The following is a 57,671-nucleotide window of genomic DNA, read 5'->3' as shown; positions in this document are numbered from 1 at the left end:
GCAGGCAGATCGGTAATGCGCCGTTCTTTCAGCACACGCTGGAGCAGCCACAAACCCATAATGTTTTTCAGTACCCGATAACGCCCTTCCGCGCCGCCTTCGTTGGTGATATTGGCAGCCAGCGCCTCGTCAGTGGTGTAGGGCATTTTGCTTTCAAAACCCATCAACGACCAGGTGCCTGAAGACAGGTAAGCGCTATGTTTATTTGCCAGCGGAGAGGCAATAACGGCGCTGGCGGTATCGTGGCTGGCGACGGCTACCACCGGAATACGGTTGCCCTGCGGGCAAATCCAGTCGCCGATAACATTGCCAGGGTGCGAGGGGCGGCCGAACCAGCTCTTTTTCGCGCCAGTCCACGCCAGCAGGGTCTCGTCCCAGTCATCGGTATTGATATTGACCAACTGGGTGGTCGTGGCGTTGGTGTATTCCCAGTTCATTTCACCGGTCAGGCGGTAGCTGAAATAATCGGGCATCAGCAGCGCATGAGCGACCTGCGCCGTTAACTCAGGCTGTTGCTTCGTCAGCGCGCGTAGCTGATAGATGGTGTTAAACGGCAGAAACTGAATCCCGCTGCGGCGATAGATCTCGCTTTTGCCGATCTGGACCCGCGCTTGCGACATGATGCCCGTGGTACGGTTATCGCGGTAGGAGACCGGCAGGCCGACACGCTGACCTTGTTTATCCAGCAGGACATAATCGACGCCCCAGGTGTCGATACCGATGCTGTCGATAAGAATGCCTTCATTGCAGACTTTCTTCAGACCAAGACGGATATCCTTTTCCAGACTGTCGATGTCCCAGGTGTCAAACCCGTCTGTTTTTTGTAGGCAGTTCACAAAACGGTGAATTTCACGTAGCGTCAGGGTACGGTGTTTGCTGTCGTAACGCGCCAGCATCACGCGCCCGCTGGATGCGCCGAGATCAACCGCGACACAATGGCGAAAAGTCATAATCAGGTCCTTCTTAGAGTCATTGCGTACAGTCTAAAAAAGCCCTCAAAGACCTACCTTCTCGTTACTGACAGGAAAATGAGCCGCTGGCAACAAGGCAAAGATGAACGTGATAGCGTTCACAGTTTCTACTAATAGGCCGATGTGATGTCGTCCGCATTTCCCGCTTTTTCCCGCCTTTTCTTGAAAAAAAGACCATGTTTGCGCGCTTTAGCGTCAAAAATTTAAGGTGAGGCCGATAGCCCTTAATTACTATTCGGACATGTTGAATTCAGGAGGAAGCAACCATGACCGTACTGCATAGCGTGGATTTTTTTCCATCAGGTAAAGCGCCCGTGGCGATTGAACCCCGTCTGCCGCAAGCCGCTTTCCCTGAACATCATCATGATTTTCATGAAATCGTGATTGTGGAACACGGTACGGGCATTCATGTATTCAACGGGCAGCCGTATACCATCAGCGGCGGTACCGTGTGTTTTGTTCGCGATCACGACCGGCATTTATATGAGCATACCGACAACCTATGCCTGACGAATGTACTGTGGCGTTCACCGGATGCCTTCCAGTTCCTGGCGGGGTTGGATCAATTGCTGCCGCAGGAGCAGGATGGTTACTATCCTTCTCACTGGCGGGTGAATCAGAGCGCGTTGCAGCAGGTGCGCCAGTTGGTCGGCTTGATGGAGCGCGCCGGAGACGGCATGGATGCGCCTGCGGTGGCGAATCGCGAAATTTTGTTTATGCAACTACTGGTGTTGTTACGCCGCAGTAGCCTGATGGAAGGCGCGACTAATAACGACGCCAAACTCAACCAACTAATGGCATGGCTGGAAGACCATTTTGCGGAGGAGGTTTGCTGGGAGGCGGTAGCTGAACAGTTTTCGCTGTCGCTACGCACGCTGCATCGTCAGCTTAAACAGCATACCGGGCTGACGCCGCAACGTTACCTTAATCGCCTGCGTTTGATCAAAGCCCGGCATTTATTGCGCCATAGCGATCATAGCGTGACAGAAATCGCGTACCGCTGCGGTTTTGGCGACAGTAACCACTTTTCGACTCTGTTTCGCCGAGAATTTAACTGGTCGCCGCGGGATATCCGTCAGGGACGCGATGCGATAATCCAGTAACGCGAACGCTATCAACGTTTTCGTCGCCAATATGCTGATAATTATACCCTTTAATACCGGATGGCGGCTGCGCCTTACCTGGCCTACGGCGGCGAGCGGTAGACAGAATAAGCGTAGCGCCATCCGGCAAGCATTCAACATGAGGTGCTGCGGTGGCAAATCAGTTAATCCTTTTGAAAAAAGATTTTTTTACTGATGAGCAGCAGGCCGTTACGGTTGCCGATCGCTATCCACAGGATGTTTTTGCGGAACATACGCATGAGTTTTGTGAACTGGTGATGGTCTGGCGGGGCAATGGCCTACACGTTCTTAATGAGCGTCCATACAGAATTACCCGCGGCGATCTGTTTTACATTCGTGCTGAAGACAAACACTCCTATACCTCCGTTAACGATCTGGTGCTGCAAAATATTATTTACTGCCCGGAGCGTTTGAAACTCAATGTAAACTGGCAGGCGATGATTCCCGGCTTTCAGGGAGCGGAGTGGCATCCTCACTGGCGGCTGGGCAGTATGGGAATGAATCAGGCGCGGCAGGTCATTAACCAGCTTGAACATGAGAATAATGGACGCGATCCGCTGGCGAATGAGATGGCGGAATTGCTGTTTGGTCAACTGGTGATGACGTTAAAACGGCATCGCTACGCGACCGACGATCTTCCGGCAACCTCCAGAGAAACCCTGTTGGATAAATTAATTACCGCTTTGGCTAATAGCCTTGAGCGTCCCTTTGCGCTGGATGCGTTTTGCCAGCAGGAACAATGCAGCGAACGGGTGCTGCGGCAGCAGTTTCGCGCCCAAACCGGGATGACGATTAATCAATATTTACGCCAGGTCCGTATTTGCCACGCGCAGTATCTGCTTCAGCATAGCCCGCTGATGATTAGCGAGATTTCGATGCAGTGCGGTTTTGAAGATAGTAATTATTTTTCAGTGGTGTTCACGCGGGAAACCGGGATGACGCCGAGCCAATGGCGTCATCTCAGTAATCAAAGCGATTAACTGGCCATGCCTAAACCGACAATATTCGCCGCGATAATAATTACCACGCAGCCGAGGCTTAATACGGCAACGGGACGGCGGCCAGCATTTTTCCACTCTTTTAGCACCAGACCGACAAGCCCCCCGCACAGCACATAGAAGCTCATGTGCAGCATCCAGCTCATGTAGTCATATTGCGCGGGAATGCGCGCGTGACCCCAGGCATAGAAAAAGAACTGTAAATACCACATCAGACCGCCAAGCGCGGACAGCAGAATATTGCTGATAATCAACGGTCTTGCCAGCGAGAAGTCGGCTTTTATCGACAGATTTTGCACTTTTGCCAGGCGGATAAAACAGAAACCGAGGTTCACCAGCGCGCCGCCGCCCATAATCACCACGTAACTCGGCAGCGCGACATAGAGCGGGTCAACGCCAAGCGCGGCAGCAGCTTCATGCATCGGTTTCGCGGCGTTCATGGCAAAAGACATCCCCGCCGAGAAAATACCGCACATCACGGCCAGCAGAAGCCCTTTCTTCAGATTGAACTCCTCCGCTTTAATGCCCATTTTGCGTTCTTTTAACTGTCCGGCGCGCGTCACAATCCCGACGCCGATCAGCGCGACAAAAACGCCAAGTAGCGTCATGCGTCCCCCTTCGGTATGAATTAACACATCGAAGTTACCGTTGATGATGGGCGTCATCAGCGTGCCGACGATAAGCGTAATGCCGATAGCGATGCCGATACCCATCGACATCCCGAGATAACGCATGGTCAGACCGTAATTAATATTGCCGATGCCCCACATGGCGCCGAACAGAAAAACCGGTAAAAGGGTGGAGAGGTCAAACTGTCCATAATAGGCCCAGAAATCAGGCAGTAACAGAGCGCTAACTGTCCACGGCAGAATAAGCCAGGAGACAATGCCGCCCACTGACCACATGGTTTCCCATGACCACTGTTTCACTTGCTTGAACGGGGCATAGAAGCAGGCTGCACTGGCCGCCCCTATCAAATGCCAGAAAATACCCATCGTAATCGCGTTACTCATGACATGTTCCTCATTATTTTTTATGGCCGGGATACCCCTTCCGTTTGCATGAGTTTAAAAATTACGCAGTCTGGTAACCTTATAACGATTGCCGCCGTTGGGTGTATTCTGGCAATCAGCACGTTAATGAAGTGATTAACTTCACGTTTTAAAAAAGTCGGAGCGCATCGTGACCGTCTGGATGTTATTTAAATCAGTGGGTAATATTGGTTTTCTAAAATACCTTCATCATAACGACACGAAACGACTTAGCTGGCAGCAATGCAAAGAAAACGCTGCGTGAGCTCACATAATGGGAATAGTCTGACTTACCGTTTGATAAAAGGGTAGTTATACAGTAATTATTTAGTTGTTTTATTTGTATTTACAATTTAAATATATTGAAATTAACGTTAGGAATCAATGAAATATAAATATAAGGAAATCCCTATATTGGCTTTGTTGATGGTGTTTTGATTTTTATGTTATATGGCGAATATAAATTTCATTTATTTTATTTTGCTTTTTGAACATTATCCCAATTTTAAATTAAAGATCTTTGCCTATATTGTCGCCATTCACATTGCGTATTATGGTTGTGATGGTCTGACATGAAACAACGTTTTAATTTTAAATTAAATGGATCCTGTTATGAGAAAATCTCTTTTCTTACTATTACCTCTTGTTGTAACAAATGCGCATGCAGTATATGTCGATGTTCGTCATGAATATCTTGACGACAGTAAAGCTAACTATGACCGTGCGTATATTTCTCATCGTTTTGCGAATGGTTTTGGTTTTGCGATAGAAGCTATCTCAAAATCAGGCGGGGATGACACCAATAAAGCGTTTAATGACCTGGAAACACAGGGTAACGAATATACGATAAGCTACCAATTTAAAACGGGTGATGTCGCCTGGCAACCGGGTTTTGTGCTGGAAACAGGCGATGGTTACTCTACCTATAAGCCTTACTTCCGCGCGACGTGGACATTAAATGAAAGCTGGTGGGTTGGCGCGCGCTATCGTTTTGAATATGTACGCCGTTCTTCTGATATCCGGGATGATGATACCATCAATCGTATGGATGTCTGGGCAGGTTATAAATGGAACAACTTTGACTGGACAATCGAAGGAATTTATAAGAAAGCCGATAAATATGATCTTTACGATGGCGGCAAAGATAATTATGAATATAACTTCAGAACTGCCTATATTATTGACCAATGGTCGCCATTCGTTGAGGTAGGTAATGTTTCCGTCAATAGCAACAGCGATGAAAGACAAACCCGTTTCCGCGTGGGTATAGGCTACACATTCTAATCATTATCCCTGTTTATTATTTATTCCCTTTTCCGGCTACTTTATAGGTAGCCGGTTTTTTTTACCTGGCGATTATCTGCGGATAATTATTATCGCGCGTTGGCCGGATAAGACGCGAATCGCCATCCGGCAACGAGATGTACAGGAAACTATGCGCTTACATGATGCCCAGTAGACGGGGTAAAAACAGTGTGATTTCCGGAATGTAGGTAATTAATAACAGAACGCCGATAATCGCGCCGTAAAAAGGCAGCAACGGTTTAATAACGTCCTCAACTTTGACCTTACCGACGCTCGCCCCGACATATAAACCACTGCCAACTGGCGGCGTAATGGTGCCAATCGCCAGGTTATAGATCATGATAATGCCGAAATGCACCGGATCGACGCCCAGTTTAGTCATGATCGGCAGAAGAATCGGGGTAAAAATCAGAATGGCCGGACCGATATCCATAAATGCGCCGATAATCAACAAAAAGACGGTAATGACTAACAGGATAACCAGTTTATTGGCGGAAATACCGAGGATCATATCGCTCAGCGCCGCAGGAATATTGGTGATCGACATCGAGAAGGACATCGCCGAAGAGGTTGCCAGCAGGAACATGATGACCCCGGTCATTACCACTGTCTGGAGCAAAATCGAAGGCAAATCCTTAATTTTCAGCGTGCGGTAAAACACCATCGTCAGCAATAACGTATACACCACGGCAATCGCGGAGGCTTCAATGGCGGTGAAAATCCCCTGCACAATGCCGCCGACGATAATCACGATCAGCAGCAGGCTGGGAATGGCCTCAACGGCAACTTTTAGCGCCATGCCTTTTTGGACGGTGAAGAAAACCCGATAATTTCGACGCTTAGCGACCACCAGCGTGACCAGCATACAGCCAACGCCCCACAGCACTCCCGCGACCAGACCGCCGGCGAACAGAGCGGCAATCGATGTTCCCCCGCTTGCCAGCGCATAAAGGATAAAAGCCGTGGTGGGTGGAATTAACATTCCCGTCGGCGCGGAGGCGATATTCACCGCGGCCGCAAAGCCGCGATCGTAACCTTCGCGCGCGCTCATCGGCACCATCACGCCGCCGATAGAGGTTGAGGCGGCAATTGCCGATCCGGAAATTGCACCGAACATCATATTGCCGACGATGTTGGTGTAAGAGAGCGAGCCGGGCAGTTTGCCAGTAAACAGTTTGGCAAAATTGACCAGTCGGGCGGCAATTCCCCCGCTATTCATGATCACCCCGGATAAAACGAAGAACGGCACGGCCAGCAAGGCAAAACTGTCCAGGCTGGAGAACATTTTTTGCGCGGTGGCGAACATCGAAATATCGAAAGGCAGTACCAGCATCATGGTGCTGAAAGAGGCGATAACGATGCAGATCCCAATAGGCGCGCCCATGGCCAGTAAAACAACAAAGACGGCAATTAGCGTACAGGACGCAAAAATAGGGTCAATCATGTGATTTCTCCAGAGTGTGCTCAGTGGTATCCGTGGCGGAATGGATAGCTTTCAGGGCGTCAACGATATTCAGCAGCCCATAGAGGATGATCAGTACGCCCGCGCAGGGGAGCGCGTAATAAATTTTCCCCATCGGAATGCCCAGCGCAGGGGAGATTTGCAGCATAGAAATCGCAGAAATCTTTAAGCCGCCGATAATCAATACCCAAATGGAAAACGCGATAAAAATGACCTGCAGGATAATATCCCACCAGCCGCGAATCGTCGGCGACACCTTATCCAGTAAGAGAGTCAGGCTGATATGCTGTTTCTGACCGGCGACAAAAGCCATGCCCAGCATTGATACCCACACCAGGAGAAATCGCAGCATCTCTTCGGTAAGGGTGCTGGGAACGCCCAGAATGTAGCGGCTCACCACCTGCCAGCAGGCGATGCCAACCATTATCGCCAGCACCAGGCAACAGATAGCGCCCAGCAATAAATCAAGTCCTTTTCTGAATGTGTTCATCTTAATTTCCTGATTAGATTAATTTTTTGCTGTCTGGATACGTTGATACAGCCCGTAAAGCCGCGGTTTGTTTTTCAGACCGTCGTAAATAGGCTGTACCGCCTTCTGGAAGGGCTTTTTGTCGATCTCGTAGAATTCAACGTTGAAATCTTTTACCGCCGCCAGCCTGGTTTTCTCTATTTCCTTGTCCCATGCGGCTTTCTCAAATTCGATCGACGCCTTGATGGCGGCTTCGACGATGCGTTGCTGTTCCGGCGTCAGCTTTTCCAGCGTGAGGGTACTCATTAGCAGGATATCGGGAATGCGGGTGTGCATATCGTAGGTGTAATAACGGGCGACTTCGCCGTGGCGGGCGATGGTGAGAGCGAACTCATTGTTTTCCGCACCGTCGAGAATGCCTTGTTGTAACGAGGTATAGACCTCCGCCTGGCTCATGGCGATGGGCGAAGCGCCCAGCAGTTTGAGGGTTTGGATCGCCGTCTCACTCTGCATGACGCGGATCTTCTTCCCGCGTAAATCCTCAATGCGTTTAACCGGCGCTTTGCTCATATAAAAATTACGCGCGCCGGAATCATACCAGCCTACGCCGACAAACCCCTGCGCGGCGGTGGACTGATAAACAGGCTCCATCACCTGTGGGTTATCCATTACGCGGTAGTATTCCTCGACGTTGGCAAACAGGTAGGGAAGTGAGAACACGCCGTACTCAGGCGAAAAACTCTCCATTAGCCCGGACGACACTTTAGTGATGTCGACGACGCCGACCTGCGTCAACTCCACCAGTTCGCGCTCGCCGCCAAGCTGTCCGTCCGGGAAGTACTGTACTTTGATATCGCCGCCCGTTTTCTCTTCAACTTGCTGCCCCAGGAAGTGCAACGCATCTTTTACCGGCTGGCTATTTTCAGCGTAGGCCAGGCGCAAAATGGTTTCGCCGTGGGAGAAGAAAGAGAGTGTGGAGAGTAAGGCCAACGTAGCCAGACGTATAAAACCAGGTTGCTTCATAATTCCCTCGCAATTGTAATAATTTACCGGGAATGTAATTGCATGGTGAAATTATAACCTTCTTGATTTTGCCACCGCTGACAAAATCTGGCACCAAAAGAAAGATTTTGAAACCCTGTTTCACATTTCATGATTTCCAGGAATTCATCAACAGGCGGTTTCGGTTGGAGGCGTAAAAAACGGTTTTTTTCAGCGGATGCCGTAACGTTTATAACCCTGGAAAAAGTACGGCATTGATAATCATTTTCAATATCATTTAATTAACTATAATGAACCAACTGCTTACGCGGCGTTAACACTGTGCCGCTCGACAATAATGGAGATGATTATGAGTTATACACTGCCATCCCTGCCGTACGCTTATGATGCACTGGAACCGCACTTCGATAAGCAGACGATGGAGATTCACCACACCAAACACCATCAAACCTATGTCAACAACGCTAACGCGGCGCTGGAAAACCTGCCTGAGTTTGCTGACCTGCCGGTTGAAGAACTGATTACTAAACTGGACCAGGTGCCAGCGGACAAAAAAACCGTGCTGCGTAACAACGCCGGCGGCCACGCTAACCACAGCCTGTTCTGGAAAGGGCTGAAAAAAGGCACCACTCTGCAGGGCGATCTGAAAGCGGCTATCGAGCGTGACTTCGGTTCCGTTGACAACTTCAAAGCTGAATTCGAAAAAGCAGCAGCAACCCGTTTCGGCTCCGGCTGGGCGTGGCTGGTGCTGAAAGGTGATAAACTGGCTGTGGTTTCTACCGCAAACCAGGATTCTCCGCTGATGGGTGAAGCCATTTCCGGCGCTTCCGGCTTCCCGATCCTGGGTCTGGACGTGTGGGAACACGCTTACTATCTGAAATTCCAGAACCGCCGCCCGGACTACATCAAAGAGTTCTGGAACGTGGTGAACTGGGACGAAGCAGCAGCGCGTTTCGCCGCTAAAAAATAATTTGCATTGCACGTCTGTAGAAGCGAGTCTGATGACTCGCTTTTTTTGTATCCGCGTAAGGAGCAGCAGATGCATTATCCGGTTGACGTGTTTATTGGCAAAATTCGTGACTATGACGGCAGCCGCCCGAGCGCTATCGCCAAGGTGCAAATCGACGGCGAACTCATGCTGACCGAGCTGGGTCTGGCAGGCGATCAGCAGGCCGAAAAGAAAATCCACGGCGGCCCCGACCGCGCGCTATGCCACTACCCCCGCGAACACTATGCTGATTGGATTCGCCAGTTCCCCGAGCAGGCGACGCTATTTTGCGCCCCGGCGTTTGGCGAGAATCTGTCGACGGACGGAATGACCGAACACAACGTGTTTATTGGCGACATCTACCGCTGGGGCGAGGCGTTGATCCAGGTCACTCAGCCGCGCTCTCCATGCTTTAAACTTAATTTCCACTTTGCCATCAGCGACATGGCCCTCCTTATGCAGAGCAGCGGAAAAACCGGCTGGCTGTATCGGGTCATTGCGCCAGGTAAGGTCTCCAGCGATGCGCCGCTGGAACTGGCGTCGCGTCTGAGCGATGTCTCGGTTCATGAAGCGGGTGTTATCGCCTGGTCTATGCCGTTTGATGACGAACAATATCACCGGCTGCTGAGCGCCGCCGGGCTGTCGGCGAGCTGGAGCCGCACCATGCAGAAGCGTCGTTTGAGCGGCAAAATTGAAGATAGCGCCAGACGACTGTGGGGGGATAAAACTCCGCCAAAATGAAAGGAAGGATTATGACTGAAGCTGAAAATGCGGTGGCGATCGTAAAAGAATTTTTGGTGGCCTCGATGATTCCCGATGCTGAACGCGCCGCAACGTATATGCACCCGGAGGTGAAAATTACCTTCACCGGAGGCCGGGCGATGGCTGGCGCGGCGGATATCGCGCAGTTTAACGGCGCTCGCTACAAGTGGGTGAAGAAGGCGCTGGGCGAGTTTGATGCGGTGCAGCATGATGATTACGTTGTGATTTATTCCAACGGTACGTTGTATGGCGAATGGCCCGACGGTCGCCCGTTTGCCGATAACCGCTTTATCGACCGCTTCGAAGTGCGCGATGGCAAAATTACCCGGATGGACGTGTGGAATGACAGCGCCGAGTGGATTCTGGCACCAGACATTTCCCGGTAAATCTCGACGGCGAGATAAAAAATCGGCCTGCATTCGCAGGCCGATGGTTTTTAGGTTCGCTTGTACAGCGGTAGCCACAGCGTGAGTCGCAATCCCCCCAGCGGGCTATCGTCAGCCTTCACCCAGCCGCGGTGCTGCTGTATGGCGCTTTCGACAATCGCCAGCCCCAGCCCGGAGCCGCCAGACTCACGGTCGCGCGCCTCATCAGTGCGATAGAACGGCCGGAAGATTTGTTCGCGGTCTTCAGGGCTGACGCCCGGCCCGTCGTCATCGACCGTGATCGTAATACCGTCTTTATCCACCGAGAAGCCGACTTCAATCTTCGTATGTGAATAGCGCAGCGCATTACGAACAATATTTTCCAGCGCGCTTTCCAGCGCGTTTGGGTTGCCATAGAGCGGCCACGGTCCCGGCGGATAATTTACCGTTAACGACTTGCCCATCTGTTCGGCTTCAAAGGCGGCGTTATCCAGCACTTCGCCCCATAGCTGATTGGCTTTCATCGTTTCGCTGACCAGCGCATTTTTCTGTTGGTTACGCGACATCACCAGCAGGTCATTAATCATGCTGTCCAGACGCTGCGCTTCGGTTTCAATACGCTCCAGCTCTTTGCTTTCGCCGCCACGACGACGCAGCAGCGCGGTACCCAGTTGCAGGCGCGTAAGGGGCGTTCGCAGCTCGTGGGAGATGTCTGACAGCAAACGCTGCTGCGAGGTCATCATCCGTTCCAGCGCCGTCACCATCTGGTTAAAACTGGCGCCAGCGGCGAGAAATTCCTGCGGGCCCGCCTCCAGCTCCGGATGCTGACGCAGGTTGCCTTGCGCCACTTCATCAGCCGCGTTTTTCAACTTACGCGCCGGTTTCGCCAGACTCCATGCCAGCCATAGCAAGAGCGGCGAACTGACCAGCATCGTGACAATGAGCAACAGAAGCGGGCGGTCAAACAGCAGATTAATAAAATCGGATTGCGAACTGCTGGCCGGTCGAATCAGGTAAAGCTGGTAATTATCCTCTCCGTCGCGAACGGAGAACGGCCCCACCATCTCTACGCGGCCATATTTTTTCTTCTGCGGATGATCGGCGTTATCCGCCTGACCAATAAAGTTACGAATGATCTGCATTTCGCTGCGTTCAGCGCCGATCACACGTCCTTCAGAGGTCACCAGTAATAACCGCTGTCCAGGCGGCGCCCACTTATCGATCGCGCGGAACAGGCGACGCCACCACATCAGGTCGTTGGGCGGATCGTTCGCAAGTTCAGCTTCTACATGTTGCTCTATCATCAATCCCTGGCGCTGTTCGCTGTCCATCAGCTCGGTCATCTGGCGTGAATCGAGCTTGGGCAACATCAGTACCAGCATTAGCACCAGCGCCAGCGTCAACCAGAAGATGGCGAAGATGCGCGCGGTTAAACTTCCTATCATGAAGCGGAAACCATCAGATAGCCGCGACCACGCAATGTTTTAAACCACGGGTGACCGTCTTTGCGTTCCGGCAGTTTGCGGCGCAGGTTAGAAATATGCATATCAATGGCGCGATCGAACGGCGTCAGGCGCTTGCCCAGCACTTCCTGACTTAAATGTTCACGGGAAACCACCTGGCCGAGGTGCTGCGCCAGCAAATAGAGCAGGGTGAATTCCGTACCGGTCAGCTCCAGCGTTTGGCCATCGAAACTGGCTTCCTGGCGGCCCGGATTAAGGCTTAGCGCATCGACTTCCAGCGTCGGCGAGCCGTTGTCACTGCTCTGCTGCTGTTCGCTCCAGTGGGAACGGCGCAAAATAGCCCTGATGCGCGCTACCAGCTCGCGGTCATTAAACGGTTTGGGCAAATAGTCGTCCGCGCCCAGCTCAAGGCCGAGAACGCGATCCAGCTCGCTGCCGCGCGCGGTCAGCATAATGACAGGCGTCTGGTGTGTCTGACGAAGCGCTTTCAACGTATCGATACCGTTTTTCTTCGGCATCATGACGTCAAGCAAAAGTAAATCGATGCTGTCATCCAAAAGCTCAAGCGCCTGCTCGCCGTCGTGGGCCACCAGGACATTAAAACCTTCCATTTCGAGGAGCTCTTTTAACAGGGAAGTCAGCTCTCGGTCATCATCAACTAACAGGATTTTATTCATTGTTTACGTACCTCCGAGGCAGAAATTACGTCATCAGGCGTCGCTAATCCATGACTTTACGTTGTTTTACACCCCCTGACGCATGTTTGCAGCCCGAATCGTAAACTGTCTCTCGTTGAATCGCGACAGAAAAGATTTTGGGAGCAAGCGATGCGCAAAGTTACCGCTGCTGTTATGGCCTCAACGCTGGCATTCAGTTTTTTAAGCCACGCAGCTGAAGTTGTTACAAGCGATAACTGGCACCCCGGTGACGGGGCCACGCAGCGTAGCGCGCAAAATCATATGTTTGACGGCATAAGTTTAACCGAACATCAGCGTCAGCAGATGCGAGATCTTATGCAGCAGGCAAGGCACGAACAGCCTCCTGTTAATGTTAGCGAAATGGAGACAATGCATCGGCTTGTCACCGCAGAAAAATTTGATGAAAGCGCTGTGCGCGCTCAGGCAGAAAAAATGGCGCAAGAGCAGGTTGCCCGCCAGGTCGAAATGGCCCGCGTGCGTAACCAGATGTATCGCCTGTTAACGCCGGAGCAGCAAGCGGTTTTGAATGAAAAGCATCAGCAACGAATGGAGCAACTGCGCGACGTGGCGCAATGGCAAAAAAGTTCATCGTTGAAATTATTGAGTAGTAGCAACTCACGTTCCCAGTAACAACCCTGTTTTCCTTGCCATAGACACCATCCCTGTCTTCCCCCACATGATGTGGGGGTTTTTTTTATCTCCAGTTTGTCATTCTGTTATTAGCTTACTGTTTTAAACCATCCGTTATACTACCGGCAGAAGATAGCGGGAGTATTTATGAATCAAACCTATGGACGGCTGGTTAGCCGGGCGGCTATCGCGGCAACAGCGATGGCATCAGCGTTACTTTTGATCAAAATTTTTGCGTGGTGGTATACGGGATCGGTGAGTATTCTGGCGGCGTTGGTGGACTCGCTGGTGGATATTGCCGCGTCATTGACGAATTTGTTGGTCGTGCGTTATTCGCTGCAACCCGCAGATGATGAACACATGTTTGGGCACGGTAAAGCGGAGTCGCTGGCGGCGCTGGCGCAAAGTATGTTTATTTCCGGTTCGGCGTTGTTTCTGTTTTTGACCAGTATCCAGAATCTGATTAAGCCGACGCCAATGAACGACCCCGGCGTGGGGATTGGCGTTACCGTCATCGCTCTGATATGCACTATTATACTGGTCACGTTTCAGCGCTGGGTGGTACGCAAGACCCAAAGTCAGGCGGTACGGGCGGATATGCTTCATTATCAGTCTGATGTTATGATGAACGGAGCGATTCTTATCGCGCTGGGGTTATCCTGGTACGGTTGGCATCGTGCGGATGCCCTGTTTGCGTTAGGTATCGGCATCTATATTTTGTATAGCGCGTTACGTATGGGGTATGAGGCGGTGCAGTCATTATTGGATCGCGCGCTGCCCGATGCGGAACGACAGGAAATTATTGATATCGTGACGTCATGGCCGGGAGTCAGCGGCGCGCACGATCTCCGCACGCGGCAGTCAGGGCCGACTCGCTTTATTCAGATTCATTTGGAAATGGAAGATAATCTGCCGCTCGTTCAGGCGCATTTTGTGGCTGACCAGGTAGAGCAGGCGATTTTACGGCGTTTTCCGGGTTCAGATGTCATTATTCATCAGGATCCCTGTTCAGTCGTTCCCAGGGAAGGCAGGAAGTTCGAGCTTGTATAATTGATTGTTAAAAAGTGAGCCAGGCCAGCATTTTGTGTATAAATTACCGCCATTTGGCCTGACCTGAATCAATTCAGCAGGAAGGGATTGTTATACTATCTGTATATTCGTTGGATCGTTTCGAAGTGCGAAATCGGCTTCCGGCAATAGATTTCATTTTGCATTCCAAAGTTCAGAGGTAGTCATGATTAAGAAAATCGGTGTGTTGACAAGCGGCGGTGATGCGCCGGGCATGAACGCGGCAATCCGCGGTGTTGTGCGCGCAGCGTTGACGGAAGGGCTGGAAGTCATGGGCATTTATGACGGCTATCTGGGCCTGTATGAAGATCGTATGGTTCAGCTTGACCGTTACAGCGTATCTGACATGATCAACCGTGGCGGTACTTTCCTCGGTTCCGCCCGTTTCCCGGAATTCCGTGACGAAAATATTCGCGCTGTCGCGATCGAAAACCTGAAAAAACGCGGTATCGATGCGCTGGTAGTTATTGGCGGCGACGGTTCTTATATGGGTGCAAAACGTCTGACTGAAATGGGCTTCCCGTGCATCGGTCTGCCAGGCACTATCGATAACGACATCAAAGGCACCGACTACACTATCGGCTATTTCACTGCTCTCGGCACTGTAGTGGAAGCGATTGACCGTCTGCGTGACACCTCCTCTTCTCACCAGCGTATCTCTATCGTTGAGGTGATGGGCCGTTATTGCGGCGACCTGACGTTGGCGGCGGCTATTGCTGGCGGCTGTGAGTTTATCGTGGTGCCGGAAGTTGAATTTAATCGCGAAGATCTGGTGGCGGAAATCAAAGCCGGGATCGCGAAAGGGAAAAAACACGCTATCGTCGCTATCACCGAACATATGTGCGATGTTGACGAACTGGCGCATTTTATTGAAAAAGAAACGGGCCGTGAAACGCGTGCGACGGTGCTCGGCCACATTCAGCGCGGTGGTTCCCCGGTACCTTACGATCGCATTCTGGCTTCCCGTATGGGCGCGTATGCTATTGACCTGCTGCTGGAAGGCCATGGCGGTCGTTGTGTCGGTATCCAGAACGAGCAGCTTGTTCATCATGACATCATCGATGCGATTGAAAACATGAAGCGTCCGTTCAAAAGCGACTGGATGGAGTGCGCGAAAAAACTGTACTGATTGTTTTTGCGCGCCTGATGGCGCTACGCTTATCAGGCCTACAGGTTGCAGAAACGTGTAGGCCGGATTAGGCGCTAGCCGCCATCCGGCAATCCCTCAGATTTATTCCTCGAAGTTATAGCAAATCTTTTTTTATTCTTTAATGTTTGGATCTCTTTCTGGCACGCTTTGTTCATCACAACACAACATAAGCGAGTCGGGCGATGAAAAAGTGGGGCGTGGGGTTCACATTATTGCTGGCGTCAACCAGCATTCTGGCAAAGGATATTCAGTTACTTAACGTATCGTACGATCCAACGCGTGAGCTGTACGAGCAGTACAACAAAGCGTTTAGCGCGCACTGGAAGCAGGAAACCGGCGACAACGTCGTGATCCGCCAATCGCACGGCGGTTCGGGTAAACAGGCGACTTCCGTTATTAACGGCATTGAAGCCGATGTCGTGACGCTGGCGCTGGCTTACGATGTGGACGCTATTGCTGAACGTGGTCGTATCGATAAAAACTGGATTAAGCGTCTGCCGGATAACTCAGCACCTTACACCTCCACCATCGTTTTCCTGGTCCGTAAAGGCAATCCAAAACAAATTCATGACTGGAACGATCTGATTAAACCCGGTGTGTCGGTGATTACGCCAAACCCGAAAAGCTCCGGCGGCGCACGCTGGAACTATCTGGCGGCATGGGGCTACGCCCTGCACCACAACAATAACGATCAGGCCAAAGCGCAGGACTTTGTCAAAGCCTTGTTTAAAAACGTTGAAGTGCTGGACTCCGGTGCGCGTGGCTCAACCAATACTTTCGTTGAACGCGGTATCGGTGATGTGCTGATCGCCTGGGAAAATGAAGCGCTGCTGGCGACGAACGAACTGGGTAAAGATAAATTCGAGATAGTGACCCCGAGTGAATCTATTCTCGCAGAGCCGACCGTTTCCGTAGTCGACAAAGTGGTGGAAAAGAAAGACACCAAAGCGGTAGCGGAAGCGTATCTCAAGTATCTCTACTCGCCGGAAGGGCAGGAGATAGCAGCGAAAAACTTCTACCGTCCGCGCGATGCTGACGTGGCGAAAAAATACGACGATGCGTTTCCGAAGCTGAAGCTGTTCACCATTGACGAGGTGTTTGGCGGCTGGGCGAAGGCGCAAAAAGATCACTTCGCTAATGGCGGTACGTTCGACCAAATCAGCAAACGCTAAACCGTTTATAAACCCGGTAACGTATTATGTTACCGGGTTTTTTCTTTGCCACCATTTTGCGTTACTCTTCCCCGTCTATGGGTCACAGGGAACGCATAACATGAAAAAAACAGGCTACTTTTTACTGGCGGTGATAGTGATGGTCGCCGCGGCGGGCGTCGGTTACTGGAAATTTTCCGGCAATCCTGATGCGTTACGGGAAATCGTGCTTGAACAATGCCTGCCCGATCAGTTACAGCATCAAAACCCAGCGCCTTGCGCGGAAGTCAAACCTCGCGCCGGCTATGTCGTCTTTAAAGATCGTCACGGTCCGTTGCAATATTTATTGATGCCCACCTACCGTATCAACGGTACAGAAAGCCCGCTATTGCTGGAACCCGCTACGCCCAACTTTTTCTGGTTGGCCTGGCAGGCTCGCGGCTATATGAGTAAAAAATATGGGCATGATATTCCGGATAGCGCAGTCTCGCTGGCGATTAATTCGTGGCTTGGTCGTTCACAGGACCATTTGCATATCCATATTTCTTGCATCCGTCCTGACGTTCGGGAACAACTGGATAACGATCTCACGCGCATCAGCACTCGCTGGCTTCCGCTACCGGGCGACCTGGTGGGGCATGAATACCTGGCGCGCCGGGTAACCGAGAGCGAACTGGCGCAGCGTAGTCCGTTTATGATGCTGGCGGAAGAGGTGCCGGAAGCGCGCGATCATATGGGACGCTATGCGCTGGCGGTGGTACGCCAAAGCGATGGCTCTTTTGTCCTGTTGGCGACCGAACGTAATTTACTGACCTTCAATCGCGCTTCTGCCGAGGAAATTCAGGATCATCAGTGTGAGATCCTGAAGTAACCCTGGCGATTCTGGCGTTTACTCTACGTGCCTGTCCCCGTATTCTTGTTGAAAAAAACAACAGGAGACAGGCATGTCGCTCTGGCTTTCGCACCCTCTGTTTCTTCCTTCGTTGGTTGTCGGCATTACTATCCTGCTTTGGGCCACTTCATTGTTGCCGGAATTTATAACCGCGCTGCTCTTTTTTACTATAGCGATGGCGACGAAAATTGCGCCGCCGGAAACGATCTTCGGCGGTTTTGCTTCTTCAGCTTTCTGGCTGGTATTCAGCGGATTCGTGCTGGGGATCGCGATTCGTAAAACCGGGCTTGCGGACAGAGCGGCGTGCGCGTTATCGGCTAAATTAACGGACTCCTGGCCTCTGATGGTTAGCAGTGTGGTGTTGCTTAGCTATGCTCTGGCGTTTGTGATGCCCTCAAATATGGGGCGTATTGCGCTGCTAATGCCGATTGTCGCGGCGATGGCGAAACGCGCCGGAATAGCGGATGGCACCCGCGCCTGGTATGGGTTAGCGTTGGCTGTCGGGTTTGGTACCTTCCAGCTTTCCGCCACCATTTTGCCTGCGAACGTGCCCAACCTGGTGATGAGCGGCGCGGCAGAAGGCTCTTATGGCATCCACCTGAACTATGTGCCGTATTTACTGATGCATACGCCAGTACTGGGATGGTTAAAAGGCATCGTATTAATCGCCCTGATTTGCTGGTTATTTCCCGGTGCGCCCCATGCGCCGCATGAGGCAGAACCGCCTGCGCCAATAAGCTGCAATGAAAAGCGGCTGGCGTGGATGTTGGCGGTAGTGTTGACGATGTGGGTAACGGAAAGCTGGCACGGTATTGGCCCGGCCTGGACCGGTCTGGCGGCAGCGGTAGTAACGATGTTGCCGCGAGTAGGTTTTATCAGCGGGGATGAGTTTGCCAGTGGTATTAATATTCGCGCCTGTATTTATGTCGCCGGGATTCTGGGGCTGGCGCTCACCGTAACGCAAACCGGTATTGGTAATGCGGTGGGGGAAACATTACTGCGCGTTATGCCATTAGATACGCAAAAACCGTTTACCAGTTTCCTTGCGCTCACGGGTATCACGACGGCGCTGAATTTTATTATGACCGCGAACGGCGTACCGGCGCTCTATACGACACTGGCGGAAAGTTTTGCGGATGCTACCGGTTTTCCACTGTTATCAGTCATTATGATTCAGGTGCTGGGTTATTCCACGCCGCTATTACCGTATCAGGCGTCGCCGATTGTCGTTGCGATGGCGTTAGGAAAGGTGCCGGCAAAGGCGGGAATGTTGCTGTGTCTGGCGCTGGCGGCGGTGACGTATCTGGTACTGTTACCACTGGATTACGCCTGGTTTCGAGTTCTGGGGAAATTATAGCTTTAACAGACTGTTAATTTTTTGTTTTGTGAGATGGTGAATTGTTTTATTTGCACCGATGCCGGTTAATACCGGAGCGCAGATGTGTGCGCTGGAAACTCAAGGAATGATTCATGGACAGATTGACCCCCATTCGCTGTTGGCCTGCCATCATTTCGATCGTGATTACGCTGACCATCTGGTTTGTTATCCCTTGCCCTGCAGATGTGACTCCACAGGCGTGGCATCTGCTGGCACTGTTTATCGGCACTATCGCGGCGATTATTGGGAAAGCCATGCCGATTGGCGCTATTGCGATTGTGGCGATTATGCTGGTGGCATTGACCGGCGTCACCCATCCCGGTAAACCTTCAGCGGCGCTGAACGATGCGTTGAGCGGTTTTTCTAATCAACTTATCTGGCTGATTGGCTTATCCATCATGCTGTCGCAAAGTTTGTTGAAAACGGGACTGGGCGCGCGTATAGGCTATGGGTTTATTGCGCTGTTTGGTAAAAGAACGTTAGGAATCGCCTGGGCATTAACGCTGGCGGAAACCCTGATTGCGCCGGTGACGCCAAGTAATACCGCGCGCGGCGGCGGCATTATTCACCCGGTAATGCGGGCGATTGCGGAAAGTCTTGGTTCCCAGCCTGGAAACCGTGAGAATGGCGCAACGGGCCGTTACCTCGCGCTGGTAAATTACAATATTAATCCAATCAGTTCGGCGATGTTTATTACTGCAACTGCGCCTAACCCGTTAATTGTTAGTTTCTTGACCAAAGGAACGGACGGGGTACTGAATATGACCTGGGGAATGTGGGCTATCGCCGCGCTCCTTCCTGCGGTGGTATCGCTGGTTGTGATGCCCATTGTGATCTGGTGGCTCTACCCGCCTGCCGTTACGCGTACGCCGGATGCGCCGCAGTTCGCCCGACAAAAGCTAACTGCGCTTGGCCCTCTCTCGCTGGCAGAGAAAATCACCCTCGCGGTTTTTATTTTGCTGCTTTGTCTGTGGGCCGGCGTTCCTGCCATGCTCATGGGGAGCGGCTGGACCGTCAATCCTACCAGCGCCGCATTAATTGGCTTATCAATTCTGTTGTTGACGGGAGTATTAAGCTGGGACGACATTCTGAAATGTCGTGGGGCATGGGATACTATTGTCTGGTTCGCCGCGCTGGTGATGATGGCTGATTTTCTCAGCAAACTGGGGCTGGTCGGCTGGCTGGCGACCAGCGTTGGTAGTGCCATCAATCATCTCGGTATGCACTGGAGCATAGCAACGCTACTGCTGATCTTGCTTTATGTTTATTCACATTACTTTTTCGCCAGCACCACGGCGCACATCACCGCGATGTTTGCGGCGTTCTTTGCTGCGGGATTGGGTCTCGGCGCGCCGCCGGCGCTTCTTGGGCTGATGCTCGGTTTTTCTTCTTCATTGATGATGTCGCTCACCCACTACGGTACGGGCACCGCGCCCATTATCTTTGGCTCTGGTTATGTTACGTTGGCGGAGTGGTGGAAAACAGGGCTGGTGATGAGCGTAGTCAACCTGATTATCTGGGGCGTGACCGGCGCTTTCTGGTGGCACTGGTTGGGATACTGGTAACGCGATAATGACGGGAGGTAAGTTCCTCCCGTCGCAACAACTTAAGCCTGTTTAGCCGCTTCTGCTGCTTTCACGATCACCGCGAAGGCGTCAGCTTTCAGAGAAGCACCGCCAACCAGCGCGCCGTCGATGTCCGGCTGCGCGAACAGTTCGGCGGCGTTGGACGCATTAACAGAACCGCCGTACTGGATAATGACCTGTTCAGCGATTTTCGCGTCAGCTTTAGCAATGTGGTCACGGATGAATTTGTGAACTGCCTGCGCCTGCGCAGGAGTTGCAGATTTGCCGGTACCGATCGCCCATACGGGTTCATAAGCGATAACCGTGCCTTCAAAGGCTGCCGCGCCCTGCGTTTTCAGAACGGCGTCGATCTGGCGCGCGCACACTTCTTCTGTTTTGCCCGCTTCGTTTTCCGCTTCGGTTTCACCGATGCACAGTACCGGCGTCAGACCTTGTTCTTTCAGTACGGCGAATTTTTTGGCGATCAGCTCGTCAGATTCTTTGTGATAAGTACGACGCTCGGAGTGGCCGATAATAATGTACTGCGCGCCGATATCTTTCAGCATTTCAGCCGAAGTTTCACCGGTGAATGCGCCAGACAGATTCAGATCAACATTCTGCGCGCCCAGCATGATGTGGCTGCCGGCAGCAGCGCGTTTCGCCAGATCGATATACATTTCCGGCGGAGCGATTGCCACGTCGCAGCCTGCTACGCCCGCCAGTTCTTTACGCAGGTTAGCCACCAGTTCGTTTACCATGTGGCGGCTGCCGTTCAGTTTCCAGTTACCCATCACTAAAGGATGTCGCATTTCATTTCTCCACGCTTAGTCAGCGAATTAAGGAAGATGGCCGCTCGTCAGAGCAGCATGGTCTGTGAAACAGTATAGAGATTCATCCCCGGAAAGGCTTTGCTTTTTGTCATCAATTCGCCCCTTCCAGATTTTCAGATAACGCCAGCTTAATCGGTTCAACCGCGAAGGTCAGCCCCTTTTCGCCGTTATCTGCGACAACATAACGTACCGCGCCTTCGGTCTCGGCGTAATAGTGTTTACCTTTACCGGCGATAAGCATCTTTTGCAGTTTTTTCTGGCTTTGCTCTTTTGTCAGCAACGGGGCGACAGTGCGAATAATGGCGGCCATATATTCCAGCGCTTTCGCTTTCGCCGCTTTCTGTTCCGGCCCCTGAATGGGCAGCCAGGTAATCTGCATACTTTTCACTTTGAGCGTACCGCGCTCCAGCGCCGTGGAGGCATACAGATTTTCGTTAATCTTACTGGCGGCGCGGGTCAGATTCGCCTTATCGCGGCTATTCTCAATGGCGCGAAATTCATTGAGCGGCAGATCGGGATTCTGGCGGTTAAAGTTCTCACGAAACTGGCTAATAGAAAGATCAAAGGTTGGCGAGCCCGCCAGCAGATAGGGCGCTGTCGTGGTCGATGAAGAGAGCTGCGCGTGCGCCGTTATGCTGGCGGTGAGAGCAGAAAACAACAGTAAAAACAGAGTACATCCTGGCTTCATCAATCTTACCTTTCGTTAGGACTGCTCACGATTAAAACGATAACTGTCGGGCTTGTCAAAAGGGTAAACTGTAGCGGAAGGCAAAATATAAGGAACTTACATGACCATACAGCAATGGTTATTCTCATTTAAAGGGCGTATCGGACGCCGTGATTTCTGGATTTGGATCGGCCTCTGGTTTGCCGGGATGCTGGCGCTATTTTCGCTGGCGGGGAAAAACCTGCTTGATATCCAAACGGCGGCATTTTGCCTGGTGTGCCTGCTGTGGCCGACCGCCGCCGTCATGGTCAAACGTCTGCATGACCGGGGGCGATCCGGCGCGTGGGCGTTGCTGATGATTCTGGCGTGGATGCTGCTGGCCGGAAACTGGGTGATGCTGCCGGGGATGTGGCAGTGGGTCGTCGGGCGATTTATTCCGACGCTGATCCTGGTGATGATGCTTATCGATTTGGGCGCGTTTGTCGGTGTTCAGGGGGAAAATAAGTTTGGGAAAGCGACACAGGACGTGAAGTTTAAAGCAGAGCTGTAACGGGCGGTAAACCGTAATTTGCCCGGTGGCGCTGACGCTTACCGGGTCTACAGAGTGGTGATGATTTGCAGGCCGGATAAGCCCCAGCCGCCATTCGGTAAAACATCACCAGTAATGTTCAGCCGTCATATGCCCCGGTCGGCGGCGCAGATGTTTAGTCATCTGTCGGGTCTCTTTCAGCAGTTGCTGCGTATCGCGCACCATCTGCGGGTTCCCGCACAGCATGACGTGGCTGGTCTCTTTATCCATCGGTAATCCAACGGCTTTTTCCAGCTCGCCGTTTTCAATGAGCGCAGGCACGCGTCCGGTAAGCGAGCCTGGCACGCTCTCCCGGCTGACCACCGTTTGGATGCGCAGCTTGCCTTCATAACGCTGTTGCAGTTCCAGCATTAGCGGCAGATAGCTTAAATCGGCGGCGAAGCGTGCGGCGTGGACTAAGACCAGATTTTTAAAGCGCGCGACATCCTGGCCATATTGCAGAATAGACAAATACGGGCCAATAGCGGTTCCGGTCGCCAGCATCCATAGCGTCTCGCAGTCAGGCACTTCATCCAGTACAAAGAAACCCGACGCGTCGCTGACCACTTGCACCTCATCGCCAGGTTTTAGCGCCGCCAGCCGCGGGCTGAGCTTTCCTTGCGGCACCGTCACCAGATAAAACTCTAAATTCGGATTGTCAGGCGCATTCACATAGGAATACGCGCGCTGAACGCGCTCGCCATCGATCTCCAGTCCGAGTTTGGTAAATTGGCCTGCAGTAAAAGGATTAATGGGGGCGTGAACGGTCAGGCTGAACAGTGCGTCAGTCCAGTTTTGCACCTTAGTGACTTTACCTGTTACCCAATCGGCCATGGTTTTCTCCTGTTCTGAATCGCTAACCTTATCTTCGTTCGTCAGGAGAAAGATTTCCAGCCCCGCGAGGCTGGAAGGCTCTAACTAACAAATGCGCTAGAGGATATGCGCCTGTACATCCGGATCTTTACGATCAAGATAGTGGATCGACTGAATGCGGCGGATGGTGCGTGATTTGCCGCGGATCAGCAGTGTTTCCGTCGTGGCGATATGGCCTTTCCGGCTAATTCCTTCCAGCAGATCGCCTTTCGTGATGCCGGTCGCGGAGAAAATAACGTTATCGCTACGCGCCATATCGCCCAGGCATAACGCCTTGCCCGCTTCAATGCCCATTGCTTTGCAGCGCGCCAGTTCCTGTTCGCCAATGCGGCGGTTTTCTTCGCTGTCGCCTTTCACGTCATGGCGCGCCAGCAGACGCCCCTGCATATCGCCGTCCAGCGCGCGGATCACCGCTGCGGATACCACGCCTTCTGGTGCGCCGCCAATCCCGTACAGCACGTCGACTTCGCTATCCGGCATACAGGTCAGAATTGAGGCCGCGACGTCGCCGTCAGGAATGGCAAACACGCGTACGCCCAGTTTGGCCATCTCTGCGATGACCTCGTCATGACGCGGTTTTGCCAGAATGGTCACGGTCAGATCGCCAAGCGGTTTACCCAGCGCATCCGCGATGTTGCGCAGGTTATCCGCCAGCGGCAGATTGAGATCGATTGCCCCTTTGGCGCCCGGACCGACAATCAGTTTTTCCATATACATATCGGGCGCATTCAGGAAACAGCCTTTATCGCCGACCGCCAGCACCGCCAGCGCGTTCGCCTGACCCATCGCCGTCATGCGCGTGCCCTCAATCGGATCGACGGCGATATCTACCGCATCGCCGTGGCCGGTACCGACTTTCTCGCCGATATAGAGCATCGGGGCTTCGTCGATTTCGCCTTCGCCAATCACGATGGTGCCGTCAATGTTGACCTGGTTGAGCATGATACGCATGGCGTTGACCGCCGCGCCGTCCGCGGTATTTTTATCGCCGCGTCCCAGCCATTTGTAGCCAGCCAGCGCCGCCGCTTCGGTCACACGGGAAAATTCGATGGCAAGTTCTCGTCTCATAAAAAACTCGTAGCAAAAAGGAGTGGCGCGCAGTGTAACATGTAATAAGTAGAACTCTTTAATATAGTATTTTTATTAAGATTCAATAGGTTAATGTAAGCTATTGAATTTAAAAAATTATAGGCTATTGTTCTAATATTGCTATTTTTTGATATTGACGCTAAGCAGGGTATGCGTAGAATACATGCGGGTTAACGAAGGGAAAAGCTTATGGTTATAACATTAGATGAACATCGTAGAGATACAGCTCCGGCGGGCGATCGCTCTAACGAGAGTAATGCTGATAACGAAAGCGCTATGGTTCTCACCTTTACGCCCAAGAAAAGCATTGAAAATGTTGATGATGATCAAGCTATTGCTGCTATTCTTGCCAGGGCAAAAGCACTGAAGTGGTGATCAATAGTTAAGTATTCTATATTGAGTGCTCTCAACTGTAGATTGTGAGCATTTAAATGGGAACTAATACTGCACAAAAACTTCCTCCTGTTTCTTCTGACCAAGATTCCTCCTCCCAAAATTCAATTGAAATTATAAAAAACAGGCAATCAAAAGAATTGATTTTGGCTTTCTGTGGGCCAATTGGGTCTGGAATAAAAGCAATTAGATTAGCATTTGAAAATAATCTTGAAAATCTTGGTTATAAGGTTCATCATATCCACATAAGTTCTTTAATGGATAAAGTTAAAAAAACTTCTGTAAATACTGATCCCTATAACCGATATATAGAAAAGCAAAATCAAGGTAATGCCCTAAGAGAAAATTATGGCCCTCAGATTATGGCTGAGGCCGCTATTGCCAGTATTGCTGAAATAAAACAAAAATCAAGAACTTCGATAAATGCTGAAGCACGTTTTAATGAAAGGTTTGTGTATATTATCGATCAATTAAAAAACCCTGCTGAAGTTGAGTTATTAAGACTTGTTTATCAACATAACTTCTATCTAATAGGAGTTGTAAGAAACGAATCTGAGAGAAAAAGAAACTTAAGAGATGAAGGGATTTCTCCTCAGCATATAGATGAACTCATACATTTAGATCGTAAAAGTGGCGGAAGCAAAGGGCAGCAAGTTGAAAAAACTATTCTTGATGCCGATTTCTTTATAAGAAATAATCAAAGTCATTCAACTCAGCTAAATAATAAAGTAGAACGGTTTTTGGGCTTGATTCATGGAAAAAATGGACTCACCCCATCACTGCATGAGAAAGGTATGTTTAATGCCTTTAGCGCTTCTCTTCAATCTGCATGTTTGTCTCGGCAGGTTGGAGCGGCTATTGTTGACCATGAAGGGAATATTTTATCAACCGGAAGAAATGATGTGCCCAGACCTGGTGGAGGGCTGTATACATTTGAAGATGAAAATAAAGATTTCAGATGTATTCATAAGGGAGGTAAATGTTATAATGACATGCATAAAGCTAAAATTAAAGATAGCATAACTAAACAAATCAATCTAAGTTTAGATAATGTGCTCACGCAAAGTTCATCAAAACCTTTATTAGAAAAAGCTATTCGGAGTATATTCGTTGATACTGACTTTGTAGAAAAACTTGCATCTAATATTTATAGCAACTCCCCAATAAAATCTTTAATTGAATATTCGAGAGCGATACATGCTGAAATGGATGCCATTACAACGTTAGCACGTACAGGAGAGGCATCCACTAAAAATAAGATTATGTTCACTACTACATATCCTTGCCATAATTGTGCTCGTCATATTGTTGCTGCAGGTATTGTTAGTGTTTACTATATAGAGCCTTATGAAAAAAGCCTTGCCTTAGATCTCCATGACGATGCCATTAATGATACAAACATTAATGATACCCAGAAAGTGAATTTTATTCAGTTTGAGGGAGTATCACCACGCCGATATGCTAAGTTTTTCTTTACTACGTCAGATCGAAAGAATTCACAAGGTTATGCGTATCCTTATGCTACGAAATATAATAACCATGTTGATTATCAATTTATTGATAGCTACCAGGAGATGGAAGATAAAATTACGCAGATATATACCAGTAAAATAAGCGATTAATGCCATTTTTAGTGAGTCGGCCTATAAAATAGGCCGACTGATAGTATTACTTGTCGTGATCTTCCCACGCCATTGCGCGTTTAACCGCTTTCTTCCAGCCGCTGTAACGGTAGTTACGCTCGGTGGTTTCAATGCCGGGGCGGAATTCTCGCTCAATGACGGCTTTTTCCTGCAGCTCGTCCAGGTTCTGCCAGTAACCGACGGCCAGACCAGCCAGATAGGCGGCGCCCAGCGCGGTCACTTCGCGCACTTCCGGGCGTTCCACCCGCGTGCCGAGAATATCTGACTGGAACTGCATCAGGAAGTTGTTGGCCACTGCACCGCCGTCCACACGCAGAGCGTGCAGGCGGATGCCGGAGTCGGCCTGCATCGCTTCCAGTACGTCGCGGGTCTGGTAAGCGATGGATTCGAGCGTCGCGCGGATAATGTGATTAGAGTTCACGCCGCGGGTCAGGCCAAAAATGGCGCCGCGGGCATACGGGTCCCAGTACGGCGCGCCCAGACCGGTGAAGGCCGGAACTACGTAGACACCGTTGGTATCTTTCACTTTCGTGGCGAAATATTCGGAGTCGAACGCGTCGCTGATGAGCTTCATTTCATCACGCAGCCATTGAATGGACGCTCCCGCCATAAACACCGCGCCTTCCAGCGCATAGTTGACTTCGCCGCTTGGTCCGCAGGCGATGGTGGTCAGCAGGCCGTTTTCCGATTTTACCGCTTTCTCGCCGGTGTTCATCAGCATAAAGCAGCCGGTGCCGTAGGTATTCTTTGCCATTCCTTCCTTTACGCACAGTTGGCCGAAGAGCGCGGCCTGCTGATCCCCGGCAATCCCGGCGATAGGAATACGCGTACCGCCTTTACCGCCAATATTGGTCTGGCCGTAGACTTCGGAGGACTTACGTACCTGGGGCAGCATCGCGCGTGGGATATCCAGCACGTCCAGCATCTTATCGTCCCAGTCCAAATCATGGATGTTGAACAGCATGGTTCGTGAGGCGTTGGTGTAATCCGTAACGTGGACGCGGCCCTGCGTCATCTTCCAGATAAGCCAGGTATCCACCGTACCGAACAGCAGCTCGCCACGCTTCGCGCGTTCGCGCGAACCTTCCACATGGTCAAGGATCCATTTCACTTTAGTGCCAGAGAAGTACGGGTCGACGACCAGACCGGTATTGTCGCGGATGTAATCTTCCAGGCCGTCGCGTTTAAGCTGTTCGCAAATATCGGCGGTACGACGGCACTGCCAGACAATAGCGTTGTATATCGGTTTGCCGGTTTCACGTTCCCAGACGATCGCGGTTTCACGTTGGTTGGTGATACCGATAGCGGCAATCTGATCGGAACTGATATCGGCCTTAGCCAGTACTTCTACCAGCGTTGAGCTTTGGGACGCCCAAATTTCCATCGGGTCGTGTTCTACCCAGCCTGGCTTAGGATAAATTTGCTCAAATTCACGCTGTGATACGCTGACGATATTCGCGTCATGATCCATAACGACCGCGCGGGAGCTGGTGGTACCCTGGTCGAGCGCAACGATATATTTTTTTTCAGTCATAATTTTGTCCCGTAATCAGATTACAGCGAAGCATTTTGTTGTGTGGTCGCGGTGGAGTCCTTCTCTTCCACGACGCAGGTATCGCACGGCAAATGACGGCCAATAAATTTGCGATAAGCAAACGCGCCCAGAATGGCGCCGACGATGGGGCCAAACAGCGGCACCAGGAAGTAAGGAATGTCTCTACCGCCGGTAAACGCAATTTCACCCCAGCCGGCAAGCCCGGCGAACATTTTGGGGCCAAAGTCACGCGCCGGATTCATCGCAAACCCGGTCAACGGCCCCATAGAGGCACCGATAACGGCGATCAGTAAACCAATGAGCAGTGGCGCAAGCGGACCGCGAGGTACGCCGTTACCGTCGTCGGTCAGCGCCAGAATCAGCCCCATCAGAATAGCGGTAATCACCATTTCAACCGCGAAGGCCTGCACAAAATTGATATGAGGATTCGGGTAAGTTGAGAAAATGCCTGCGAGATCGAGACTTTCAACGCTGCCACGGACGATATGGTGGGTTTGTTCGAAGTCCACAAAAAGATTGTAATAAAGCCCGTAAACTAACGCCGCTGCGCAAAAGGCGCCGGCAACTTGAGAAATAATAAAAGGAACAACTTTACGTTTGTCGAAACAGGCAAATAGCCAGAGTGCGATGGTCACTGCCGGGTTCAGGTGTGCGCCAGAAACACCTGCCGTCAGGTAGATAGCCATCGCTACTCCCAGACCCCAGATGACGCTGATTTCCCACTGTCCAAAAGTAGCTCCGGCAACTTTAAGCGCAGCGACACAACCCACACCGAAAAAAATCAACAACCCGGTACCGAGGAATTCAGCAATGCACTGGCCTTTTAAGGTTGATGTTTGACTCATAATCGGATCCTGAAGAGTATGTAATGATTATTGGTATGCGAGGAGGTCATGGACATCCACGATGCCCTGTAGGCACACTGTTAATTTATCGTTAACGAGCAAAAACGAGAAATATCGAAATCAAAATGTGTGTACTGCGTCAATAAAATGAGCGTTATCGCGCCATGAGGCGCATTTTGAGACAGCAGAAGAGAGTGAATTGAATCATTTCATTAACCAATATGTTAACACTTTTAAGTTATTGAATGAATGTTACCAGGAGATGGATGAAAATTGCTGCAAACCGCGATCTACGCGGTATGTCGCTGGACAGCGAGAGCGGGGCTTCATACAATCGACACTATATGTTGTGCGCGTTTACGTGAAGCGTCGCCTTGCAATTCAGGAGAGGTAAGATCATGTCTTTAGAAGTGTTTGAGAAACTGGAAGCAAAAGTACAGCAGGCGATTGACACCATCACCCTGTTACAGATGGAAATTGAAGAGCTGAAAGAAAAGAACAACAGCCTGACGCAGGAAGTGCAGTCTGCACAGCATCAACGTGAAGAACTCGAGCGTGAAAATAATTCTCTGAAGGAACAGCAGAGCGGCTGGCAGGAACGTTTGCAGGCGCTGCTTGGTCGTATGGAAGAAGTCTAATCCTCGTCATATTTCACGTTATGGCGGCGTTGGCTGCGTGCGTTCACCCCAGTCACATAGTGGCCTATGCTCCTGGGGATTCACTTACTTGCCGCCTTGCCCTGACGCGAAATCTATAGAGGATTTAGAATGCGGATACCGGTGGGCCGGATAAGGCGTAAGCCGACATCCGGCAATCAGCGACAACGCATAAAAAAGGCGCCTTACGGCGCCTTTTTTGATCACTCGATATCAAGCGGGTCTTCGGAAAGGATAATTCCTGTGTTGTCGGCATAGAGATGATCGCCGGAGAAGAACGTCACGCCGCCGAAATTGACGCGCACATCGCTTTCCCCAATGCCTTCACCTGCGGCGCCAACCGGAATGGCGGCGATCGCCTGAATGCCGATATCCAGCTCTTCCAGATCGTCCACCTGACGCACCGCGCCATAGATAACCAGCCCTTCCCATTCATTTTGCGTGGCCAGACGCGCCAGCTCCGCATCGACTAATGCACGGCGGACAGAACCGCCGCCATCGACCAGCAGAACCCGACCACGGCCATTTTGTTCGAGCAGATCGTACAGCAACCCGTTGTCCTCGAAACATTTTACCGTGATGATTTGTCCGCCAAACGACGACCGCCCTCCAAAATTAGAGAACAGCGGTTCCACGACGTTGACATCTTCCTGATAGATGTCACAAAGCTCGGAAGTATCGTATTTCATAGGCTTAACGTTCAGTTGCTGCGAGAATTTTTAGTATATCGCGCTAAGTATACTGTTGGCAAAATCATCAATTGTTAATTGATATTTGTCAGTTAAACGGCCCACTGACTTAAGAGTATCCCAATCACAAATAACAGATTGGTTAACAACGCGCCTTTAACGGTACGTTCAAGCATCGGGCGCATTGCCGCAGGCTCCCTTTCGCGCATTACGTAGCGCGCTTGTTTAATGAGCAAGGGCGCGGCCAGAATAAACAACCATCCCCACGGACTGTGTAGCGAGAGCAGATTAAACAGCGCCAGACAGAGCAGCGCGCCTAGCAACAGGCAGGCGTGATAACGACGCGCGTTGACATCGCCCAGTCGTACTACAAGGGTGTTTTTGCCGTTCTCTCTGTCGCTATTAATATCGCGCAGGTTATTAATATTCAGCACCGCCGTCGCCAGTAAACCGCAGGCGGTGGCCGGGAGAATCAGCGCCGGAATCAGCGTATGCGCCTGGAGATACCAGCTCCCCATGACACTTAGCCAGCCAAAGAATACGAGGACAGAGATATCACCCAGCCCGATATAACCGTAGGGCCGATTACCCACGGTGTAGGTGATGGCGGCGATAATCGACAGCCCGCCCAAAATCAGGAAGCCGACAAAATCGCTTAACGTATGGCACGCGACCGCCACCAGCGCCAGTCCGGAGATACAGATCAGCACGACGGTAATGATTAACGCCCGCTTCATCTCCTGCCGGGTGATGACGCCTTTTTGCATCCCCCGCAGCGGCCCGATGCGATCCGGTTTATCACTGCCTTTGACAGCGTCGCCATAATCGTTGGCGAGGTTGGATAAAATTTGCAGCAGCCCGGCGGTGATAAGGGCCAGCAGTGCGACCAGAGGATCGAAATAGCCTTGCCACCATGCCAGGGCCGTACCGACGATAATCGCCGCGAAGGCGAGGGGTAAGGTTTTGGGTCGTAAGCTTTCCAGCCAGGCCTGGGTGCGGCTAATTTGTTGTTGTTCAGTCATATTTAGCGCCAATAAAAATGGGGCTTTTCAGCCCCATCAACAGTGATGAAAATGCATTGGACGCGATTATAAGATAAAACGGCTTAGATCTTCATCTGCGACCAGCGCATCCAGATGTTTGCTCACATATTCCGCATCAATTGTGATGTTTTGGCCGTGCAGATCGCTGGCGTTATAGGAAATTTCTTCCATCAGACGCTCCAGTACGGTATGCAGACGGCGCGCGCCGATGTTTTCGGTGGTTTCGTTAACCTGCCAGGCGGCTTCGGCAATACGTTTAATACCGGAATCGGTGAACTCGATATTGACGCCTTCAGTTGCCATCAGCGCTTTATACTGCACGGTGACGGAGGCGTTTGGCTCGGTCAAAATGCGTTCGAAATCGCTGGTGGTCAGCGCCTGAAGTTCAACGCGAATCGGCAGACGGCCCTGCAGTTCCGGGATCAGATCAGACGGCTTCGCCACCTGGAACGCGCCAGAGGCGATAAACAGAATATGATCCGTTTTGACCATCCCGTGTTTGGTTGAAACCGTGCAGCCTTCTACCAGCGGCAGTAAGTCGCGCTGTACGCCTTCGCGTGAAACATCCGGGCCGGAGGTTTCGCCACGCTTACAAATTTTGTCAATTTCATCGATAAACACGATGCCGTGCTGTTCAACCGCGTCGATAGCGTCCTGTTTCAGCTCTTCCGGGTTGACCAGCTTAGCAGCTTCTTCTTCAACCAACAGTTTCATCGCGTCTTTAATTTTCAGCTTACGCGGTTTCTGTTTCTGACCGCCCAGGTTCTGGAACATAGACTGCAACTGGCTGGTCATTTCTTCCATGCCCGGAGGCGCCATAATCTCTACGCCCATCGGCGCGGCGGCGAGGTTAATCTCGATCTCTTTATCGTCGAGCTGGCCTTCGCGCAGTTTTTTGCGGAACGTTTGACGGGCGGCAGAAGGCTCCTGCTGCTGTTCGGCCTGGCCCCAGTTATTTTTTGCGGGTGGGATCAGTACGTCGAGAATACGTTCTTCCGCCAACTCTTCCGCACGATAGCGGTTTTTCTCGATAGCCTGTACGCGAACCATTTTCACCGCGGCATCGGTCAGATCGCGGATGATAGAGTCCACTTCTTTCCCGACATAGCCCACTTCGGTGAATTTGGTGGCTTCGACTTTAATGAATGGCGCGTTGGCGAGTTTTGCCAGACGACGGGCGATTTCGGTTTTACCGACGCCGGTCGGGCCAATCATCAGAATATTTTTCGGCGTTACTTCGTGGCGCAGCTCTTCATCAAGCTGCATACGACGCCAGCGGTTACGCAATGCAATTGCCACGGAACGCTTTGCGTTATCCTGGCCGATAATGTGTTTGTTCAGTTCGCTGACAATTTCGCGTGGGGTCATTTCAGACATGAGAGGTCCTTACGCTTTGGCGGTCAATTCTTCAATGGTGTGGAAATGGTTGGTGTAAATGCAGATATCGCCTGCAATATCCAACGCCTTTTCAGCAATTTCGCGCGCGCCGAGCTCGGTATTTTCCAACAGAGCGCGAGCGGCAGCCTGGGCATAAGGACCGCCGGAGCCGATAGCAATTAAATCGTTTTCAGGTTGCACGACATCGCCGTTACCCGTGATGATGAGCGAGGCGGTTTCATCCGCGACGGCCAGCAACGCTTCCAGTTTGCGTAGCATACGGTCGGTACGCCAGTCTTTCGCCAGTTCAACGGCGGCTTTGACCAGGTGCCCCTGATGCATTTCCAGTTTACGTTCAAACAGCTCGAACAGCGTGAATGCATCCGCAGTACCGCCCGCAAAGCCCGCAATGACCTTGTCGTTGTAGAGGCGGCGGACTTTCTTCACGTTGCCTTTCATTACTGTGTTACCCAGTGTGGCCTGACCATCACCGGCGATTACCACGTGGCCGTTACGGCGTACGCTTACTATTGTTGTCACGAGCAGACCCCTTGGTTACTAATGCTGAATTGCGGCCCCGTACGGCGTACGGGGCATAATGCAAGTATAGATGGGGGAGATTTTGAGGGTTTCAACCCCCGGTGGCGAGTCGAATGCAGTTTGTATGGCCCGCCATCTTCAGACGGTTAATGGTGCTGTCGGCATTTTCTTTACCTTTCACCGGCCCGATAACCACGCGATTCCAGCCGTTATTGGTGGTAATTTTGGAGTCAAAGCCTTCAAATGCCAGCTGAGCGCGGACGCTTTCTGCCTGCTCAGCGCCTTTGAATGAACCACATTGCACCATCCAGCGACGTTCATCTTTTTTCTCTGCTGTCGCCTTCGGCGCTTCAGGCGCGCGCGTAATGGGCGCGGCTTTTGGCGCTGCCGCGCTGGTATGCGCCGGCGTTTGCAGCAAATCCTGATAAGGTTGCTGCGAGGCCGTCTGCTTCGGCGGCTGACTTTGGCGCGCGGGTTGCGCCGGGGCGGACTGTACCGTGCGTGTTTGCGGCTGCTCGTTTACCCGCGGCTGCGTACGTGGTTGCTGAACAGGCTGCGTTTGAGCCCACTGCTGCTGCTGCTGCGCCTGACGCTGGCGCTGTAGCGTTTGCTGGCGTTGTTCTGGCGTCTGCTCGTTCCACGGCACTTCGTTAAGTTGCGTTGGCTGCTGACGCATATCCGCCTGCATCTGCTCCAGGAGTTGACGCTGTTCGCTGGTGAGCTGATTCGGATTCATGACTTCGCCGCCGGCGGACGGTTCCGTTGGCGTACGCACGCCCGGCTGGCGACTTTCCAGCTCTTTGATGTAACGCCAGCGCTCTTCCGGTTTTGGCGGAAGCCCATTGCCGGTGACTTTCTGGTTTTGTAGCGTTTCGGACTCTTCTTTCTTATGGTGAGTAATGAAGTACAGACCGCCGATAAAGGTCACAAGGACGGCTGCCGCAATCGCGACCATTGCCGGCGAGACGGCAGGCATGTTGCTTTGCTTCTTCCGTGAGTTCCGTGAGGTGCTCTTTTTGCGCCGCGAAGGAGCCGGTTGGCCGCGACGTACATAATCTCGTTGTGCCACTATCGTTTCGCTGTATTTATTCGTTCGTCAGCCCGTCATGTTACTGAAGCGGCGGGCCTTTGACCAGACAGGTGAGTCTTAAAGCTATTTACTTTAGGGTAAAGCGCGCGTAGAACCGCGAATAATCAGCTCGCAATCCATTAAACGCGAGCCGCTGCTCACATTTTGCCCCTGCATCTGATCGAGCAACAGCAGCATCGCCTCGCGACCAATGTCAAAACGCGGCTGCGCCACGGTTGTCAACGGAGGGTCGCAAAACTCGGCCAGCGCGATATTGTCAAAGCCGATAATCGACAGATCGTCAGGTACTTTCAGACCCTGGCGCTTGGCCCAGGAGAGCGCGCCCAGCGCCATTACGTCGCTATGACAAAAGACGGCGGTAGGCGGCAACGGTTGCTCAAGCAACTGCTTTAATGCGTTTGCCCCGGCTTCAAAGGTAAAGTCGCCACGGGCGATGTAATGCGGATCGACCACAATGCCACTGCGTCTTAATGCCTGTACGTAACCTTGTAAGCGATAGTGACAGAGCGGCATATCTTCCGGCCCCGCAATACAGCCAATCCGCTTGTGGCCCAAATCCAACAGGTAGTTCATGGCATTGAACGCGGCGGTCAGGTTATCGATATGTACCGTCGGCAGTTCAAGCTCCGGCGCGAACTCATTCGACATCACCATCGGAGGCAAATTGCGCTGCTCCTCAACGCTGGCGTCAAAGGGCAGTCGGGAACTGAGAAGTACCATGCCGTCGATCTGTTTGGTGATGATGAGATTAAGAAAGGTTTTTTCTTTCTGGTTTTGATGGGCGCAATCGCCAATCAGCACCAGATACCCCTGTTCTGCCGCGGTCACTTCGATACCGCGGATAATTTCACTGAAGAAGGGATCGCAAATATCCGGGACAATCACCAAAATCGTACGGGATTCATTGCGTTTTACATTTCGCCCCATCGACTGCGGGAAATAACCCACTTCAAGCGCGGCCTGTTCAACCCGGCTACGGGTCGACTGGGAGACTTTATCGGGGTTCATTAACGCGCGGGATACGGTTGCTGTAGAGACTTTCGCCTTCAACGCAACATCCTTCATCGTAGCGGCAGTAACCTGCTTGTTCGATTTCACTCTTTCTCCTCGCCTGGGAACTGCTGGCGCAGATCTATCCCTGGTAACACTCATCGAAAACATTTTTATCAGATAGTGCGTGGAAGCGGTTACAGAATTTTCATAAAAAGTGTGATGGATCTTTAATTTTACGATCCGCCTCGCATCGTGAGGACTATCCTTCAATCGGATCGACGTCCAGAACCCATTTAACTTTCCGCGCTTCAGGGAGCGTATTGATCAACGCCAGCGTGCCGCTGATGATGTGTTGCAGGCGGATCCGTGAAGGATGCTGAAGTAAAATTTGCCAGCGATAGCGGCCGCCGCGTTTTGGCGCGAGGGCCGGAACCGGACCTAAGATCCACAGCTTATCGTCTGATAGCGGGCTGGCCTGAATCAGATTACGCAACTGCTGGAGAAAGACGGGCGCCTGCTGATTGTTGTGATCCTCTGCGCGAATAATGACGTGGCTGGTCCACGGCGGAAGCTGGAGCGTTTGCCGTTCCGCCAGCGCCTGTTCCGCAAACGCATCATAGCCTTTATACAGTAACGTTTGCAGCAGGGGATGCTCAGGATGGTGCGTTTGGAGCACCACTTCGCCCTGTTTGCCCGCGCGCCCGGCGCGGCCGGAAACCTGAGTGTAGAGCTGGGCGAAGCGTTCCGCCGAACGAAAATCTGCGGAAAAAAGCGCGCCATCGACGTCCAGCAACGCCACCAGAGTGACGTCCGGGAAGTGATGACCTTTCGCCAGCATTTGTGTGCCTATCAGAATGCGCGCTCCGCCGCGGTGAACTTCCGCCAGATGCTGCTCCAGCGCGCCTTTACGACTGGTGGTATCACGGTCGATTCGTGAGATCGGCACGCCGGGGAAGAAGGGCGCCAGCACCTGCTCCAGTTGTTCCGTCCCTAACCCAACCGGTAACATATGTGTGGAGCCGCAGGAGGGGCACTGACGCGGCACCGGACGCTGGCTGTCGCAGTGATGACAGCGTAAATGATGCTGCGCCTGGTGCAGCGTGTAGTAGTGATCGCAACGCGGGCACTCCGCAATCCAGCCGCAGTCGTGGCAAAGCAGCGCGGGCGCGAATCCCCGGCGGTTAAGAAATAAAATTACCTGATTGTCGGCCTGGAGATGTTGGCGCATACGGGCGATAAGGGCGGGCGCCAGTCCCGCCTGAAGACGCTGGCCTTTTAAATCCAGCACATGCTGTAGGGCTGGGCGGGCGTTGCCTGCGCGCCGCGTCAGACGCAGCATCCGGTATTTTTTCTGCCGCACGTTGCATAGCGTTTCCAGGGCTGGGGTGGCGGAGCCGAGAATAATCGGGATCTGCTCGCTATGGGCGCGATACACTGCCAAATCGCGGGCATGGTAGCGCCACCCTTCCTGCTGTTTATAAGAGCTGTCGTGCTCTTCGTCGATGACAATCACGCCAAGATTTTTAAACGGCGTAAACAGCGAGGAGCGCGTGCCGATGACAATCGCCGCTTCGCCGTTTTTCGCTTTCAGCCATGCCGAAAGACGCTCGCTGTCGTTTAGCCCGGAATGCAGCACTTCCACCGGCGCGTTAAAACGTTCGCGAAAACGGGCGATCGTTTGCGGCGTCAGGCCGATTTCCGGCACCATCACCAGCGCCTGTTTGCCCTGGGCGAGGACGTTTTCCAGCACGCTCAGATACACTTCGGTCTTGCCGGAACCGGTTACGCCTGCCAGCAACCAGGCGGAGAAACCGTCCGACGCGCTGTGAATCGCGCCGACTGCTGTCGCCTGTTCGGTATTCAGCCGCAGGCGCTCTCCTGCGACGGCGTAATGCTCTCGCCAGTCGGTAAACGCGGGCGTTTCACTGGCAAGCTCACAAAGCCCCTTACGCCGCAGCGTTTGCAGCGTGGCGTCAGTAAAATCAAGCTCGGCTACCTGATAGCGCCAGATCTTTCCTTGCCGCAGCGCCGCCAGCGCCTGTTGTTGTTTGGCGGAGCGTTTCAGGCTGTTGATGTCGACGGCTTGCCCCTCTTCGGTGGCGAACCAATACCATAGGGGCGCGTTGCTGGCTGGTTTTCCCTGACGCAGTAAAACCGGCAGAGCGTGAAACAGAACGTCGCCGAGGGGATGGTGGTAGTAATCCGCCGCCCAGAGGAGTAAGCGCCAGATGGAGGGAGAAAAGATTGGCTCGTTATCCAGGATTTCAATGACCGATTTTAATTCATCGAGCGGCAATTCGCTGTGGTCGCTAACCGAGACGACAATGCCCACGCGCTCTTGCTGCTTGCCGAACGGCACGCGCACGCGGAACCCGGCTTTGGCGACCCCGCCTTCCGGCAGCAGGTAATCAAAGGTTCGGGGAAGCGGAACGGGCAAGGCAACGTGCGCGACGGACATAGCATCTTCCTGACTTGAAATTTCGTCGGGTAGTATACACATTACGATAAGGGAGCGCGGATCAGTTTGCATACGGTGGTCAAATTCTGTATGATTCGCCGCCTTTGGTGCGTGTTGTGAGCATCAAACCCTTTACTATTAACTTCGCGTGGTGTCTGGCGTTAGGGCTGGAAGAGCGACGCGGCCTTACACTGAGGTTCCCCATGAAAAAAGGTATTCACCCGAATTACGTAGAAATTACTGCAACCTGTTCTTGCGGTAATGTTATCAAAACCCACTCTACCGTGGGTCACGACCTGAACCTGGACGTGTGCGGCAAATGCCACCCGTTCTTCACTGGTAAGCAGCGTGTTGTTGATACCGGTGGTCGTGTTGAGCGCTTCAACAAGCGCTTCAGCATCCCTGGCAGCAAATAAGTTACCGCCAGAAAAAAAAGCGCCGCAGGGCGCTTTTTTTGTTTTCTAGGGATAACAGTATTTGTTCAGACACATTCTGTGATCCGTAATCGCTTTCATTACGCTTCCTGCCGTGAGTTTTAACGAAGGATTTATAGTCAGTCCCGCGCTTTCCAGCCCCTTCGCTGTCCATTTATTGCAGGTATTGAGTATGCCGTAGCGGCCATTCGCGGCGTAAAACTGGCTATCGCCGTAAATTCCTTGTTTTAACGGAATCAGATTACCCTCTGCGTCACGCGCAAAGCTGCGGCCCAGATAACGCATCAGACTGTTACGCTGGTTTGTGTGCAGGAGCAGTGATTTTATCTCGCTACCGGCGAAATAGCGTTCTGGTTGACCGGAAAAGGCGACGATGTGCATAACCGCGCCGGATGACCAGAACATGGCCTGGAGCGTAAGCGCGGTGGTTATTTCTTGTGACTGATAAAAGCCCTTATCGCCCCAGCCGATTTCATACCACTGCGTCTCCTGAGCGAACCGTTTTTTAAGCTGTGGCAGAACGGTATTAACATCATGGGCTGGCGCAATAATTCCCGTGTGCCAGCCATGACTGACGATATAGATTTCCGTCGGGGAGGGCTGTCCGCCTGTCGTAGGTTTTACGGCTTGTGGAAAGGTTGTGCAGCCATATAGCAATAAACTTAACCCGGCGATAAAGAGATTTTTCATGACATATCACCAGCAAAGGCGCGGTATGTTGTGGCGTTTGTCTAATGACGCTGCGTTTATCGGGTCGGTGCCGGATTGGTAATTCATTGATATTTTTGCATTCCTCTTCGAGGGTAATAAGGCGAATGTCATAACTACAATACGTTTTAACCATTCAGGCGGAAGTTAGCTTCCGCCTGTTTTACTTTTACTATCTCGCTTTATTTTTTAAACATCTGCTCTGGATCGATAATCAGCGCCCGATAACCCAGCATACCGGCACGGTTACTGTGTACTTTTAGCTCCAGCATCACATCCTGAGTACCGTCTTTGACTTCATCCAGAACGGAAACGATCGGTTTTGTACCGCTCATTCCCGCTGTAGCCGAGTACATAAACATCGTTTTGGTTTCCGGGCGATATTCCGTGACGGAAGTAATGGCGCTGTACCAGTCAAAACCGCGCTCTTTACCATATTCCCACATTTGGGAAACCGTCATATTTTTTTCGTCAATCTGATATTCCACGCCACGGGAATATTTCATTGACGGCATGGCCGGTTGTTCCATGCCGCGCGCATCGCCGTTATCAAAGGCGGTCACGACGGTGTTACCTCCGGTACTTTTGGATGGCACTAACCAACCGGTATGCTGTGTCCATGTCCAGTCAAATCCACCGTCGCAGTGGTGCGCTTCGCAGGTTAGCGGTTTGCCTTTGCTGTCTACGGGTTTCAGCACTTTTTTCGCCAGTTCGCCTTTCCAGCCGGATGGATCGGAAAGTATCCATTTCACTTTTTTATCGCGGCCAATTTTGATGATGGCAGACTGGTGGCGCGAGCTAATGATAATGCTGTCGTCGCGAGGATCGTAGCTGACGGAGTTAACATGCGCCCAGTTGCGGCCCGGGCCGGAGCCCGCGATATCGCCGAAGGGTTGTTTTGCAAGCTGCTCTTTGGTCATGACCTGACCGGAATGTTCGGCATCGACGCTCAAACATACTGCTCCCTGATCCATCGCCAGAATAACGTCGTCACGATAGGGGTCGAGGATTTTTGGCAGATCCCAGTAATCGACGGTATCGCCGTTCTGGTCAACTTCAAGAATATGATCACGCACAGTATTGATTGTGAATTTATCATTTAATGGATAATTTTCTTTTGCGACACGCAGCAGGTAGGTGCCTTTCGGCGTTTCGGTAATGGCGTGCGAAAAATCAATAAATCCTTTTGGCAGTCGTTTATCAGAAATAACGCGGCCTAAGAAATCATATTTAAAGTAACGTTGACCCTGGCCAAAAATAAGATTGCCATCGTTAACCTGATGGAAGCTCATCATGGAACCAAAGCGCGTTATATCATCCTGGTTACGGAATTTATCAATATTCATATAGCCGCGAACATCGCCATTCGTATCGCTAATCCAGTTGATACCGGTATAATCCCAGTTCGCCGCGCCGCCTGCGACATGCATAATGTGGCCTGCTCTTGGCATCCCCGTTATATGGTTAAAAAGATATAAGCGTTTTTTAAGCGAGCTATCGACTTTAACCGGTTCTACTGTAGGAAGAACGGCGGTTTGCCCGGTAGTCGAGGGTAATGATACCGGTGCGGCGTAAATGGACCACGTATAAGTTTGTTTTTTACCTTCTTCAGTCCAGTCTACTTTAACTTTATTGACATAATCTGGATACAAGCCAAATACAGGTATGCCGTCATGGGTATTTATAGCCTGCGGGCCGACATCATAACTGATCGGTATACCTTTTTCCCCTTTCCCTAAAACGGTAACCTTCACGTTCTGCACATTATGATTGGCTTTATTAATGATTGCTGTTAATGGGAAAACGCCGCCGTAGGGTGCGACATCGACCATACCTAATGGCCCTTCATGGACTGGAATGACATCTGATGATGCGACCATTGGCCTGTTTGGGTCTAAAACGCCTGAGGCTAAAACGCTGCCGCTCAAACACAGGCAGCATAATACAGGTAAGACTTTCCTTGTAAATAACATATTTATTTCCCCATTCGATATTATCGATAAAATGAATGTATATTAACCTTCTTATTTATCGGAGATGAAAAACATTTAAGAAAGTAAAGCAATCCGCGGAGAGGAATAATGATGTTGGTCACAAATATGAGGTGTTCATGGTGTTTTTAACAATAATCATCATTATTCTATTTATTCAGTAAATATATGGCGGTGTATTATTGTTCATGGGCGCTTTGCTACGTGAAACATTAAATAAATATTGGAAATTTAAATATAATAAAATTATATCGGTTATGGCATTCCGGGGATTTTTTTCAGGGAAATAACGAAGATAAATTTATCTATCGAGGGCTATTCGGGAAGATGAACGTTTAGAAAAATGTCGGAGATAGCCGTGTACAGGGGGAATCGTTAAAAAAGCGCGGCCAGAGGCGTTCTGACCGCATGCTTTGCTATCAGTATTCCCACGTTTCCGGGTCAATCCCCATCTCACGCATGATCTCTTTTGCCGCTTCCGGGATTTCATCGCTGCGCTCTTTTCGCAGATCGGCATCATCCGGCAAGGGTTGCCCGGTAAAGGCGTGCAGAAATGCTTCACACAACAGCTCGCTGTTGGTGGCGTGGCGCAGGTTGTTCACCTGACGACGCGTACGTTCATCGGTGAGGATTTTTAACACCTTCAGAGGAATGGAAACCGTAATTTTTTTGACTTGCTCACTCTTCTTACCGTGCTCAGCGTATGGGCTGATATATTCGCCGCTCCATTCAGCCATGAGATACTTAATCCTCTTCGTCATTAATATTGAGGTCTGAACCTGAGCCCGGACCATAATCGCGCGTAGTTTACCGTAGTGGCGCGGCCCTGACACGAAGTTAGCGGTCGCAGATGTGCGCTAATGCATATAATTTTAACGGCTATTTGCGGTTTGCTCAATCTATACGCAAAGAAGTTTAGATGTCCAGATGTATTGACGTCTATTGTGGTAGTGGTTAATCTGTGGCCTGACTTTCACCGACTCAGCCAGGAATATCTTCATATGACGCGTAAACAGGCCACTATCGCAGTGCGTAGCGGATTAAACGACGACGAGCAATACGGCTGCGTTGTGCCGCCAATCCATCTCTCCAGTACCTATAACTTTACCGGTTTCAATGAGCCGCGCGCGCATGATTATTCCCGCCGCGGTAATCCCACGCGTGATGTGGTTCAGCGCGCATTAGCGGAACTGGAAGGCGGCGCGGGCGCGGTATTGACGAATACCGGCATGTCGGCGATTCATCTGATCACCACCGTTTTCCTCAAGCCGGGCGATCTGCTGGTCGCGCCGCATGATTGCTATGGCGGCAGTTATCGTCTGTTTGACAGTCTGGCGACACGCGGCTGTTATCGTGTGCGGTTTGTCGATCAGAGCGATGAACGCGCCTTACAGGCGGCGCTGGAAGAAAAACCGAAGCTGGTACTGGTAGAAAGTCCAAGTAATCCATTGTTACGCGTGGTGGATATTGCGAAAATCTGTCGGCTGGCGCGCGAGGCGGGCGCAGTGAGCGTCGTTGATAACACGTTTTTAAGCCCGGCGCTGCAAAATCCGCTGGCGTTGGGTGCCGATCTGGTGTTGCATTCATGCACGAAATATCTCAACGGTCATTCGGATGTCGTGGCCGGCGTGGTGATTGCTAAAGATCCGGAAATGGTCACTGAACTGGCGTGGTGGGCGAATAATATTGGCGTCACTGGCGGGGCGTTTGATAGCTATCTGCTGCTGCGTGGCCTGCGTACGCTGTCGCCGCGTATGGAGGTGGCGCAGCGTAATGCGCAAGCGATTGTGGATTACCTGCAAACCCAGCCGCTGGTGAAAAAACTGTATCACCCGTCGCTGCCGGAAAATCAGGGGCATGAAATTGCCGCGCGTCAGCAAAAAGGCTTTGGCGCAATGTTGAGTTTTGAACTGGATGGGGATGAGGAGACGCTGCGTCGTTTTCTGGGCGGGCTGTCGTTGTTTACGCTGGCGGAATCTTTAGGGGGAGTGGAAAGTTTGATCTCTCACGCCGCCACCATGACGCATGCCGGTATGTCGCCGCAGGCGCGTGCCGCCGCCGGGATCTCCGAAACGCTACTGCGTATCTCCACCGGTATTGAAGATGGCGAAGATTTAATTGCCGACCTGGAAAATGGCTTCCGGGCTGCAAACAAGGGGTAAACATGAGTGTGATTGCGCAGGCAGGGGCGAAAGGTCGTCAACTGCATAAATTTGGCGGCAGTAGTCTGGCGGATGTGAAGTGTTACCTGCGTGTCGCAGGCATTATGGCGGAGTATTCGCAGTCTGACGATATGATGGTAGTGTCCGCCGCAGGCAGTACCACCAACCAGTTGATTAGCTGGCTCAAGTTAAGCCAGACCGATCGCCTTTCTGCGCATCAGGTATTACAGACGTTACGCCGCTACCAGTGCGATCTGATTAGCGGGCTGCTTCCCGCCGACGCGGCAGATGATTTAACCAGCGCTTTTATCAGCGATCTGGAACGTCTTGCCGCCTTGCTCGACGGCGGCGTAACGGATGCCGTCTATGCTGAGATCGTCGGACACGGCGAAATTTGGTCGGCGAGATTGATGTCCGCCGTCCTGAATCAGCAGGGGCTGGATGCCGCCTGGCTGGACGCGCGCGCATTTTTACGCGCCGAACGCGCCGCACAGCCGCAGGTTGATGAAGGGTTATCTTATCCTTTATTGCAACAGCTACTGGCGCAGCATCCTGGCAAACGTCTGGTCGTGACCGGGTTTATCAGCCGCAATCACGACGGCGAAACAGTCCTGTTAGGCCGTAACGGTTCCGACTATTCCGCCACGCAAATCGGCGCGCTGGCGGGCGTTTCCCGCGTGACCATCTGGAGCGATGTCGCGGGCGTTTATAGCGCCGACCCGCGCAAAGTGAAAGATGCCTGCCTGCTGCCGTTGCTGCGTCTGGACGAAGCCAGCGAGCTGGCGCGTCTGGCGGCACCTGTTCTGCACGCCCGCACGCTACAGCCAGTGTCCGGCAGCGATATCGATTTGCAGTTGCGCTGTAGCTACACGCCGGATCAAGGGTCAACCCGAATTGAACGAGTGCTGGCTTCCGGGACGGGCGCGCGTATCGTGACCAGTCACGATGATATCTGTCTGATTGAGTTTCAGGTGCCCGCCAGCCAGGATTTCAGGCTGGCGCACAAAGAGCTCGACCACATTTTAAAACGGGCGCAGGCGCGTCCGCTGGCGGTGGGCGTGCATCGCGATCGCCAGTTATTGCAGTTCTGCTATACCGCCGAGGTAGCGGATAGCGTACTGAAACTCCTCGACGGTGTCGGGCTGCCGGGCGAATTGCGCCTGCGGCAGGGGCTGGCGCTGGTGGCGATGGTCGGTGCGGGCGTCACTCGCAATCCGCTACACTGCCATCGCTTCTGGCAGCAGCTTAAAGGTCAGCCAGTGGAGTTTACCTGGCAGTCGGAGGAGGGCATCAGTCTGGTGGCGGTGCTGCGTACCGGCCCGACTGAGAGCCTGATTCAGGGGCTGCATCAGTCGGTTTTCCGCGCCGAAAAACGCATTGGCCTGATGCTGTTCGGTAAGGGGAACATCGGTTCCCGTTGGCTGGAACTGTTTGCCCGTGAGCAAAGCACGCTTTCCGCGCGTACTGGTTTTGAGTTTGTGCTGGCGGGCGTGGTGGATAGCCGCCGTAGCCTGCTGAATTATGAAGGGCTGGACGCCAGCCGCGCGCTGGCATTCTTTGATGATGAAGCCGTTGAGCAGGATGAGGAGTCGCTGTTCCTGTGGATGCGTGCGCATCCGTATGATGATTTAGTGGTGCTGGATGTGACAGCAAGTGAGCAACTGGCCGATCAGTATCTGGATTTCGCCAGCCACGGTTTTCATGTGATTAGCGCTAATAAACTGGCGGGCGCAAGCGCCAGCGATATGTATCGCCAGATTCATGACGCGTTTGAAAAAACCGGGCGTTACTGGCTGTATAACGCCACCGTGGGCGCGGGATTGCCGATCAACCACACGGTGCGGGATCTGATTGACAGCGGCGATACGATTCTCTCGATCAGCGGGATCTTCTCCGGGACGCTATCCTGGCTGTTCCTGCAATTTGACGGTACGGTGCCGTTTACCGATCTGGTGGATCAGGCCTGGCAGCAGGGGCTGACCGAACCCGATCCGCGCGTCGATCTTTCCGGAAAAGATGTCATGCGTAAGCTGGTGATTCTGGCGCGCGAGGCGGGATACGACATCGAGCCGGATCAGGTGCGTGTAGAATCGTTGGTGCCAGCGCATTGTGAAGAAGGGTCTATCGATCACTTTTTCGAAAACGGCGACGCGCTGAATGAACAGATGGTGCAGCGTCTGGAGGCAGCCCGCGAACTGGGGCTGGTGTTGCGTTACGTGGCGCGTTTCGACGCCAATGGCAAAGCGCGCGTCGGCGTTGAAGCGGTGCGTCCGGAACATCCGCTGGCGGCGCTGCTACCGTGCGATAATGTCTTTGCTATTGAAAGCCGCTGGTATCGCGATAACCCGCTGGTGATCCGTGGGCCGGGCGCGGGTCGCGATGTGACCGCCGGGGCGATTCAGTCGGATATCAACCGCCTGGCGCAGTTGCTGTAATAAAGGTAAGTTCGTGAGCGAAGCGCCGGGTTGCGCTTCGCTCCCTCATCAATACGTTATGCAGTCATTCTGTAGATACTGATATACGAAGCGCCATCCGATTGCTGACGAAACATTATGGCGTGATGCTTTTTACATTCTCAACCCGGACATCCATCCGGGGGTAAGGAATATTGATGCCGTTTTCATCCATTGCTTCCTTGATATTTTCCAGAAGATCGTAGTAAGTACTCCAGTACTGAGCGTTGGGCACCCATACGCGAACATAGAAATTCAGGCTAGAGGGCGCAAGTTCGCCCAGGCGGACCGTAATATCGCGGGTTTTATCAATGCGATGATCTTGTTCAATAATACGATGTATCACGCTTTTTACGTCAGCAATACGGCTTTGGTAATCCACGCCAATAATCAGATCAATACGTCGATAGGGGTGTCGTGAATAGTTGATAATATTATCAGCAATAATTTTACCATTCGGGATGACAACTTCTTTGCTATCCGCAGTGAGCAGAGTGGTGGAGAAAATATGGACCTTTTCTACTGTGCCGATAACCAGGCCAATTTGTACAATTTCCCCGGCGCGGAAAGGGCGCAGGGAGACAAGCAGTACGCCTGCGGCAAAGTTGGAAAGTGACCCTTGCAACGCCAGACCAATGGCTAAACCCGCCGCGCCGATAACGGCAATAATTGAGGAGGTTTCTATACCGACACGGCCAAGAGCGGCTACTGCCGTGAAAGCTATCGTGATGTAGCGAACCAGCGCGGAGAAAAAGTGGACAATAGTGGCATCCACTTGCCGCCTGAGAAGTAATTTTTCCACCCCCCTCGATAGTAAGCGAGCTATTAACTTACCGATGAAAAGTAGAATGATGGCGGCAACAACATTCCAGCCAAAATGAATTACCGAGTCACTGTGCTCGGCCATCCATTTGATCGCGCCTTTAATTTTTGGAAATAACTCAAAACCTTCCATGTTTATCCTCTGTCAGCAGTATCCGCGGTATTAGCGGTAATAAAACGGTTCATTTTTGCCTGGATAATCGCCGCGCCGACGGGTGGTAGCAGTAACGCCCAGAATAGTGTCCAGCCGGTTCGTATTCCGCTATCTTCGTTTTTATTCGCCAGCAGAGTGCGGATTTCGTCGCTAAGCGTCAGACACAATATTGCTGTGCCAAACGGCATAATTGCTGACAGCCATCCCGCGCCACATGCGGTCATGAGTCGGGGCGAAGGCGCCACGAACTGCATTTCCCGGTGAATTCTGAAGAACCAATAAATAATATAAAATGGAATGAAAAAGGCCAATAATGCGACGACAACGGGTTCTGCGCACTCAGGGCGCTGGGTTGATGAGAATCTTTTGGGTGGTGCAATATAGAAAAGTTCTTTTTTGAGCGGTAATAGTAGCAAAAGCGCGATAACCGCTAAAGTAATCGCGATTATTCCTATATAAGGAATTGAGTATATAAATATAGACAGATAGCTAGCGATGATAAATTTGAACAGTAAGCAGAGGCTAAATAAAATAACAAATGTCTGTGCACTGCCGATAGCGCTGAAAAGCAGCATGGGGACTAACAGCGTTATGATCCCCACACCCAGACTAATTAAAAACTGCGCTATAATAAGCCTGTCTACGTCAGATGGGCCATTTACGCAGAAGGAACAGACCACGCCAATGATTACCAGTAGCGCAACAAAGTAGAAGGGGTAACAATTTTTTATATGGCAGACAAACCAGCTGGCAACCATACCCAGGAGGTATCCCAGTTGGCCGCCAACGAGAATAACACCAATACGATCGGCTGGAATAGACAGTGATTTACTCCAAAAATAAACACCATACGACGATCCCAGCGAACTGATAAAAGAGAGCACCAAAAAGAAAAAAGTGATCCCCCAGAATCGATAGCTACTCAGGAGATCGGCGCAGGTCCATTTTTTATCTGACATTGACGGTAAAGTAATTTCCATATTTATCCCTTGTTTCCCATAGAAAATAAGAATGTATAGAACTATTTAAATTGATAATAAATATTGATTATGTGAATAACGTTTATAGCCGATTTTAACTTAAAACGAAGGGCCATTTTATCAAATAGTTCTATTCTTTTTCAGCGTATAAAAGCAGGATGTGAGGTGATTAAATCTATAGCGCCTTCTGAATGATAATCTGTGATTTTTTATGCGTGGCATTACATCATTGGGTTAAATGTGATTCCATTGTGAGTTATATTTTTCCGTCAGCAAATACAGAATTTGCGTGACGCGTTTGGCGGAATAGTGGGCGCTTTGCTGGAATTCAGGTTGTTGCCATAGCCAGGTAACAAAGCGGCGACTGGCCGCCAGATTAACGGCGACACCTTGTTCTAAGTGGGAACCAGTTAACGAACAGACCATTTTGCGGTTGTGACCTTGCCCCCAGAGTTGCCACTGATTTTGCCACCATCCCTGCCATGTTTTGCCTAACAGTTGCCACTCTGCGCGGCAATCGTCATCGTTTATCTCTTCCTCAACGAACCACAGCGAGGAGAGACGCTGGCGAAACCGCTCCGCCCATGCCGTAATGACCGCACCGCGCAAAAAACACTCATGGGCAATGATGTGTGTCGTGACATCAGGAAAGCGGTTTTTCAGCACCCGAAAATGACCATGCGCCGTAATGACCGGGCGAAGTATTGTTCCTTGCGCGTTACGTTTAAGCGCCGCCGGGCCATACTGAATCTCATCGAACTGGCTGCGCTGTAAAAATTGCCGTTCTTTAATGGCGATACGGTGAATAATATCGCCATCCTCACCCTCGGGCGGCGCAATTCCTTTCCAGTGGTAATGCAAACTCTTTCCGGCAGAAAGTAACGTGAAATTGCTGGAAAGGTAAAAGGGCTGGATATTTTGATTACCGGCCACGCGCATGTCGGTACGCCGGAACCGATTAAAGTCGGTAATACGCTGATCCTCTCAACGGACAGCGGCGGTATTGATGTCGGCAAACTGGTGCTGGATTACAAAGAGAAACCACACCACTTTACGGTGAAGAACTTCGAGCTGAAGACCATTTTTGCTGATGAGTGGAAGCCAGATCCACAAACGAAACAGGTGATCGACGGCTGGAACAAAAAGCTCGATAAAGTCGTGCAGCAGACGGTGGCGCAGTCGCCGGTTGAGCTGACCCGCGCGTATGGCGAATCGTCGTCGCTGGGGAATCTGGCGGCGGATGCGCTGCTTTTTACGGCGGGGAAAGACACCCAGTTAGCGCTTACTAACTCTGGTGGTATCCGCAACGAAATCCCGGCTGGCGCGGTGACGATGGGGGCGGTAATCAGTACCTTCCCGTTCCCTAATGAACTGGTCACGATGGATTTAACCGGTAAACAATTGCGCAGCCTGATGGAGCATGGCGCTGGATTAAGCAACGGCGTGTTGCAGGTGTCTAAAGGGCTGGAGATGAAGTATGACAGCAGCAAACCTATCGGCCAGCGGGTTACCGTGCTGACGCTCAATGGCAAACCGATTGATGATGCGGCGGTTTATCACATCGCCACCAACAGCTTCCTTGCCGACGGCGGCGATGGTTTTGCGGCGTTCACGGAAGGCCAGGCGCGGAATACCTCCGGCGGCTACTATGTGTCGAATGCGATAGTTGATTACTTTAAGGCGGGCAACACCATCACGGATGAGCAGCTCAAAGGGATGCGCGTTGCGGATGTGAAGAAGTAATTTCCCCTGCCGCGACGCGTTCAGTGTCGCGGCGTGACATGAAGAAAATTCAACTTTGCTGAATATTCCTCATTCTTTAGCGTGATTTTTCAGTTGACGTCCTTCCGCTTTTCCGTCATTTTTACATCTGGACGTCTAAACGGATAGATGTTTGCAACACAACAAATAATAACATGCGATTGATGAGGTAAGGTATGAGCTTTTTTCACGCCAACCAGCGGGAAGCCCTGAATCAGAGCCTGGCGGAAGTACAGGGTCAGATTAACGTTTCGTTTGAATTTTTCCCGCCGCGCACCAGTGAAATGGAGCAAACCCTGTGGAACTCCATCGATCGCCTGAGCAGTCTGAAACCGAAGTTTGTTTCGGTAACGTATGGCGCCAACTCCGGGGAACGCGACCGCACCCATAGCGTTATTAAAGGCATTAAAGAGCGTACTGGGCTTGAGGCCGCGCCGCACCTTACCTGTATTGACGCCACGCGCGATGAACTGCGCACCATCGCCCGCGACTACTGGAATAACGGTATCCGCCACATTGTCGCTTTGCGCGGCGATTTGCCGCCGGGCAGCGGTAAGCCGGAGATGTACGCCGCCGATCTGGTTGGTTTGCTCAAAGAGGTGGCCGATTTCGATATTTCAGTAGCAGCCTACCCGGAGGTACATCCGGAAGCGAAAAGCGCGCAGGCCGATCTGCTTAATCTGAAGCGTAAAGTGGATGCTGGCGCTAACCGCGCGATAACCCAATTTTTCTTCGATGTGGAAAGCTACCTGCGTTTTCGCGACCGCTGTGTTTCCGCCGGTATCGACGTAGAAATTATTCCCGGCATTTTACCGGTGTCTAACTTTAAACAGGCGAAAAAATTTGCCGATATGACCAATGTCCGCATTCCGTCCTGGATGTCACTGATGTTTGAGGGGCTGGATGATGACGCAGAAACCCGCAAGCTGGTGGGCGCTAACATTGCGATGGACATGGTGAAAATTTTAAGCCGTGAAGGAGTGAAGGATTTCCACTTCTACACGTTGAATCGTGCGGAAATGAGTTATGCCATTTGCCACACACTGGGCGTAAGACCGGGTTTATAACCTCCAGCTCCCTGCCGGGAGCTTTATTACACCTCATATTGATCTACATCTCTGTAACTAAAAATATAAAAGGTATTAGCTATCGAATCTGTGGATTAATTCAACTATATCTATTTGCTCCTGGTGTATATCGTAACGGTAACACTTTAAAAGGGAGCTGAGATATGAGCACGACCGACGATACCCATAACACGTTATCCACTGGAAAATGTCCTTTCCATCAGGGGGGGCATGACCGAAGCGCAGGCGCAGGGACTGCCAGCCGCGACTGGTGGCCGAACCAGCTTCGCGTGGATCTTTTGAATCAACATTCCAACCGTTCTAACCCGCTGGGTGAAGACTTTGACTACCGCAAAGAGTTTAGCAAGTTAGACTACTCCGCCCTGAAAGGGGATCTCAAGGCGCTGCTGACCGATTCACAACCGTGGTGGCCCGCCGACTGGGGCAGCTATGTCGGTTTGTTTATTCGTATGGCCTGGCATGGCGCTGGCACCTACCGTTCTATTGATGGTCGTGGCGGCGCGGGTCGTGGTCAACAGCGTTTTGCGCCGCTTAACTCCTGGCCGGATAACGTCAGCCTGGATAAGGCGCGTCGTTTGTTGTGGCCGATTAAGCAGAAATATGGCCAGAAAATTTCCTGGGCCGACCTGTTTATTCTGGCGGGTAACGTGGCGCTGGAAAACTCCGGCTTCCGTACCTTCGGTTTCGGCGCCGGGCGTGAAGATGTATGGGAACCGGATCTGGATGTGAACTGGGGCGATGAAAAAGCCTGGTTGACTCACCGACACCCTGAAGCGCTGGCAAAAGCGCCGCTGGGCGCGACCGAGATGGGCCTTATCTACGTTAACCCGGAAGGGCCGGATCACAGTGGCGAACCACTTTCTGCCGCCGCCGCTATTCGCGCTACCTTTGGCAATATGGGGATGAACGACGAAGAGACCGTGGCGTTGATCGCTGGCGGGCATACCCTCGGTAAAACCCACGGCGCGGCAGCGGCATCCCATGTAGGGGCCGATCCGGAAGCCGCGCCGATTGAAGCGCAGGGCTTAGGTTGGGCCAGCAGCTATGGTAGCGGCGTTGGCGCGGATGCTATCACCTCCGGGCTGGAAGTGGTCTGGACGCAGACGCCGACCCAGTGGAGCAACTATTTCTTCGAGAACCTGTTCAAATATGAGTGGGTACAAACCCGTAGTCCGGCTGGCGCTATCCAGTTTGAAGCGGTAGACGCGCCGGACATCATCCCGGACCCGTTCGATCCGTCGAAAAAACGTAAGCCAACCATGCTGGTCACCGACCTGACGCTGCGTTTTGATCCGGAGTTCGAGAAGATTTCCCGTCGTTTCCTTAACGATCCGCAGGCCTTTAATGAAGCCTTTGCTCGTGCCTGGTTCAAACTGACGCACAGAGATATGGGACCAAAAGCGCGTTACATCGGACCGGAAGTGCCGAAAGAAGATCTGATCTGGCAGGACCCGTTGCCGCAACCGCTCTACCAGCCAACGCAGGAAGACATTATCAACCTGAAAGCGGCGATCGCTGCATCCGGGCTTTCTATTAGCGAGATGGTTTCGGTTGCCTGGGCATCCGCGTCTACTTTCCGCGGCGGCGATAAGCGTGGCGGCGCTAACGGCGCGCGTCTGGCATTAGCGCCTCAGCGCGACTGGGATGTCAACGCCGTTGCGGCTCGCGTTCTGCCGGTATTAGAAGAGATCCAGAAAACGACGAATAAAGCCTCGCTGGCCGATATTATTGTGCTGGCGGGCGTGGTCGGTATCGAGCAGGCGGCCGCTGCTGCGGGTGTCAGCATCAGCGTACCTTTTGCGCCGGGCCGGGTGGATGCGCGTCAGGATCAGACCGACATCGAGATGTTCTCGCTGCTTGAACCGATTGCCGATGGATTCCGTAACTATCGTGCGCGTCTGGATGTGTCGACGACCGAATCGCTGTTGATTGATAAAGCGCAGCAGTTAACGTTGACCGCGCCGGAAATGACGGTACTGGTTGGCGGGATGCGTGTGCTGGGAACCAACTTTGACGGCAGCCAGAACGGTGTCTTTACCGACAGACCGGGCGTGCTCAGCACAGACTTCTTCGCTAATCTGCTGGATATGCGTTACGAGTGGAAGCCCACCGACGACGCTAATGAGCTGTTCGAAGGCCGGGATCGTCTGACTGGCGAGGTAAAATACACGGCAACCCGCGCCGATCTGGTGTTTGGTTCCAACTCCGTACTGCGCGCGCTGGCGGAAGTTTACGCGTGTAGCGATGCGCACGAGAAGTTTGTGAAGGACTTCGTCGCGGCATGGGTGAAAGTGATGAACCTGGACCGTTTCGATCTGTTGTAAATCTTATGCCGGATGACGCTAACGCTTATCCGGCCTACCGTCTCATATGCCCACCGGGCAAAAAAATCCCCGCGCAATTGCGGGGATTTTTCATTGCAAGCAGACCTTATTCCCATTCCTGCAAGAAGCGTTGACCGTACTGGTCGGCGACCAGCAGCGCGGCGTACACTTCATCCGGCGTTGCGCCGCCAGGCATGTTATGAATAGTTTCACCTTCTGCGCAGGAGGCTTCCGCGACGGTGCGCATTTTTGCCGGAATATCCTGTTTAATATCCAGTTGCGCCAGCGTAATCGGCAGGCCAACGGAATGGCACAGCGCCGCAACGGTTTCGATTTCTTCGACCGGCGCGTTTTCCAGCACCAGTTGCGTCAGCGTACCGAAAGCGACCTTCTCACCGTGATAATAGTGGTGCGCATCCGGAATCGCCGTTAAACCGTTATGAATCGCGTGCGCTGCGGCCAGACCGCCGCTTTCAAAACCGACCCCGCTCAGGTAGGTGTTGGCTTCGATGACGCGTTCCAGCGCTGGCGTGACGACGTGCTGTTCGGCGGCCAACATGGCTTTTTCGCCTTCTTCGATCAGCGTGTTATAGCATAGCTCCGCCAGCGCCAGCGCGGCCTGTGTACACTTGCCGCCCGCCATTGTGGTGGCGCCGCTGCGTGAGCAGGCGCGCGCTTCAAACCAGGTCGCCAGCGCATCGCCGATACCGGCTGCCAGCAGACGCGCCGGCGCGCCCGCCACTATCTGCGTATCGACAATGACCATATTCGGGTTATGCGGCAGCAACAGATAACGGTCAAACTCACCGGCATCGGTATAAATAACCGAGAGCGCGCTGCACGGTGCGTCGGTAGAGGCGATGGTCGGCGCGATAGCGACCGGGACGTTCATAAAATGCGCCAGCGCTTTGGCGGTATCCAGCGTTTTACCGCCGCCGATACCCAGTACGGCGCCACACTGACTTTTCTCGGCGACGGCGCGCAGCCTGTCGATCTCATTTTGCGAACATTCGCCGCCAAACGGGGCGATTTCTACTGACAAACCGACACCCGTCAGGCTTTTGCGCAGCGTCTCTTCGGCAAATCCCAGCACGAATTTATCGCCCACAACCAGCCAGTTGTTCGCCATTGGTTTTAAATAATCGCCAAGACGCGCGATGACGTTTGCACCCTGAATATACTTACCTGGTGACTGAATAATGCGATCCATACATTTCTCTCCTACAGGTTCAGATTACCAAAAGCGTTTTTCCAGTCTTGCTCAAACTTCTCTATTGCTGACTCTACCGCAGGCGTATTGAGCATTTGTTGCGCTACATCTAAAGGAAGGGTAATCGCCTGGCAACCTGCCAGTAAGCAATCCAGCGCCTGCCGCGGTGTTTTAAAGCTGGCCGCCAGCACCATGCTGTCAGGCGCGTGATGTTCCAGTAGCGTTTGCAGCTCCTGAACCATACGAATGCCATCGCCGCCCTGCGCATCAACGCGGTTGACGTAGGGAGCGACATATTTTGCGCCCGCCAGCGCCGCCAGCAGGCCCTGCGATGCGCTGTAGACGGCGGTGCCCAGCGTCACGATGCCTTCTTTTTTCAGCAATTTAATCGCTGCAAGACCTTCGGCGGTCACCGGAATTTTAACCACAATGCCGGGGATGGCGTTATTCAGCCGTTTGGCTTCTTCCACCATCCCTTTCGCGTCGCGGCTCATGGTCTGCGCAAATAAAGTGCCTTCTTCGCCGATGGCGTTTTGCAGCCTGGGCAGCACATCCCAGATAGGTTCTTTGCTGGCTGCCACAATGCTTGGATTGGTGGTGACGCCGGCAATCGGGAAAATGCGCGCCAGACGTTCAACTTCCGCCACGTTAGCGGTATCCAGATAGAGTTCCATAGTCTTTCTCTTCGTGAGTTTTCGTTATGGACAGGATAAAGGAGCGTGCCCCGGATGCGCTATGTGACAAATCTGCCAAAAACTGGACAAATGTGATGCTCTTGGTAAAGTGTGATTTACTTCACAAGTTGGTGATGGTTAACGTATAACGTGCTGTTGTATGCCATGTGGGGGAGTGAGGTTTTTGCATTGATATTACAATAATCCAGTAAATGCGCGTTTTATCTACTGTATTCTCTTTACTGGCGTGTGGATTATTTTTCCGTTAGCTGGCTGTGATACTGGCGGCGATACTCCGACGGCGAGCGTTCCGTATTTTTGCGAAACAGGCGGCAGAAATAGTTACTGTCGACAAAGCCACAACGGTGCGCCACCTCTTTCACTTTCAGGTCATAACCCTTCAGCAACGTTTTGGCGTGTTCCAGCCGCGTATGGTTCAGGTATTCGTTAAAGCCGATGGCCCCCGTTTTCTGGAACAGGTGCGAGAGGTAATTTGGCGAGATATAGAACGCCTGTGCTACCGATTCGCGCGTCAACGGCGCGGCGTAGCGTTCATCAATATACTCCCGAATGGCTTCAAAAAGCGCGCGGCTGCGGGAGGCGGTCTGGATTTGGCTGCCGAGCAGATCGCGGCAATGGCTTAGTAGGCTGGCGACAATCAATCTGGCCGTTTGCTGCTCTTGCGGCTGCATCTGCATCTCATTAAGCGTTTGTAACAGGAAAGAGCCGATACGCGGGCCACGGCGCGCAACGTGCTGTTTCGTGAGGTTTTGATGCTGCTGACCATCCCAGTGGACCACGCTGAAACCTAACTGCTGTTTGCCAAACAGAATGCTCAGGGTGGTGACGGGCGTTTGCCATTGCGGGATGTTCCAGCCGCCAGCCGGAACGTAGAGAACATCGCAAGGAATGAGCGGGGCGGTAATGCTCATGTCAGTAAGCTCGCCCTCCAGCACAATCTCCAGCCGCGGAAAATCCACCTGGTACGCCAGTTCCGGCGCTGGGCCGCTGGCGCTGGCAAAATAAATCTGGCGCAGCGGCAGCGGGCCGTTGATGAGACGGGAGAGAAGGTGGCTGACGTCGTGATACATGATAATCCCCTGCCGATCGCAAACAGAGGAAACAGTAACGTCGAAAACCGATGTCCTCAAGCGATTATTGCCGGATGGCGGCGCTTTGCGCCTTATCCGGACTACGGGAGAGAAGAACGCCAGGCCCGATAAGCGTTAGCGTTATCGGGCAACATACAGGCTATTGATTACCGACCTGATCGCCATACGGCAACGTATCATAATCAATCAGCGCGTTTTTCTTATACGGGTTGCCAATCCAGCGCGTGGTCTCTTTGAACTGCGGGTTGGTGATGGAACGCGTCGGGTCGTAACCATCATAGGTCAGGCCCGCTAAGTCCGACCAGGTATGGATAAGCTCGGAACTGCTGTACTTACGATCGACATCCTGTGAGAAGTCGCGCAGATGCGCTGCTTGCCATTTCTCTGAGGTCCACAGCAGGAACGGCACCGTATACATATGACGGGTTGGCGAATCTTCGTTTCGTCCCTGCGTCTTATGCGGCGGCGTGTCATACACTTCTTCACCGTGATCGGAGAAGTAGAGCAGGAAACCGTTCGGATCGGTCGCTTTATAGTCCTTAATCAGGCTGGCGACAACATAGTCATTATACAGGTTCGCGTTGTCGTAATCGTTATACGACTCCAGTTCGTCGCTGCTTAATCCCGGCGGAACATGGTCGGTTTTACCATCAAACTTGCCCTGGTTTTCTGGATAGCGGAACTTGTATTTAATGTGCGTTCCCAGCAGATGCACAATAATGAATTTTTTCGGCGCCGGGTCGGCTAACACCGCTTTAAACGGCGCCAGCACGTTGCTGTCATATTCGCGTGCGCTTTGAGTGCGCTGCTGGTTCATATAGAACTGCTTATCAGTCTGCTTAGAGAACACGGTCAGCATGGTATTACGCGCCGTCATCGTCTGCTGGTTAGTGATCCAGAAGGTTTTATACCCGGCCTGTTTCATCATATTCATCAGCGATGGCTTCGTCAGATACCAGTCCGGGTTCTTTTCGTCCGCGAACGTTAGCGCCTGTTGCAGGATCTCAATGGTGTACGGTCGCGAAGTTACCACGTTATTAAATACGGTCAGCCCGGGGTCGGTTTTATGCAGCGCGTCCAGTTCCGGCGTGGTTTCGCGCGGATAACCGTACAGACTCATACGGCCACGCTGGGTCGATTCGCCAATCACCAGTACCAGCGTGCGCGGCGCATCGCCGGAGTGGTCCTGGAAGTTAGCCAGCGGCGGCAGGGCATCGTTTTCATTCAGCAGTTTATTCAGCGAAGCGAGCTGTAAACGGTACTGATAGTAGCCAGTAATAAATTGCCACGGCGCGGCGGGCTCCATTCGTGACGCCAGGCTATCCAGCGTTTTCTCCATCGACTTATGCTTGATAAAGGTATTCATCGCGATGGGATGGAGGATCAGCCCGTACAGCAGGGCAAACGACACCAGATAACGCCAGGGGGATGGAATATAAACCGGGCGCAGACGTGTCCACAGCAAAATCGCCGCCACCGTATAAGCCAGCGCGACAAGAACAATTTTCAGACTGAAATATTGGCTTAAATATTCGCTGGCTTCATTGGCGTTGGTTTCAAACATCACAAACAGCACGCTTTGCGAGAACTCCTGCCCGTAGATTACGTAATAGCTCAGCGCCGCCAGCGAGGCGGCCCAAAGTACGACGCCAATAACGGCAGCAATAACCCGGATGCGGCCTGGAAACAGAAAGACCGGGATCAGCCACAATGAGCTGTACAGTAGCGAATCCCGCAGACCGTTTGTCCCACTGTATCCGGTGAGATAAATAATGGCCTGCAGGAGGGTGGAAAAGAACCAAAAGTAGAGCAGTGCCCAGCCCAGGGCTTTCCAGCTAAACGCGGGTTTAGTCTGGAGTAATGTGGATTGCATAATGAGAGCCTGTCTTTAATCGTAGCGCCAAACGTAACGCCTGAACCTTAAAAGAATCTGAAGCAAACCTGCTTTATGCCGCACGTTTTGCTAAGAGCCTATCCCATTAGGGCTATTTTACTTGCCATTTTGGACCTGGGCAGT

Annotated in this window: 51 protein-coding genes and 2 pseudogenes (1 of these 53 running past the window's edge); 23 read left to right on the top strand and 30 right to left on the bottom strand. The window is 52.1% G+C overall.

The features are described from left to right. Window positions 1-950: the 5' portion of a rhamnulokinase gene (gene rhaB / locus ACLD4K_RS08510; RefSeq protein WP_411011690.1), read on the bottom strand. It extends 520 nt beyond the left edge of the window; the window shows 950 of its 1,470 coding nt (coding positions 1-950); the start codon lies at window positions 948-950; its stop codon lies beyond the left edge, outside the window. Between the two features lie 287 nt (window positions 951-1,237). Here rhaB and rhaS point away from each other — a divergent pair, with 287 nt between their 5' ends. Next, window positions 1,238-2,074: an HTH-type transcriptional activator RhaS gene (rhaS, locus tag ACLD4K_RS08505; RefSeq protein ID WP_000217108.1), complete on the top strand. Its 837-nt coding sequence runs from the start codon at window positions 1,238-1,240 to the stop codon at window positions 2,072-2,074. 152 nt (window positions 2,075-2,226) lie between these two features. Beyond that, window positions 2,227-3,075 (top strand): HTH-type transcriptional activator RhaR, encoded by an 849-nt coding sequence (gene rhaR, locus ACLD4K_RS08500; protein WP_411011689.1) that lies wholly within the window; start codon window positions 2,227-2,229, stop codon window positions 3,073-3,075. Here the strand turns inward: rhaR and rhaT are convergent. After that, window positions 3,072-4,106, bottom strand: a complete 1,035-nt coding sequence (rhaT, locus tag ACLD4K_RS08495; RefSeq protein ID WP_411011688.1) for an L-rhamnose/proton symporter RhaT — start codon at window positions 4,104-4,106, stop codon at window positions 3,072-3,074. The two genes, rhaR and rhaT, sit on opposite strands and share 4 nt — an antisense overlap. A gap of 618 nt (window positions 4,107-4,724) precedes the next feature. Here rhaT and ACLD4K_RS08490 point away from each other — a divergent pair. Further along, entirely contained in the window at window positions 4,725-5,408 is a 684-nt protein-coding gene (locus ACLD4K_RS08490) for an oligogalacturonate-specific porin KdgM family protein (protein WP_411011687.1), read from the top strand. A gap of 157 nt (window positions 5,409-5,565) precedes the next feature. Here ACLD4K_RS08490 and ACLD4K_RS08485 read toward each other — a convergent pair whose 3' ends face one another. From ACLD4K_RS08485 to ACLD4K_RS08475, 3 genes are read right to left on the bottom strand one after another with little or no spacing between them, the layout of a single operon-like run. Beyond that, a complete protein-coding gene (locus ACLD4K_RS08485) occupies window positions 5,566-6,873 on the bottom strand; it encodes a TRAP transporter large permease (RefSeq protein WP_411011686.1) in 1,308 nt (435 codons plus the stop codon). Beyond that, the gene (locus ACLD4K_RS08480) at window positions 6,866-7,381 is read right to left on the bottom strand and encodes a TRAP transporter small permease (RefSeq protein ID WP_001091413.1); all 516 of its coding nucleotides are present in this window, start codon (window positions 7,379-7,381) and stop codon (window positions 6,866-6,868) included. The genes ACLD4K_RS08485 and ACLD4K_RS08480 overlap by 8 nt, the downstream gene beginning before the upstream one ends. An 18-nt stretch (window positions 7,382-7,399) precedes the next feature. Beyond that, window positions 7,400-8,383, bottom strand: a complete 984-nt coding sequence (locus tag ACLD4K_RS08475) for a TRAP transporter substrate-binding protein (RefSeq protein ID WP_001661631.1) — start codon at window positions 8,381-8,383, stop codon at window positions 7,400-7,402. Window positions 8,384-8,711: 328 nt separating this feature from the next. Between ACLD4K_RS08475 and sodA the strand changes: the two genes are divergently transcribed. The 3 genes from sodA (at window position 8,712) to ACLD4K_RS08460 (ending at window position 10,498) form a co-directional block, all read left to right on the top strand. Further along, on the top strand, window positions 8,712-9,332 hold the full coding sequence (gene sodA / locus ACLD4K_RS08470; RefSeq protein ID WP_000122632.1) for a superoxide dismutase [Mn]: 621 nt from the start codon (window positions 8,712-8,714) through the stop codon (window positions 9,330-9,332). 69 nt (window positions 9,333-9,401) lie between these two features. Next, window positions 9,402-10,091, top strand: a complete 690-nt coding sequence (gene yiiM, locus ACLD4K_RS08465) for a 6-hydroxyaminopurine reductase (protein WP_000559226.1) — start codon at window positions 9,402-9,404, stop codon at window positions 10,089-10,091. 11 nt (window positions 10,092-10,102) lie between these two features. After that, window positions 10,103-10,498 carry a nuclear transport factor 2 family protein gene (locus ACLD4K_RS08460; RefSeq protein ID WP_000133441.1) on the top strand — a complete coding sequence of 132 codons (396 nt, stop codon included), beginning with the start codon at window positions 10,103-10,105 and terminating at the stop codon, window positions 10,496-10,498. 50 nt (window positions 10,499-10,548) lie between these two features. On the opposite strand, the gene cpxA is transcribed toward ACLD4K_RS08460, so the two are convergent. Continuing rightward, on the bottom strand, window positions 10,549-11,922 hold the full coding sequence (cpxA, locus tag ACLD4K_RS08455) for an envelope stress sensor histidine kinase CpxA (RefSeq protein ID WP_411011685.1): 1,374 nt from the start codon (window positions 11,920-11,922) through the stop codon (window positions 10,549-10,551). Then, a complete protein-coding gene (gene cpxR, locus ACLD4K_RS08450) occupies window positions 11,919-12,617 on the bottom strand; it encodes an envelope stress response regulator transcription factor CpxR (protein WP_001033731.1) in 699 nt (232 codons plus the stop codon). The genes cpxA and cpxR overlap by 4 nt, the downstream gene beginning before the upstream one ends. 150 nt (window positions 12,618-12,767) lie before the next feature. Here cpxR and cpxP point away from each other — a divergent pair, with 150 nt between their 5' ends. From cpxP to ACLD4K_RS08415, 7 genes are all read left to right on the top strand, one after another. Then, a complete protein-coding gene (gene cpxP / locus ACLD4K_RS08445; protein ID WP_001233463.1) occupies window positions 12,768-13,268 on the top strand; it encodes a cell-envelope stress modulator CpxP in 501 nt (166 codons plus the stop codon). Between the two features lie 147 nt (window positions 13,269-13,415). Continuing rightward, a complete protein-coding gene (gene fieF, locus ACLD4K_RS08440; protein WP_411011684.1) occupies window positions 13,416-14,318 on the top strand; it encodes a CDF family cation-efflux transporter FieF in 903 nt (300 codons plus the stop codon). A 184-nt stretch (window positions 14,319-14,502) separates the two neighbouring features. After that, window positions 14,503-15,465, top strand: a complete 963-nt coding sequence (pfkA, locus tag ACLD4K_RS08435; RefSeq protein ID WP_000591793.1) for a 6-phosphofructokinase — start codon at window positions 14,503-14,505, stop codon at window positions 15,463-15,465. Window positions 15,466-15,668: 203 nt separating this feature from the next. Further along, the gene (locus ACLD4K_RS08430) at window positions 15,669-16,658 is read left to right on the top strand and encodes a sulfate ABC transporter substrate-binding protein (protein WP_000758711.1); all 990 of its coding nucleotides are present in this window, start codon (window positions 15,669-15,671) and stop codon (window positions 16,656-16,658) included. Between the two features lie 100 nt (window positions 16,659-16,758). Beyond that, entirely contained in the window at window positions 16,759-17,508 is a 750-nt protein-coding gene (locus tag ACLD4K_RS08425; RefSeq protein WP_411011683.1) for a CDP-diacylglycerol diphosphatase, read from the top strand. Window positions 17,509-17,581: 73 nt separating this feature from the next. Then, complete coding sequence (locus tag ACLD4K_RS08420; RefSeq protein ID WP_080095358.1) at window positions 17,582-18,886, top strand: SLC13 family permease; 1,305 nt, start codon at window positions 17,582-17,584, stop codon at window positions 18,884-18,886. 113 nt (window positions 18,887-18,999) lie between these two features. Then, on the top strand, window positions 19,000-20,472 hold the full coding sequence (locus ACLD4K_RS08415) for a DASS family sodium-coupled anion symporter (RefSeq protein WP_080095359.1): 1,473 nt from the start codon (window positions 19,000-19,002) through the stop codon (window positions 20,470-20,472). A 41-nt stretch (window positions 20,473-20,513) separates the two neighbouring features. On the opposite strand, the gene tpiA is transcribed toward ACLD4K_RS08415, so the two are convergent. Beyond that, window positions 20,514-21,281 carry a triose-phosphate isomerase gene (tpiA, locus tag ACLD4K_RS08410; protein ID WP_080095360.1) on the bottom strand — a complete coding sequence of 256 codons (768 nt, stop codon included), beginning with the start codon at window positions 21,279-21,281 and terminating at the stop codon, window positions 20,514-20,516. 112 nt (window positions 21,282-21,393) lie between these two features. Next, entirely contained in the window at window positions 21,394-21,990 is a 597-nt protein-coding gene (locus ACLD4K_RS08405; protein WP_000802241.1) for a YiiQ family protein, read from the bottom strand. A 100-nt stretch (window positions 21,991-22,090) separates the two neighbouring features. Here ACLD4K_RS08405 and ACLD4K_RS08400 point away from each other — a divergent pair, with 100 nt between their 5' ends. After that, window positions 22,091-22,519 carry a DUF805 domain-containing protein gene (locus ACLD4K_RS08400; protein ID WP_000155236.1) on the top strand — a complete coding sequence of 143 codons (429 nt, stop codon included), beginning with the start codon at window positions 22,091-22,093 and terminating at the stop codon, window positions 22,517-22,519. Window positions 22,520-22,624: 105 nt separating this feature from the next. Here the strand turns inward: ACLD4K_RS08400 and fpr are convergent, their stop codons facing one another. Both fpr and glpX read right to left on the bottom strand, forming a co-directional pair. Further along, window positions 22,625-23,371: a ferredoxin--NADP(+) reductase gene (gene fpr / locus ACLD4K_RS08395; protein WP_000796303.1), complete on the bottom strand. Its 747-nt coding sequence runs from the start codon at window positions 23,369-23,371 to the stop codon at window positions 22,625-22,627. 96 nt (window positions 23,372-23,467) lie between these two features. After that, window positions 23,468-24,478, bottom strand: a complete 1,011-nt coding sequence (glpX, locus tag ACLD4K_RS08390; RefSeq protein ID WP_001250624.1) for a class II fructose-bisphosphatase — start codon at window positions 24,476-24,478, stop codon at window positions 23,468-23,470. Window positions 24,479-24,688: 210 nt separating this feature from the next. Between glpX and ACLD4K_RS08385 the strand changes: the two genes are divergently transcribed. Beyond that, window positions 24,689-24,874 (top strand): hypothetical protein, encoded by a 186-nt coding sequence (locus tag ACLD4K_RS08385; protein WP_000237157.1) that lies wholly within the window; start codon window positions 24,689-24,691, stop codon window positions 24,872-24,874. Between the two features lie 56 nt (window positions 24,875-24,930). Beyond that, window positions 24,931-26,514, top strand: a complete 1,584-nt coding sequence (locus ACLD4K_RS08380; RefSeq protein ID WP_411011682.1) for an anti-phage dCTP deaminase — start codon at window positions 24,931-24,933, stop codon at window positions 26,512-26,514. A 46-nt stretch (window positions 26,515-26,560) separates the two neighbouring features. On the opposite strand, the gene glpK is transcribed toward ACLD4K_RS08380, so the two are convergent. Together glpK and ACLD4K_RS08370 are read right to left on the bottom strand one after the other, a co-directional pair. Further along, the gene (gene glpK / locus ACLD4K_RS08375; RefSeq protein WP_000136808.1) at window positions 26,561-28,069 is read right to left on the bottom strand and encodes a glycerol kinase GlpK; all 1,509 of its coding nucleotides are present in this window, start codon (window positions 28,067-28,069) and stop codon (window positions 26,561-26,563) included. A 20-nt stretch (window positions 28,070-28,089) separates the two neighbouring features. Then, complete coding sequence (locus ACLD4K_RS08370; protein WP_000084285.1) at window positions 28,090-28,935, bottom strand: MIP/aquaporin family protein; 846 nt, start codon at window positions 28,933-28,935, stop codon at window positions 28,090-28,092. Window positions 28,936-29,333: 398 nt separating this feature from the next. Here ACLD4K_RS08370 and zapB point away from each other — a divergent pair, with 398 nt between their 5' ends. Further along, window positions 29,334-29,573, top strand: coding sequence for a septal ring assembly protein ZapB (zapB, locus tag ACLD4K_RS08365; protein WP_000051370.1), 240 nt, complete (start codon window positions 29,334-29,336; stop codon window positions 29,571-29,573). Window positions 29,574-29,794: 221 nt separating this feature from the next. Here zapB and rraA read toward each other — a convergent pair whose 3' ends face one another. The 7 genes from rraA to priA all read right to left on the bottom strand — a co-directional run bounded on the left by rraA (window position 29,795) and on the right by priA (window position 37,781). Continuing rightward, on the bottom strand, window positions 29,795-30,280 hold the full coding sequence (rraA, locus tag ACLD4K_RS08360; RefSeq protein WP_000872918.1) for a ribonuclease E activity regulator RraA: 486 nt from the start codon (window positions 30,278-30,280) through the stop codon (window positions 29,795-29,797). Window positions 30,281-30,372: 92 nt separating this feature from the next. Next, window positions 30,373-31,302 carry a 1,4-dihydroxy-2-naphthoate polyprenyltransferase gene (gene menA / locus ACLD4K_RS08355; protein WP_411011681.1) on the bottom strand — a complete coding sequence of 310 codons (930 nt, stop codon included), beginning with the start codon at window positions 31,300-31,302 and terminating at the stop codon, window positions 30,373-30,375. A 66-nt stretch (window positions 31,303-31,368) separates the two neighbouring features. Further along, window positions 31,369-32,700, bottom strand: coding sequence for an HslU--HslV peptidase ATPase subunit (hslU, locus tag ACLD4K_RS08350; protein ID WP_001293360.1), 1,332 nt, complete (start codon window positions 32,698-32,700; stop codon window positions 31,369-31,371). Window positions 32,701-32,709: 9 nt separating this feature from the next. After that, window positions 32,710-33,240 carry an ATP-dependent protease subunit HslV gene (hslV, locus tag ACLD4K_RS08345; RefSeq protein WP_000208240.1) on the bottom strand — a complete coding sequence of 177 codons (531 nt, stop codon included), beginning with the start codon at window positions 33,238-33,240 and terminating at the stop codon, window positions 32,710-32,712. A gap of 91 nt (window positions 33,241-33,331) precedes the next feature. Beyond that, a complete protein-coding gene (gene ftsN, locus ACLD4K_RS08340; protein WP_000068809.1) occupies window positions 33,332-34,309 on the bottom strand; it encodes a cell division protein FtsN in 978 nt (325 codons plus the stop codon). Between the two features lie 93 nt (window positions 34,310-34,402). After that, the gene (cytR, locus tag ACLD4K_RS08335; protein ID WP_000841337.1) at window positions 34,403-35,428 is read right to left on the bottom strand and encodes a DNA-binding transcriptional regulator CytR; all 1,026 of its coding nucleotides are present in this window, start codon (window positions 35,426-35,428) and stop codon (window positions 34,403-34,405) included. A gap of 154 nt (window positions 35,429-35,582) precedes the next feature. After that, window positions 35,583-37,781: a primosomal protein N' gene (gene priA, locus ACLD4K_RS08330; RefSeq protein WP_076933430.1), complete on the bottom strand. Its 2,199-nt coding sequence runs from the start codon at window positions 37,779-37,781 to the stop codon at window positions 35,583-35,585. A 203-nt stretch (window positions 37,782-37,984) separates the two neighbouring features. Here priA and rpmE point away from each other — a divergent pair, with 203 nt between their 5' ends. Then, complete coding sequence (gene rpmE, locus ACLD4K_RS08325) at window positions 37,985-38,197, top strand: 50S ribosomal protein L31 (protein ID WP_000715284.1); 213 nt, start codon at window positions 37,985-37,987, stop codon at window positions 38,195-38,197. 45 nt (window positions 38,198-38,242) lie between these two features. Here the strand turns inward: rpmE and ACLD4K_RS08320 are convergent, their stop codons facing one another. From ACLD4K_RS08320 to metJ, 3 genes are all read right to left on the bottom strand, one after another. Then, window positions 38,243-38,905 (bottom strand): TIGR02117 family protein, encoded by a 663-nt coding sequence (locus tag ACLD4K_RS08320; protein ID WP_079821336.1) that lies wholly within the window; start codon window positions 38,903-38,905, stop codon window positions 38,243-38,245. Between the two features lie 200 nt (window positions 38,906-39,105). Then, on the bottom strand, window positions 39,106-40,896 hold the full coding sequence (locus ACLD4K_RS08315) for an aryl-sulfate sulfotransferase (RefSeq protein ID WP_411011680.1): 1,791 nt from the start codon (window positions 40,894-40,896) through the stop codon (window positions 39,106-39,108). A 437-nt stretch (window positions 40,897-41,333) separates the two neighbouring features. After that, window positions 41,334-41,651 (bottom strand): met regulon transcriptional regulator MetJ, encoded by a 318-nt coding sequence (gene metJ / locus ACLD4K_RS08310; protein WP_000852811.1) that lies wholly within the window; start codon window positions 41,649-41,651, stop codon window positions 41,334-41,336. Window positions 41,652-41,915: 264 nt separating this feature from the next. Here metJ and metB point away from each other — a divergent pair, with 264 nt between their 5' ends. Beyond that, window positions 41,916-43,076: a cystathionine gamma-synthase gene (gene metB / locus ACLD4K_RS08305; protein WP_411011679.1), complete on the top strand. Its 1,161-nt coding sequence runs from the start codon at window positions 41,916-41,918 to the stop codon at window positions 43,074-43,076. Window positions 43,077-43,078: 2 nt separating this feature from the next. Further along, window positions 43,079-45,511: a bifunctional aspartate kinase/homoserine dehydrogenase II gene (locus ACLD4K_RS08300; RefSeq protein WP_411011678.1), complete on the top strand. Its 2,433-nt coding sequence runs from the start codon at window positions 43,079-43,081 to the stop codon at window positions 45,509-45,511. A 115-nt stretch (window positions 45,512-45,626) separates the two neighbouring features. On the opposite strand, the gene mscS is transcribed toward ACLD4K_RS08300, so the two are convergent. The 3 genes and pseudogenes from mscS to ACLD4K_RS08285 all read right to left on the bottom strand — a co-directional run. After that, window positions 45,627-46,484, bottom strand: coding sequence for a small-conductance mechanosensitive channel MscS (gene mscS / locus ACLD4K_RS08295; protein ID WP_411011677.1), 858 nt, complete (start codon window positions 46,482-46,484; stop codon window positions 45,627-45,629). Window positions 46,485-46,486: 2 nt separating this feature from the next. Continuing rightward, a complete protein-coding gene (locus tag ACLD4K_RS08290; RefSeq protein WP_411011676.1) occupies window positions 46,487-47,485 on the bottom strand; it encodes a hypothetical protein in 999 nt (332 codons plus the stop codon). A gap of 234 nt (window positions 47,486-47,719) precedes the next feature. Beyond that, window positions 47,720-48,388: pseudogene (locus tag ACLD4K_RS08285) on the bottom strand (cytoplasmic protein); the annotation flags it as partial. Between ACLD4K_RS08285 and ACLD4K_RS08280 the strand changes: the two are divergent. The 3 genes and pseudogenes from ACLD4K_RS08280 to katG all read left to right on the top strand — a co-directional run. Then, window positions 48,371-49,228: pseudogene (locus ACLD4K_RS08280) on the top strand (bifunctional metallophosphatase/5'-nucleotidase); the annotation flags it as partial. The pseudogenes ACLD4K_RS08285 and ACLD4K_RS08280 sit on opposite strands and share 18 nt — an antisense overlap. A 194-nt stretch (window positions 49,229-49,422) precedes the next feature. Then, window positions 49,423-50,313, top strand: a complete 891-nt coding sequence (gene metF / locus ACLD4K_RS08275) for a methylenetetrahydrofolate reductase (protein ID WP_000007507.1) — start codon at window positions 49,423-49,425, stop codon at window positions 50,311-50,313. A gap of 164 nt (window positions 50,314-50,477) precedes the next feature. Further along, window positions 50,478-52,658: a catalase/peroxidase HPI gene (gene katG / locus ACLD4K_RS08270; RefSeq protein ID WP_000108102.1), complete on the top strand. Its 2,181-nt coding sequence runs from the start codon at window positions 50,478-50,480 to the stop codon at window positions 52,656-52,658. Window positions 52,659-52,764: 106 nt separating this feature from the next. Here the strand turns inward: katG and ACLD4K_RS08265 are convergent, their stop codons facing one another. The 4 genes from ACLD4K_RS08265 to ACLD4K_RS08250 all read right to left on the bottom strand — a co-directional run bounded on the left by ACLD4K_RS08265 (window position 52,765) and on the right by ACLD4K_RS08250 (window position 57,527). After that, complete coding sequence (locus ACLD4K_RS08265; protein WP_411011675.1) at window positions 52,765-53,868, bottom strand: glycerol dehydrogenase; 1,104 nt, start codon at window positions 53,866-53,868, stop codon at window positions 52,765-52,767. Window positions 53,869-53,879: 11 nt separating this feature from the next. Further along, the gene (fsa, locus tag ACLD4K_RS08260; protein ID WP_000424861.1) at window positions 53,880-54,542 is read right to left on the bottom strand and encodes a fructose-6-phosphate aldolase; all 663 of its coding nucleotides are present in this window, start codon (window positions 54,540-54,542) and stop codon (window positions 53,880-53,882) included. A 254-nt stretch (window positions 54,543-54,796) separates the two neighbouring features. Beyond that, complete coding sequence (locus ACLD4K_RS08255; RefSeq protein WP_000274595.1) at window positions 54,797-55,633, bottom strand: helix-turn-helix transcriptional regulator; 837 nt, start codon at window positions 55,631-55,633, stop codon at window positions 54,797-54,799. Between the two features lie 160 nt (window positions 55,634-55,793). Further along, on the bottom strand, window positions 55,794-57,527 hold the full coding sequence (locus ACLD4K_RS08250; RefSeq protein ID WP_411011674.1) for a phosphoethanolamine transferase CptA: 1,734 nt from the start codon (window positions 57,525-57,527) through the stop codon (window positions 55,794-55,796). Window positions 57,528-57,671: the final 144 nt, after the last annotated feature.

The sequence above is a fragment of the Salmonella sp. 741265055_HSA genome (assembly GCF_046569525.1).
GTDB classification, from domain to species: Bacteria; Pseudomonadota; Gammaproteobacteria; order Enterobacterales; family Enterobacteriaceae; genus Salmonella; species Salmonella enterica.
This window is presented reverse-complemented; position numbering and strand designations above follow the sequence as displayed.

Bases quoted from the DNA above. Each gene is read 5' to 3' on its own strand.
- rraA (WP_000872918.1), bottom strand. From the start codon at position 30,280: ATGAAATACGATACTTCCGAGCTTTGTGACATCTATCAGGAAGATGTC.
- ACLD4K_RS08385 (WP_000237157.1), top strand. From the start codon at position 24,689: ATGGTTATAACATTAGATGAACATCGTAGAGATACAGCTCCGGCGGGC.
- ACLD4K_RS08315 (WP_411011680.1), bottom strand. From the start codon at position 40,896: ATGTTATTTACAAGGAAAGTCTTACCTGTATTATGCTGCCTGTGTTTG.
- ACLD4K_RS08480 (WP_001091413.1), bottom strand. From the start codon at position 7,381: ATGAACACATTCAGAAAAGGACTTGATTTATTGCTGGGCGCTATCTGT.
- ACLD4K_RS08400 (WP_000155236.1), top strand. From the start codon at position 22,091: ATGACCATACAGCAATGGTTATTCTCATTTAAAGGGCGTATCGGACGC.
- rpmE (WP_000715284.1), top strand. From the start codon at position 37,985: ATGAAAAAAGGTATTCACCCGAATTACGTAGAAATTACTGCAACCTGT.
- ACLD4K_RS08485 (WP_411011686.1), bottom strand. From the start codon at position 6,873: ATGATTGACCCTATTTTTGCGTCCTGTACGCTAATTGCCGTCTTTGTT.
- katG (WP_000108102.1), top strand. From the start codon at position 50,478: ATGAGCACGACCGACGATACCCATAACACGTTATCCACTGGAAAATGT.
- ACLD4K_RS08490 (WP_411011687.1), top strand. From the start codon at position 4,725: ATGGATCCTGTTATGAGAAAATCTCTTTTCTTACTATTACCTCTTGTT.
- ACLD4K_RS08300 (WP_411011678.1), top strand. From the start codon at position 43,079: ATGAGTGTGATTGCGCAGGCAGGGGCGAAAGGTCGTCAACTGCATAAA.
- ACLD4K_RS08255 (WP_000274595.1), bottom strand. From the start codon at position 55,633: ATGTATCACGACGTCAGCCACCTTCTCTCCCGTCTCATCAACGGCCCG.
- menA (WP_411011681.1), bottom strand. From the start codon at position 31,302: ATGACTGAACAACAACAAATTAGCCGCACCCAGGCCTGGCTGGAAAGC.
- fpr (WP_000796303.1), bottom strand. From the start codon at position 23,371: ATGGCCGATTGGGTAACAGGTAAAGTCACTAAGGTGCAAAACTGGACT.
- priA (WP_076933430.1), bottom strand. From the start codon at position 37,781: ATGTCCGTCGCGCACGTTGCCTTGCCCGTTCCGCTTCCCCGAACCTTT.
- pfkA (WP_000591793.1), top strand. From the start codon at position 14,503: ATGATTAAGAAAATCGGTGTGTTGACAAGCGGCGGTGATGCGCCGGGC.
- ACLD4K_RS08320 (WP_079821336.1), bottom strand. From the start codon at position 38,905: ATGAAAAATCTCTTTATCGCCGGGTTAAGTTTATTGCTATATGGCTGC.
- glpX (WP_001250624.1), bottom strand. From the start codon at position 24,478: ATGAGACGAGAACTTGCCATCGAATTTTCCCGTGTGACCGAAGCGGCG.
- hslU (WP_001293360.1), bottom strand. From the start codon at position 32,700: ATGTCTGAAATGACCCCACGCGAAATTGTCAGCGAACTGAACAAACAC.
- fieF (WP_411011684.1), top strand. From the start codon at position 13,416: ATGAATCAAACCTATGGACGGCTGGTTAGCCGGGCGGCTATCGCGGCA.
- metF (WP_000007507.1), top strand. From the start codon at position 49,423: ATGAGCTTTTTTCACGCCAACCAGCGGGAAGCCCTGAATCAGAGCCTG.
- cpxA (WP_411011685.1), bottom strand. From the start codon at position 11,922: ATGATAGGAAGTTTAACCGCGCGCATCTTCGCCATCTTCTGGTTGACG.
- sodA (WP_000122632.1), top strand. From the start codon at position 8,712: ATGAGTTATACACTGCCATCCCTGCCGTACGCTTATGATGCACTGGAA.
- ACLD4K_RS08290 (WP_411011676.1), bottom strand. From the start codon at position 47,485: ATGGAAATTACTTTACCGTCAATGTCAGATAAAAAATGGACCTGCGCC.
- cpxP (WP_001233463.1), top strand. From the start codon at position 12,768: ATGCGCAAAGTTACCGCTGCTGTTATGGCCTCAACGCTGGCATTCAGT.
- mscS (WP_411011677.1), bottom strand. From the start codon at position 46,484: ATGGAAGGTTTTGAGTTATTTCCAAAAATTAAAGGCGCGATCAAATGG.
- ACLD4K_RS08420 (WP_080095358.1), top strand. From the start codon at position 17,582: ATGTCGCTCTGGCTTTCGCACCCTCTGTTTCTTCCTTCGTTGGTTGTC.
- fsa (WP_000424861.1), bottom strand. From the start codon at position 54,542: ATGGAACTCTATCTGGATACCGCTAACGTGGCGGAAGTTGAACGTCTG.
- tpiA (WP_080095360.1), bottom strand. From the start codon at position 21,281: ATGCGACATCCTTTAGTGATGGGTAACTGGAAACTGAACGGCAGCCGC.
- rhaS (WP_000217108.1), top strand. From the start codon at position 1,238: ATGACCGTACTGCATAGCGTGGATTTTTTTCCATCAGGTAAAGCGCCC.
- ACLD4K_RS08415 (WP_080095359.1), top strand. From the start codon at position 19,000: ATGGACAGATTGACCCCCATTCGCTGTTGGCCTGCCATCATTTCGATC.
- ACLD4K_RS08405 (WP_000802241.1), bottom strand. From the start codon at position 21,990: ATGAAGCCAGGATGTACTCTGTTTTTACTGTTGTTTTCTGCTCTCACC.
- ACLD4K_RS08425 (WP_411011683.1), top strand. From the start codon at position 16,759: ATGAAAAAAACAGGCTACTTTTTACTGGCGGTGATAGTGATGGTCGCC.
- ACLD4K_RS08380 (WP_411011682.1), top strand. From the start codon at position 24,931: ATGGGAACTAATACTGCACAAAAACTTCCTCCTGTTTCTTCTGACCAA.
- ACLD4K_RS08460 (WP_000133441.1), top strand. From the start codon at position 10,103: ATGACTGAAGCTGAAAATGCGGTGGCGATCGTAAAAGAATTTTTGGTG.
- metJ (WP_000852811.1), bottom strand. From the start codon at position 41,651: ATGGCTGAATGGAGCGGCGAATATATCAGCCCATACGCTGAGCACGGT.
- zapB (WP_000051370.1), top strand. From the start codon at position 29,334: ATGTCTTTAGAAGTGTTTGAGAAACTGGAAGCAAAAGTACAGCAGGCG.
- metB (WP_411011679.1), top strand. From the start codon at position 41,916: ATGACGCGTAAACAGGCCACTATCGCAGTGCGTAGCGGATTAAACGAC.
- ACLD4K_RS08430 (WP_000758711.1), top strand. From the start codon at position 15,669: ATGAAAAAGTGGGGCGTGGGGTTCACATTATTGCTGGCGTCAACCAGC.
- cpxR (WP_001033731.1), bottom strand. From the start codon at position 12,617: ATGAATAAAATCCTGTTAGTTGATGATGACCGAGAGCTGACTTCCCTG.
- ACLD4K_RS08265 (WP_411011675.1), bottom strand. From the start codon at position 53,868: ATGGATCGCATTATTCAGTCACCAGGTAAGTATATTCAGGGTGCAAAC.
- yiiM (WP_000559226.1), top strand. From the start codon at position 9,402: ATGCATTATCCGGTTGACGTGTTTATTGGCAAAATTCGTGACTATGAC.
- ACLD4K_RS08370 (WP_000084285.1), bottom strand. From the start codon at position 28,935: ATGAGTCAAACATCAACCTTAAAAGGCCAGTGCATTGCTGAATTCCTC.
- glpK (WP_000136808.1), bottom strand. From the start codon at position 28,069: ATGACTGAAAAAAAATATATCGTTGCGCTCGACCAGGGTACCACCAGC.
- ACLD4K_RS08475 (WP_001661631.1), bottom strand. From the start codon at position 8,383: ATGAAGCAACCTGGTTTTATACGTCTGGCTACGTTGGCCTTACTCTCC.
- ACLD4K_RS08250 (WP_411011674.1), bottom strand. From the start codon at position 57,527: ATGCAATCCACATTACTCCAGACTAAACCCGCGTTTAGCTGGAAAGCC.
- rhaT (WP_411011688.1), bottom strand. From the start codon at position 4,106: ATGAGTAACGCGATTACGATGGGTATTTTCTGGCATTTGATAGGGGCG.